We start from the raw sequence: 56,141 nt of genomic DNA on the forward strand, positions 1-56,141 counted from the left end.
TGGCATTCGGGCCCGACAGCTCGACCTGCGCCGAGGCGGACACCCAGGCGTTGCGGTGCACCGGGGTGGCGCCCATGGGCGGGCTGGGATTGGGCGGGGCGGACGGACCAGCGGCCCTCGTCGCGGAGTATGCGGACGGGGTGGTCGAAGCAGGTGCTGATGTGCTCCGTGGTGATGACCTCGTCGACGGGGCCCTGGGCGATGGCGCGGCCGTCGCGTAGGAGCATGGCGTGGGTGGTGCCGGGTGGGAGGTCCTCGAGGTGGTGGGTGACCAGGACCGAGGCGAGGTCGGGGTGGGTGCGCTGGAGTAGGTCGACGCGTTCCAGGAGTTGTTCGCGGCCCGCGAGATCCAGGCCGGTGGCGGGTTCGTCGAGGAGCAGCAGGCGCGGGTTCGGCATGAGGGCGCGGGCGATGAGGGTGCGGCCGCGCTGGCCCTGGGACAGGATCTCCCAGTCGGCGTCGCGGCGGTGACCCAGGCCGAGCAGGTCGATCAGGCGGTCGGCCTCGGTGAGCTCCTCGGCGGTGGGGCGGCGGCGGGGGATGAGGCCCGCGGTATTGGTCGCGCCGGTGAGGACGATCTGGCGCACGGTCATCGGGTCGCTCGGGCGGTGGCGCGGATCCACGTGGCCGATACCCGCGCGCAGGGCACGCATGTCGACGCGGCCCAGGCGGTGGCCGAGCACCTCGACGGTGCCCCGCGTCGGATGCTCGAAGGCGCCGAGCATCTTCAACAGCGTGGTCTTGCCCGCGCCGTTGGGGCCGAGCAGTGCCCAGTGCTCACCGGCGTGGACGGTGAGCGAAACCTCTTGCAGGATGGCGTTTCCGCTCCGCACCACCGTCACGTCGTCAACGTTCAGCACCTGGTCGCTCATGTGGCCACCGTAGCAAATTCCTCAGACAAGTTGAGGAGTGATCTCCGCGACCCCGGCACGCCCGCGAGGTGTCTGTGTAGGGTGGCGGCATGGCGATCGAGGCGGTCTTGTTCGACTTCTCCGGCACGGTTTTCCGATTCGAGGAGGCCGCCTTCCACGGCGCGCGGCTCACCGACGCCGAGGGGCGGCTGCTGGACAACGACGAGATCGCCGAGATCATGCGCAGACTCACCGCACCGGTCGGTCAAATCGTCCAGTTCGATGCCGACGGCCAATACGCTTGGGAGAACCGGGATCTCGATCCGGCCCTGCATCGGCGGGCCTACCTGGAGGTACTCGAGCAGACGGGTGTCCCCGAGGATCAGGCCGTTCAGGTCTACGAACTCCTGCTCGATCCGGACGGCTGGACGCCGTACCCGGACACGGGTGAGGTCCTGCGCGCCCTGCACGAGTCCGGCGTGCGCGTCGGCATCGTCAGCAATATCGCCTTCGACATCCGCCCGGCCTTCGCCGATCGCGGCTGGCGCCGATATATCGACGACTTCGCGCTGTCGTTCGAGGTCGGCGCGATCAAGCCCGATGCCCGCATCTTCAAATCGGCCCTCGACAACCTCGGCGTAGCCCCTGAAAACACCCTGATGGTCGGCGACAGCGATGAGGCCGACGGCGGTGCCCGGGCTCTGGGCTGCGCGTTCTCCCTGGTGGATCCGCTGCCGACGGTCGATCGCCCGTCCGGGCTGTGGGACGCCGTGCGCGCGCACGGCCTCCTGACCTCTTAAAAGTCCAAACCAGACGGTTTGTGTCCCGCTTCACCCTTGTCGTAAATGCATTGTCGATATATCGTCGATAGCAACAAGAACAACGACGAGCCTTGAAGGAGGCGCGACCATGGAACACATGGACAACACAGAGCGGGGCCGCGGCCCCTGGCGGCGACTGCGCGCGGAAGAGCAGCAGGGCCCCGAACATCCGCGGATGCGTCGAGGCGGACCGCGCGGTCCGCGTGGTGAATTCGGCGGGCGCGGCGACTTCGGTCCGCGCCGCCACGGTCACGGCCACGGCCGCGGCTTCGGCCCGGACTTCGGTCCCGGCTTCGGACCCGGCGGGGGCTTCGGTCCCGGTTTCGGTCGCGGTCGCGGCCGGGGCGGACGTGGCCGGCGCGGCGATGTCCGCGCCGCGATCCTCCTGCTGCTGCAGGAGCGGCCCATGCACGGCTACGAGCTGATCCAGCAGATCCGCGAGAAGAGCCAGGACGTCTGGCGGCCCAGCCCGGGCTCCATCTACCCCGCGCTCGCGCAGCTCGAGGATGAGGGCCTGGTCATCATCGAGAAGGTGTCGGGTCGAAAGACGGCCAAGCTCACCGAGTCCGGCGTCGAGTACGTCGAGGCCAACAAGGCCGAACTCGGCGATCCCTGGCAGGACGTCAAGGACGGCGTCGGCGATCAGGCGCTCGATCTGCGCGGGCTGATCGGTCAGCTGATGGGAGCGGCCGCCCAGGTCGCCGCCGTCGGCACGCCCGAACAGGCGGCCAAGGCGGCCGAGGTGCTCACCGAGGCGCGCCGCTCGCTGTACCGGATCCTCGCCGAGGACGACACACCCGAAAAGTGATGGGTCCGAATCACCGGCCCCCGCCGGGACTTTCGGCTCGAAACCAGTCAATATCGTGACATGGGACAACAGCGCCCCATGGCATCTTGTGACATGGGACAACAGAGGAGCCGAACCCGCGGATTCATGCGCCGCGTGGCACCGGCGGGGGTAATGGCGCTGGCGGCCGCCGTGATCGGCACGGCCGCCACACCGACGGGGACATACGCACAGGCCGAACCGGCACCGGATCCGGTCGCGTCGGTGACCTCGGTTCTGAAAGTGCCGATGCAACAGGGGCCGCCCCAGCCCGAACATCTGGCGGCGGCCCACTATCTCAAGGAGCATCCGGACGCGGCGCCCCAGGGCGCCAACGACTTCGGCTGCAAACCGACCGCTGAGCATCCACGCCCGGTGGTCCTGGCCCACGGCACCGATTCCTCGGCCTACTCCGACTGGTCGGGCATCGGCGCGCTGCTGTCGCAGGCCGGAATCTGTGTCTTCGCACCGAATTACGGTGGCAGGCCGGGTAAGGACACCTACGGCACCGAGGACGTGTGGGAGAGCTCGGCGCAGATCGGCGCCTTCGTCGATCAGGTGCTCGCCGCGACCGGCGCCACTCAGGTTGACCTGGTGGGCTTTTCGCAGGGCGCGAGCGTCACCCGCTACTGGATCAACAAGCTCGGCGGCGCGCCCAAGGTCGGCCAGTGGATCGGCCTGGCCTCACCCAGCTACGGCGGCGTCATGTACGGGCTGGTGCCGATCGCCGACGCGGTGCCCGGAATCTACAAACTCGTCGAGATGGGGTCCTCCCTCGCGGCGGTCCAGCAGGCCGCCGGAGCGCCCTTCATCCGCGACCTCAATGCCGGTGGCGACACGGTGCCCGGTGTGAAATACACGACGATCGGCAGCCGCGTCGATGAAATGATCCAGCCCAACACCAATATCGCCCTGCGCGGCGAGGGCGCGACCAACATCGTGCTGCAGGACCTCTGTTCCGAGGATCTGACCGGGCATTTCCATCTGGTCTACGACCCGTTCGTGCAGCGGCTGGTGGTCAATCTGCTCGATCCCGGGCACCCGGTGACAGCGGCCTGCGTGCCGGTCGCACTGGGCACCGGCATCAGCGATGTCGTGTTGGCGGCGCATTCCTGATCAGGGTGGTCACGGGCGTCCGTAAAATGAGACGACCGTATCTTCGTTATCCATCGGGAGCTGCCCGTGACCATCCAGCCTGTCCGCCTGTTCGGCGATCCGATCCTGCGCGCCCGCGCGGCGGAGGTCGAGACGTTCGATCGGGAGGTACGCCAGCTGGTGACCGACCTCATCGACACCATGTACGAGAGCGGGGGCGTCGGCATGGCCGCCCCGCAGATCGGGGTCGGGCTACGGGTGTTCGTGTACGACACCGGCGACGCGCAGGGGCATCTGATCAACCCCAGCTACGAGGTGCTCGACGAGCAGACCCAGACCGGGCCGGAGGGCTGCCTGTCGATTCCCGGCGTGCGCTTCGACGTGACACGCCCGCTGATCGTGCGGGCGCGCGGCGTCGATATGGACGGCAAGCCGGTGGAATTCCGGGCCGAGGGGCTGCTGGCGCGCTGCGTGCAGCACGAGACCGACCACCTCGATGGCGTACTGTTCCTGCAGCGGCTGGACTCGGCCTCGCGCAAGGAAGCCATGCGGACGATCCGCGAATCCGGCTGGTTCACACAGGGAATCACGATGCTCGCGGCGTCCGAGATCGGTGGCAGCCGCAGCCGGGAACGGAGCCGCTGATATGCGTCTGGTCTTCGCGGGAACCCCCGAACCGGCGGTGCCGTCGCTGCGGCGACTCATCGAATCGCAGCGGCACGAAGTGGTCGGGGTGGTGACCCGGCCGGACGCGGTGGCCGGACGCGGCCGCAAGATCACCCGCTCGCCCATCGGGCTGCTGGCCGACGAGCACGGGATTCCGGTGTTCACGCCGCGCAAGCCGTCCGAGCCCGAATTCATCGAGCAGCTCACGGCTTTGGCGCCGGACTGCTGCCCGGTGGTGGCCTACGGCGCGCTGCTGCCGGAGCCGGTGCTCGAGATTCCCCGGCACGGCTGGATCAATCTGCACTTCTCGCTGCTGCCCGCCTGGCGCGGCGCGGCGCCGGTGCAGGCGGCGCTGCTCGCCGGTGACGAGTACACCGGTGCGTCGACCTTCCGGATCGAGAAGGGGCTCGACACCGGGCCGGTGTTCGGGACCATGACCGAGAAGATCGCGGTCACCGACACCGCCGGCACGCTGCTCGCGCGGCTCGCCGAAGCCGGTGCGGTGCTGCTGGAGTCCACCCTCGACGGGGTGGAAGACGGCACGGTGCAAGCGGTTCCGCAGTCGCTGGACGGCGTCTCCTACGCCCCCAAGATCGAATCGGAGGCCGGGCACATCCGCTGGGATCAGCCTGCCCTCGCCATCGGCCGCCGCATCCGCGCGGTCACCCCCGCGCCCGGCGCATGGACCGAAATCGACGGCAAGCGCCTCAAACTCGGCCCCGTCGAAATGGTGGAGGAAACCCTCCCACCCCGCACCATCGACATCCGCAAGACCGGTGTCTACGTCGGCACCGCCACCACCGCGGTCCGCCTCACCCAGGTCCAGCCCCAGGGCAAGCGGATGATGCCCGCCCTGGACTGGGCCCGCGGCGCCCGCCTCGAGCCCGGCACGGTGATCGAGTGACCCGCCCCGAAGGCGAAAACCGCCCCGGCGACGACCGATCCGGCGACACTCCCCGCCGAGGCTTCCGCCGCTCGGCCTCGACCGACTCCGGCGCGTCGAACCCGCGCAACGGCGGTGGCGCCCAGCGTGGCGACGGCGACGACCGCCGCGGCTTCCGCCGCTCCGGCTCCGAAGGCGGCGGACGCCCTGCGGGAGACCGCAATTCGGGTTCGAACCGCTCGAACGGCGGCTCGCGCGGCCGTGATGGATACGGCCAGGCGGCAGGCGGTGGCCGCGACCGTTCGACCGGTGGCGACCGCAACGGTGGCTGGGACCAGCCGCGCGGCGGTCGGCCCTCCGATCGTCGGAACGACGACGAGCGTGGCGGATTCGAGGGGCGTGGCGGTCGCGGGGGCGAGCGCCGCAATGACGAAGGACGCGGCGGGCATTCCGGTCCCCGTCGGACCGGCGGAGGTAGCGCTGCCGGTAAGTCGGCGAGTGGTCGGGGCGGCGGGAAACCGCAAGGCCGCGGCGATGATTCGCGCAACACGCGGCGGGATGACCGGAACGGTCAGCGTTCCAACGGACACGATTCCGGTGGGGCGGCGGCTCGGCGGGCCGAGAAGGCCGGGGCCGATCCGGTGCGCGTGGTTGCCCGGGACGTTCTGCGGGCGGTGCGGGAGCGGGATGCTTACGCGAATCTGGTGTTGCCCGGGTTGCTTCGGGAGCGGCGGATCAGTGGGCGCGATGCCGCGCTCGCCACGGAATTGACCTATGGGACGGCGCGTTCGCTGGGGCTGCTCGATGCCGTGATCGCCGACGGCGCGGGGCGTGGCGTTGACGAGATCGACGGGCCGTTGCTGGATGCGTTGCGGCTGGGCACTTATCAGCTGTTGCGGACCAGGATCGGGGCGCACGCTGCCGTCGATACGTCGGTGGCGTTGGTGCGGGCCGAGTTCGGGCAGGGGCGGGCCGGGTTCGTGAATGCGGTGCTGCGGCGGGTGGCGGAGCGGACGCCTGAGGAGTGGGTGGAGCGGCTGGCGCCGCAGGATCCGCTGGGGCACTTGGCGTTCGAGTTCGCGCATCCGGTGTGGATCGCGCAGGCCTTCGCGGACGCGCTGGGCGCGAACGCGGGTGAGCTGCGGGATGTGCTCGAGGCCGATGACGCGCGGCCGTTGGTGCATCTGGTCGCGCGGCCCGGCGAGATCAGCGCCGAGGAACTGGCGTTGATCACCGGCGGCGAGGAGGGCCGCTGGTCGCCGTACGCGGTGTACCTCGACGGCGGTGATCCGGCGAAGCTGGAGCCGGTCCGCGAGGGGTTGGCCGCGGTGCAGGACGAGGGTAGTCAGCTGGTGGCCCTGGCCCTCACGCGCGCGCCGCTCGAGGGCCCGGACAACGGGCGCTGGCTGGACCTGTGCGCCGGACCGGGCGGAAAGACCGCGCTGCTGGCCGCGATCGCCGATATCGACGGCTTCCGCGTCGACGCCGTCGAACCCGCCGAGCACCGCGCCGAGCTGGTGCGCCAGACCACGCGCGGCATGCCGGTCGACGTCCACGTCGCCGACGGCCGCGACAGCGGACTCACCCCGGGCTTCGACCGCATCCTGGTCGACGCCCCCTGCACCGGCCTCGGCGCACTCCGCCGCCGCCCGGAGGCCCGCTGGCGCCGCCAGCCCTCCGACGTCCGCGAACTGGTCACCCTCCAGCGTGAACTGCTCACCGCCGCATGGGATCTCGTCCGCCCCGGCGGCGTGGTTGTCTACTCGACCTGCTCCCCGCACCTACCGGAAACCGTCTCGGTGGTAGCCGACGTGGCCCGCCGCGTAGGCGCGGAACAACTCGACACCCGCGAATTGCTCCCGGGCGTCACCGAACTCGGCGACGGCCCCGGCGCCCAGCTGTGGCCCCACCGCCACGGCACCGACGCCATGTTCCTCGCGGCGCTGCGCAAGCCCCTGGAGGCGTAGCAAAACGGCGACCCGGATCCCTTGCGGCGGCGAATTGATCACCGCCGCAAGGGATCCGGCCGAGCCCGGCCCGTTAGAGGTCGGGGACGTTGCGGGCTAGTTCGTCGAGCCAGGCGGTGGCGGAGGCGTCGCTGGGGGCGCGCCAGTCGCCGCGGGGGGAGAGGGAGCCGCCGGAGCCGACCTTGGGGGCGTTGGGGAGGGTGGAGCGTTTGAATTGGCTGGTTTGGATGAAGCGGCGGAGGAATTCGGCCAGCCAGCGTTTGATGGTGGGTAGGTCGTATTCGTGGCGTTGGTCGACGGGGATCAGGTCGGGCCATTGGCCGCGGGTGCGGTCGGACCAGACGTGGTGGGCCAGGTAGGCGATGCGGCTGGGGAGGTCGCCGAAGCGGAGCAGGTGGTAGAGGTGGAAGTCCTGGAGTTCGTAGGGGCCGACGGTGGCCTCGGAGCTCTGGGCGGGGACGTCACCGTCGCCGGGTACGAGTTCGGGGGAGATCTCGGTGGTCAGAATGGATTTCAGGACCTCGCTAGCTTCGTCGCCGAGGCCGTTGGTTTCGATGGTCCAGGCGACGAGGTACTTGATCAGCGTCTTGGGCACCGAGGCGTTCACGCTGTAGTGCGCCATATGGTCGCCGACGCCGAAAGTGCACCAGCCCAACGCCAATTCGCTCAGATCCCCGGTGCCGACGACCAGCGCGTTGTGCATATTGGCCAGCCGGAACAGATGTGAGGTGCGCTCGCCCGCCTGCACGTTCTCGTAGGTGATGTCGTACTGGGGAACCCCGTCGGCGGCCGGATGGCCGAGATCCCGCAGCATCTGGGTGGCCGAGGGCCGGATGTCGATCTCGTGCGCGGTGGCCCCGACCGCCCGCATCAGCCGCCGCGCGTCATCGAGGGTGCGGCTGCTGGTGGCGAAGCCGGGCATGGTGTAGGCCAGCACATTCGAGCGCGGCAAGCCCAGCCGATCCATGGTCTTGGCCGCCACGATCAGCGCCACCGTCGAGTCCAGCCCACCCGACACCCCGATCACCACACGCTGCGAACCGGTCGCCGCCAGCCGGGTGCGCAAACCCTCCACCTGGATGCGATGCACCTCCGCGCACCGCTCATTGCGCCGCGCCGGATCGGCGGGAACGTATGGGAAGCGCGGGATTTCGCGCCGCAACGGCACCGTCCCGCCCGGCACGGGCAGCTCGAGCTCGACGCGCCGGAAGCGCTCGAGCCGCTCCCGGTGATCATGCACGGTGTCGGCGAAGCTGGTGGTACGCAGCCGATCCGCGGCCAGCCGCCGCAGATCGATATCGGCCGTGACGAGCTGCGCGTGCTCCGCGAACCGCTCACCCTCGGCCAGCACATTGCCGTTCTCACACACCAGCGCCTGCCCGTCCCACGCCATATCCGTGGTCGACTCACCGTGCCCGGCAGCCGAATACAGATACGCCGCGATATACCGCGCCGAATGCGAGGTGCACAGGTCGCGCCGATAGTCGGCCTTGCCGATGACGATATTGCTGGCCGACAGGTTCACCAGCACGCTCGCCCCGGCCAAGGCGGCGAAACCGCTGGGCGGCAACGGAACCCAGCCGTCCTCGCAGATCTCGAGATGAAACACGAAGTCGGGCAGGTTGATCGCGGTGAACAGCAGATCCGAGCCGAACGGCACCCGCTGTCCCGCGATCACGATGTGGTCGTCGAGCGCCTCCCGCGCCGCCGCGAACTGCCGCTTCTCATAGAACTCGCGATAGTTCGGCAGGTAGCTCTTGGGCGCGGCCCCCAGCACCCGGCCGCCGTGGATGACGATGCCGCAGTTGAACAGCCGCCCCTGCGCCCGCACCGGCGCGCCCACCACCAGCACGGTGTCGATGCCCGCGCTCTCCTCGACGAGCCGCTCGAGCGCCTCGCTCACCGCCGCGTCCAGCGCGTCCTGGTGGAACAGATCGTCGGCGGTGTAGCTGGACAGCCCGAGTTCGGGAAAGACTGTCACGACCGCGTGCTCGGCGGCGGCCCGCCGCGCCAGCAACAGCGTCTGCTCGGCATTGAACCCCGGATCGGCGACCCGCACCGGCGGCACGGCCACCGCGACCCGCGCGAACCCGTGCCGATACAGCGAATCGAACGGCGGTTGCTCTGCCACTACCGACCCGTTTGCCACTACCGACCCCTTTGCGTCCGGCCGAGGTGATCATGGTTCCGCCCGCAATCTACCCATGTCGGACACCGATCGGGGATCGGACCACGCCGGATCACTCGCGGGCGGACTGCTCCCGCAGCCGGGCAAGGGTTTTCGACAGGATGCGCGAGACATGCATCTGCGAGATGCCCATCTGTTGCGCGATCTGCGTCTGCGTCATGGATTCGAAGAATCGCATGGTCAGAATCCGGCGCTCGCGTTCGGGCAGACCCTCCAGCAGTGGCCGAATCGCCACGTACTCCTCGACCCGGTCGAACTGCGATTCCTCCTCGCCGAGCGTATCGAGCAGTGAGGCCTCGGTATCGCGCCCCACCGACACGGCGTCGATGCTGCTGGGCTGGTAGGCGTTTCCGGCGATCACCGCCTGGGTGACCTCGTCCGGATCGATATCGAGCGCGGCCGCGATCTCCTTGGCGGTGGGGGAGCGCCCCAGCTGCTGCGACAGCGCGTCGATGGCCGACCCGATGCGCAGATGGGTTTCCTTGACGCGCCGCGGAACCCGCATGGCCCAGGTGTTGTCGCGGAAGTACCGGCGGACCTCACCCATGATGGTGGGCACCGCGAAGGACAGGAAGTTGGAGCCGCGCCCGATGTCGAACCGGTCCACCGCGTGCACCAGCCCGACCCGCGCGACCTGGGTGAGGTCGTCGAAAGGCTCACCGCGGCCGCTGAATTTGCGGGCGATGTGGTCGGCCAGCGGGATGCAGCGGTTGATCAGCTCGGTGCGCAGCGCGGCGCGCCGCCCCGATTCCGGTGCGGCGGCGGCCAGTTGCTCGAACAGCGCGGTGACGTCGTCATAACCGGAGACGCTGCGCGCGACCTCCTCGGCCTCTTCGGCGTCGACGGTCTCCTCGGCAGCGTCTTCGGTGGCGTCCTCGGCCTCGGTCTCCTCGAGGTCCGTGTCTGGTTTGTCGGGCTGCGCCGGGTCGGGGGTGGATGCGAACACGTCTTCTCCGTCGATCACTACGCCTTCCCCCGGACCCGCCGGAACTCCACTGCCGTCGGGTATCCGGAGAGCGCCTGATCGAAGGGTTCCTGGCTGGCGGTCACCTCGTCGGAGAGGGTGCGCAGCACATGCCAGCCGAAACTGCGCTGATCCGGTAGCCCCTCGGCAGCGGCGATGCCGCTGACCCGAACCAGCAAATCGGACTCGCCGACGGTGAAGCGGCACTGCAACGTGGTGCCCGGGACGGCCAGGGCGATCAGCGTGGAGGCGGCCTCGTCCACCGCGAGCCGGATATCGGCCACTTCATCGAGGGTGAAATCGCTGAGCAGCACCAGGGTTTCGGCGAGTCCACGCACGATGGGCAACTGGGAGACGGAGGCGGCGACGCCGATCTCGACCGGTGTTCCCCGCAGTCCTTGTTCCGCCGAAATGTTGATCACCCTGTAGAGGCTACCCATTCCGGGGCGCGGCAATCAGCCATTCGCCGCGACGGCGGCGTCATTAGGGGGTGCCGTTAGACTGCGCCGTGTGTGCACCTCTACCTCCCCTTTCCAGCGGCCCGCGCCGATGATCGCCCCGTCCATCCTGTCCGCCGACTTCGCGCGCCTGGCCGATGAGCTGAAGGCGATCGAGGGCAGCGACTGGGTGCACGTCGACGTCATGGACAACCACTTCGTGCCCAACCTGACGCTGGGTTTGCCGGTGGTGCAGAGCATTCTGAAGGCGACCGACATTCCGGTGGACTGCCACCTGATGATCGAGAATCCGGAGCGGTGGGCGCCGGGGTACGCGGAGGCGGGCGCCTACAACGTCACCTTCCACGCCGAGACCACCGACAATCCGATCGCGGTGGCGCGTGACATCCGCGCGGCGGGTGCGAAGGCGGGGCTGTCGGTGAAGCCGAACACCCCGATCGAGCCGTACCTCGAGATCCTCAAGGAATTCGACACGCTGCTGGTGATGAGCGTCGAACCCGGTTTCGGCGGACAGTCTTTCATCGCGCACGTGCTGGACAAGGCCAAGCAGGTGCGCCGCCTGGTCGACGCCGGGGAACTGCGCCTGGTGGTGGAGATCGACGGCGGCATCAATATGGACACCATCGAGCAGGCCGCCGAGGCGGGCGTGGACTGCTTCGTCGCGGGATCCGCGGTGTACGGGACTCCGGATCCGGCCGCGACCGTGGAAGCCTTGCGGCAGAAGGTGATCGCCGTGGAAGCGGCCTCCGCTTGACGGCTCTCTGCGTCGCCTAACGGCGGAGCAGCGCCTCGATGACAGATTCCAGCGGGGGAACGGTGTCGATGGCGTCGGGGGAGTTGATCCAGGTGCGGTATCCCGTCCGCTCGTCATCGGCGGACGGGAGCACGACCTGCGCGCCCGTGCACGCGACCGTGGCGTAGAGGCGGAACAGTGCCGCCGCCACCGATTTGCTGAGGGTTTCCGGGCGCGCCGGACCGGTGATGAAGGTCCAGCGCCGCGCGCGGGGATGATGCACGACCGGCCCGGCCAGATCGGCCTGCGTCAGCCGCTGCTGGACGCGTTCGCCGAGGTCGGCGGGCATGGTGATGGCTCCGTAACGATTGCCGATCTCCAGCAGGATGTGGCGTGACGTCGGATCGATCGATGCCGGCAGGTGAAATTCGCGCCGATACTGTACGCAGCGAAGTTCGAGTGTCGAATCGAGAAACGTTGTCACGCCGCACCCCCAACTGTGCCGATGATGTTGTCTGCCACCTGGATCCGACCCGCGCGGGGTCCATCCTTCCTTCGGTTCGTGTGCTTGCGATGAACGTCTCCGGCCTGGATCGGCCGACGGACGCGGGACCGTTCTCCATTGAACTGCTCGCCGAGAAGTTGAACTGTTGGAATCAGCGACATAACAATCTTGCGACCATTTTTGGTTCTGCGCAAGATTCTGGTGTAAGCGAGTCGTGGATTGGGTACCACCAGCGTTGGCCCAGGTCAGGCCATGCGACGAACCGGTAAATTCCGACTTTTCAATTGGGATTCCCTCCTAATTCGGACAATTTGCGGATCGCAAGTTGGCTTATGCCCGATTTCGTTCGTCCACCGGTCTCCAACTCTCCAGTGAACAAGGCCGCATGTCGCCTACGACCACGCGTCGTTAGGCTGAGGGGGTCGACCGTCCGCGCCGGGAATACCGCCCGTGGTGTGGGCTGTTGGCGCAAGCGGAGCACATACGCGGACGGAGAGGTCAGGCATGTTCACAGGCATCGTCGAGGAGCTGGGCGAGATCGTCGCCAGCGAATCGCTGGACGACTCGGCGCGACTCACCATTCGCGGCCCGCTGGTGACCTCCGATGCCGGACACGGTGATTCGATCGCCGTCAACGGTGTCTGCCTCACCGTCGTGGATCAGCAGGTCGAGGGCGACACCTTCACCGTGGACGTCATGGCCGAGACCCTGCACCGCTCCAGCATCGGCGGCCTGACCGTCGGCTCCCGGGTGAACCTCGAGCGCGCCGCGGCCGTGAACAGCCGTCTGGGCGGCCACATCGTGCAGGGCCACGTCGACGGCACCGGCACCATCGTCTCGCGCACCCCGTACGAGAACTGGGAGGTCGTGCGAATCTCGTTGCCCGACAGCCTCGCCCGCTACGTCGTCGAGAAGGGCTCGATCACCGTCGACGGCATCTCGCTGACCGTCTCCGGCATCGGCGTGGCGGCCGAGGCCTACGCCGACGGCGCGAAGGACTGGCTGGAGGTCTCGCTCATCCCCACCACCCGCGAGCTCACCACCCTGGGCACCGCCCCGGTCGGCACCGTCGTGAATCTCGAAGTCGACATCATCGCCAAGTACGTCGAGCGGCTCGTACAGCGCGGCTGATCTACCGCGAAGACCAGAGTCGGCGCAAAACGGGCACGACGGCTGGCCTACTGTAATGAGGCACCTAATTCGAGATGGAGCACAACAGACGTGACCAGGTTCGACACCATCGAGCGCGCAGTCGCCGACATCGCCGCCGGTAAGGCGGTCGTCGTCGTCGACGACGAGGGCCGGGAGAACGAGGGCGACCTCATCTTCGCGGCGGAGAAGGCAACCCCCGAGCTCGTGGCCTTCATGATCCGCTACACCTCCGGTTACATCTGTGTGCCGCTCACGGGGGCGGACTGCGATCGGCTGGGCCTGCCCCCGATGTACGCGGTCAATCAGGACAAGCACGGCACCGCCTACACCGTCGCCGTCGATGCCCGCGAGGGGATCACCACCGGCATCTCGGCCGCCGACCGCGCCACCACCATGCGCGTGCTCGCCGACCCGAACGCCAAGTCCGACGATCTGACCCGCCCGGGTCACGTGGTTCCCTTGCGCGCCAAGGACGGTGGCGTGCTGCGCCGCCCCGGCCACACCGAGGCCGCGGTCGATCTGGCCCGCATGGCCGGGCTCAGCCCCGCCGGCGTCATCTGCGAGATCGTGTCGCAGAAGAACGAGGGCGATATGGCGCGCACCGACGAGCTGCGCGTATTCGCCGACGAGCACGATCTGGCGCTGATCTCGATCGCCGACATGATCGCCTGGCGGCGTCGCAACGAGAAGCACGTCAAGCAGGTCGCCGAGGCCAAGCTACCCACCGAGTTCGGTGATTTCCGGGCCATCGGCTACGAGTCCGAGTACGACGACGCCGAGCACGTCGCCCTGGTCATGGGCGAGATCGGCGACGGCCGCGACGTTCTCGTGCGCGTGCACTCCGAATGCCTCACCGGTGACGCCTTCGGTTCGCTGCGCTGCGACTGCGGCCCGCAGCTGGACGCCGCGCTGGCGATGATCGCCGAACAGGGCCGCGGCGTGCTGCTCTACATGCGCGGGCACGAGGGCCGCGGCATCGGGCTGCTGCACAAGCTGCAGGCCTACCAGCTGCAGGACGGCGGCGCGGACACCGTGGACGCCAACCTGGAACTGGGCCTGCCCGCCGACGGCCGCGACTACGGCATCGGCGCGCAGATCCTGGTCGATCTGGGCATCACCTCGATGCGGCTGCTGACCAACAACCCGGACAAGCGCGCGGGCATCGAGGGCTACGGCCTGAGCATCAGCGAGCGCGTCGCCATGCCGGTGCGCGCCAACAAGCACAATCTGCGCTATCTGCGCACCAAGCGGGACCGGATGGGTCACGACCTGGTCGGCCTGGAAGACTTGGACCTGGGCGAAACCGCGCACTGAATACTGCTGACTACCGAGAGGGCACAACAACGATGAGCGGCACGGGCGTACCGACCTTCGAGCTCGCCGATGCCAAGGACCTCAAGCTGGCGATCGTGGCGTCGCGCTGGCACACCACCATCTGCGACGCGCTGGTCGCCAACGCGGAGCAGACCGCGCGCGAGGCCGGCGTCGCCGACATCACGGTGGTCCGGGTCGCCGGTGCCATGGAGCTGCCGGTGGTGGCGCAGGCGCTGGCCCGCAGCCATGACGCGGTGGTCGCGTTGGGTGTGGTGATCCGCGGTGGCACACCGCATTTCGAGTACGTGTGCGATTCGGTGACCGCAGGGCTGACCCGGGTGTCGCTGGACGAGAGCACCCCGGTCACCAACGGAGTGCTCACCGTGAACACCGAGGAGCAGGCCCTCGATCGCGCGGGCCTGCCGGGCTCGGCGGAGAACAAGGGTGAGCAAGCCGCCGCCGCGGCCCTCGACGCCGCCCTCACGCTGCGCGAACTCGCCCAGACCGTTTAGTCATGCCCGACAACGATTCCCCCGTGTCCGAGAAGGAATGGGACCTCGAGGTGCGGCCGCACCACGCGATCGTCACCGTGCGGATCGTGGCGGCCGTGCTCGCGGCCATCTTCATCTTCGGCGGGTTCGTGCTGCGGCACGGCTCCACCGGCGTGAACTTCCGGGTGTCCGATCAGATCGGCCTGATGCTGTTCGGCCTGCTGCTGGCCGGTGGGGTGCTGCTGCTGACCCGCCCGCGCGTGCGGGTCGGCAAGCGCGGCGTGGTGGTGCGGAACATCGTGGGCGACACCGAATTCGCGTGGAAGGACATCCGGGGCATCTCGTTCCCGGACAAGAAGTCCTGGGCCCGGCTGGAACTCGCGCACGATGAATATGTGCCCATGATGGCCATCCGGTCCAACGACAAGATGCGTGCCGCCGCGGCCATGGACAAGTTCCGGGAACTGGGCGCGAAATACAGCGCCCAGAACCAGGACTGACACGCTAGCGCGGACTGCCCAGCACCGCGCCCTCCCGGCGGGGATCCGCGCCGCCGATCCAGCCGTTGCCGTCGCGGACCAGGGCCGACAGGCCGCTCGACTGCGGATTGACCGAGACCGTGTCGCCGTACTGCCGTAGCTTCTGGACGATCGGGTCGTGGTCGCCCTTGTCGGCGGCATTGACCGCGGGATGCTCACCGCCGAGGTAGGTGGTGGGCGTGTTGGCCGCGCCGAAGTCGATCATCGAGACCGCCTGCTGCGGGTTCATGCCCCAATCCAGCACACCGACCAGCGTTTTGATGACGAACTGGATGATGACCGCCCCGCCGGGCGAGCCGGTGACCATGTGCAGCTGCCCGCGGGTGCCGTCGGGATTGCGGTCGAAGACCAGGGTCGGGGCCATGGAGCTGCGCGGCCGCTTACCCGCGGCGATGCGGTTGGCGATCGGGTTGCCCTCCTTGTCGAGAGGCTCGGCGGAGAAGTCGGTGAGCTGGTTGTTGAGAATGAAACCGTCGACGAAATGGAAAGAGCCGAAGGCGGATTCGACCGTGGTGGTCATGGACGCGGCATTGCCGTACTTGTCGACGATGGAGATGTGGCTGGTGCCGTGCTCGGGCTGCTGCGGGCCGTTGCCGACCGGCACCGGGCCGAAATCACCGGGCTTGGCGGTGCCCAGGCTCTTGCTCGGATCGATCAGCGCCGCCCGCTGCTTGAGATAGTTCGGATCCAGCAGCGTCTGGGGCGAATTGCCCGGCAGCGGAACGAAATCCGAGTCGGCGATGTACTTGTCGCGGTCGGCGTAGGCCAGCCGCTCGGCCTCGGCGATCAGGTGCACGGCCTCGGCGCTGGGCTTGCCGCCATTGCGCGCGGTCTCACCGTCGCCGGACAGGTCGCTCGGCTTCATCGACGCCAGATCGAAATTCGACAGGATGCCCAGCGCCGACTCGACCGTGATGCCGCCCGAGGACGGATTGGGCATGCCGCAGATCTCGTGGCCGCGGTAGGGCGAGCACACCGCGGTGCGCTTCTTCGTCTGATAGTTCTGCAGATCCGCGAGGGCGAGCAGGCCGGGTGTGCGCCCGCCGGAGGCCAGTGCGGTGGTGTCGACGATATCGGCGGCGATCGCGCCGGTGTAGAAGGCGTTCGCCCCGTCGGTCGCGATGGCCGAGAACGTCTTGGCCAGCGCCGGATTCGTGAGCGTGGTGCCCGACGGCTTCGCGCTGCCGTCGGGCTGCAGGAAGTACGCCTTGGCATTGTCGTCGCGGGCCAGATCGACCTTGGAGTCGAAGATCTGGCTGGCCATCCGCGGCGAGATCTTGAAGCCCTGATCGGCCAGGTTGATGGCCGGGGTGAACAGGTCCTTCCACGGCTGCTTGCCGTGCTCGTTGTGTGCCGACTCCAGCAGCCGCAGCACGCCCGGCACGCCGATGGAACGCCCGCTGGCCTGCGGACGGGGCTGGGGCTGGGTGTGGTCGTCCGGGCTGATGTAGCGCAGATAGTCCTCGGTGGCCGCGGCCGGGGCGGTCTCGCGGCCGTCGTAGGCGTCCACGGACTTGGTGGTGGCGTCGTAGTACATCAGGAACGCGCCGCCGCCGATGCCGGTGGCCTGCGGCTCCACCAGATTCAGCACGGTCTGCGCCACGATGAGCGCGTCCGCGGCGGTGCCGCCGTCGCGCAGCACCTTGCAGGCCGCCTCCGTCGCAACAGGATTGGCGGTGGCGACCGCGAAATCACCGGTCTTCACCGGGGTCATGCCGGTGCGATACCCGGTGGCCACTTCGGGATTGAGCGCCATATTGGTGCTGGTCGGCCCGGCCGGGACGCCGGAGGTGACCGGAGTTCCGTTGTGCGACACCGTGCATGACGCGGTCTTGTCCGTCGAGGACGAACAGGCGGTGATCAATCCGAGCAGCAAGAGCAGAGCGGCAGCGCCGCTCCCGGTTCGTCGCGAGCGCCTCATGAGCGGACTCTAGCGCCGCGCCGCCGCCGGGGCAGGGCTTTGACGGGCGGAATGGTCCGGATGTCGGGAAAGCGCCGTTCCCGCAGGTCGCCTATGAATTTCAAGCGCATTTATGGCAATCACCGATAGATCACACCAATTGGTCGCTTGACCGCTGATATTCGCGGAAAGTTCACCCCCACGGAGCGCCGATTCAACGCTCAGCAAACCGCAAGGTACCCTCAGGCTGCCTCAACTCACGATTGCGGAGGGTTAACCCGGCGAATGACCGAGATCCGGACAACTGCCACCAGCCTCAACGCCGAGGACAGCGGCTATCACAAAGCGCTCAAGCCTCGTCAGTTGCAGATGATTGCCATCGGTGGTGCCATCGGCACCGGCCTGTTCCTGGGAGCGGGTGGCCGCCTGCTCAGCGCCGGACCCTCGCTGTTCCTGGTGTACCTGGTCTGTGGCGTCTTCGTCTTCTTCATCCTGCGCGCGCTCGGCGAGCTGGTGCTGCACCGGCCGTCCTCGGGTTCGTTCGTCTCCTACGCGCGCGAATTCTTCGGCGAGAAGGCCGCATTCGTGGCCGGGTGGATGTACTTCCTGAACTGGTCCATGACCGGCATCGTCGACACCACCGCCGTCGCGACGTACCTGCACTACTGGGGCCCGTTCCAGCCGGTCGCGCAATGGATTCTGGCGCTGGGCGCGCTGATCATCGTGCTCGGCATCAACCTCGCCTCGGTGAAATGGTTCGGCGAGATGGAGTTCTGGGCCGCCATGATCAAGGTGCTGGCCCTGGTCACCTTCCTGATCGTCGGCACCATCTTCCTGGCCGGTCGCTTCGACGTCGACGGCGCGCGCACCGGCTTCGGGATGGTCTCGGACGCGGGCGGCTGGTTCCCGACCGGCGTGCTGCCGCTGGTGACGGTCACCTCGGGCGTCGTATTCGCCTATGCCGCCGTGGAAATGGTCGGCATCGCCGCGGGCGAGACCGAGAATCCGGCCAAGATCATGCCGCGCGCCATCAATTCGGTGATCATGCGAATCGCGCTGTTCTACTGCGGTTCGGTGATTCTGCTGGCGCTGCTGCTGCCCTACACCGAATACAAGTCGGGGGAGAGCCCGTTCGTCACCTTCTTCTCCAAACTCGGTGTGGCGCACATGGGCTCGATCATGAACTTCGTGGTGCTGACCGCCGCGCTGTCTAGTTTGAATGCCGGGCTGTATTCCACCGGGCGCATTCTGCGGTCGATGTCGATGAACGGTTCCGCGCCGAAATTCACCTCGCGGATGTCGAAGGCCGGTGTGCCCTACGGCGGCATTCTGCTCACCAGTGTGATCGCGCTGTTCGGTATCTGGCTGAACTACGTGGTGCCGTCCCAGGCGTTCGAAATCGTGCTGAACGTGGCCTCGCTGGGCATTCTGGCCTCCTGGGCGACCATTGTGGCGTGCCAGCTGCGGCTGTACTCCTGGTGGAAGAAGGGGCGGGCCGAGCGCCCGGCGTTCCGGATGATCGGCGCTCCCTACACCGGCTACGCGACGCTGGCGTTCCTGGGGCTGGTGCTGGTACTCATGGCATTCGACCGGCCGGTCGGTACGTGGACGGTGGCGAGCCTGGTGATCATCATTCCGGCCCTCGCGATCGGGTGGAAGGTCGCCAGCCCGCGGGTGCTGGCCATCGCCAAGATGCGGGAGGGCTACACCGGTGAGTTCCCGGTGATTCCGCCGATCCCGCTGGACGACAAGTAGTTTCCGGCTTCCGGGGGTACACTCGGAATTCGTCTCCGGACCTGCGCTTTTCAACGGCCGCACGCGAAAACGCGTGCGGCCGTTATGTGTTCGAGATCACTGTTTGTCGTGCTATCTATCGGCTGTGGCCATGGTCATAACTTGCGCAACCAGATTGTCCGGAATCCGAACGTTTGGTTAGCGTCGGGTTCAACGCGTTCGCAGGGGGCGCGTGGCCAGGGGTTACTCGATGAGGAGTGCTGTGAGTTCGCAATCGGCTGTCGCCGACGAGGTGGATATGACACCTGTAGTCGCGGAAAACGGTGTTCCGAGCACATTTTTCGAGCGGGTTCTGGAGGGGATTCGGACGCTGCGCCGTGATAGCGCCGAGATCGACGTCCCCGCCAAGGTCCGGGAAACGCAATTCGTCGCACTCGGTGCGATGGGATTAGCGGTGCTGCACAGCCTGCTGTCCATCACCGGCGGCGTGTCCTGCGTGGTCGGCAGCGTCGGCCACTTCTTCGCCGCCTGGGTAACCGGCGGTGTCGCACTGCTTTTCGGGCTGCGCTCGCGCTGGATCTGGATCACGGCGCTGGGATTGGCCAGCCTGCAGGTGTTTCTGGGGATCTTCACCCTGGTCTCGGCCGAAATGCCCACGGGCGTCGGGCCATACACCGTGCTGGTTGGCGTAATGGTATCCGGCGTCGTGCTGGCGTTGCTGCTGCGCCGCGACCTCTACCGCTGGTTCGCGGTCGTCTGAGACGACGGCCGCCCAGCGGAACTCCGCTGGGCGGCAATCGGTTTCATCGAATCACTTTAGGCTGCGGCCCAGGGCTCGTCCGGCATTGCGGCCGGAGAAGATGCAGCCGCCCAGAAACGTGCCTTCGAGGGCGTTGTAGCCGTGTACGCCACCGCCACCGAAACCGGCGACCTCACCCGCGGCGTAGAGGCCCGGGAACGGCGTGCCGTCGGGGCGGATGACCTGGGAGTCCAGGTTGGTCTGCAAGCCGCCCAACGTCTTCCGGGTCAGGATGTTGAGCCGCACGCCGATCAGCGGGCCGTGTGCGGGGTCGAGGATCTTGTGCGGGCTCGCCACCCGGACCTTGTCGCCGAGGAAGCGCCGCGCGTTGTTGACCGCCATGAGCTGGGCGTCCTTGCTGATCTTATTGGCGACATCGCGGTCGCGGGCCACGATCTGCCGCTCGATATCGGCCAGGTCCAGCTGCGGGCCGCGAGAGAGCTTGTTCATGCCCGCGATCAGCTCGGCCAGGGTATCGGCGACCACGAAATCCGAGCCGTGCTGCTTGAACGCTTCCACCGGGCCTGGCGCGCCCTTGGCCACGCGGCTCTTGAGCGCGAGTTTCAGGTCCTTGCCGGTGATATCGGGATTCTGCTCCGAACCCGAGAGCGCGAATTCCTTCTCGATGATCGACTGATTGAGGATGAACCACGAGTAGTCGTAGCCGGTCGCGAGAATCTGCTTCATCGTGGCATTGGTGTCGAAACCTGGGAAAGCCGGTGCGGCCATGCGCTTTCCATTGGCGTCGAACCACAGCGACGACGGCCCGGGAATGATGCGGATGGCGTGGTCGGGCCAGATCGGATCCCAGTTGTGGATGCCCTCGGTGTAGTTCCACATGCGGTCCCGGTTCACGATGCGCCCGCCCGCGGCCTCGGTGATGGCCAGCATGCGCCCGTCCACGTGCGCGGGGACTCCGGAGATCATGTGCTCGGGGCACGGGCCCAGCCGGTCGGTGGGCCAGTTGCGGCGGATGAGTTCGTGATTGTGGCCGATACCGCCGGAGGACACGATGACCGCCTGGGCGCGGAGTTCGAACTCGCCCACGATGTCTCGTGACGAGGCGACGCCGCGCTCCTCGTTCGAAGGTGCGAGCACGCTGCCGCGCGCGCCGGTCACGGCATCGCCCTCGACGATCAACTCGTCGACGCGATGGCGGAAGGCGAAGCCGACCTGCCCGCGCTGCTCGGCCTCGAGCACCGGTTCGAGGAACACGCGCACCACCTCGGGCCCGGTGCCCCAGGTCAGGTGGAAGCGCGGCACCGAATTGCCGTGCCCGTCGGCGGTCATCCCGCCGCGCTCGGCCCAGCCGACCACCGGGGTGACCCGCAGCCCGAGGTCGTAGAGGTACTGCCGCTTCTCGGTGGCCGCGAATTCCACGTAGGCGCGCGCCCACTGCCGCGCCCAGTGGTCCTCGTCCTCGCGGTCGAAGCCGGCCGAGCCGAACCAGTCCTGCAGGGCCAGGTCGAGACTGTCCTTGACGCCGAGCCGCCGCTGTTCCGGGCTGTCGACGAAGAACAGCCCGCCGAGGGACCAGAATGCCTGCCCGCCCAGGTTGGCGCGGTTCTCCTGATCCAGCACGAGCACGCGGCGGCCCGCCTTGACGAGCTCATGGGTGGCGACGAGACCGGCCAGACCGGCGCCGATGACGATGACATCCGGGTTCTCGATCATGCCTGATTCCTTGCGCTAGAAGTTCGATACACGAATGTATCGAACGAGGTCGCTGCTGTACAGGCGCTCGATACAGGGGTGTATCGGACGACGTTGTCGGTGGGTCGTGGCATGGTTCGAGTGTGCCGACTTCCATGCCCGGATCGATGACACTCGCGGCGGCGCGCCGCACCGCCCTCGCGGCCCAGGGGTTCGCGGCCGCCCGGCCCAGCGGGCCGCCCACCCGGCGCACCGTCATGAAGGTGCTCGACAGCACCCGGCTGCTGCAGCTGGATTCGGTGTCGGCGGTGGTGCGCGCGCACTATGCGCCGGTGTTCAGCCGGATCGGGGCCTATGACCGGACCTTCCTGGACGAGGCGGCCTGGGGGCACAGTGCCCGGCGGCCGCGGCAGCTCATCGAATACTGGGCACACGAGGCGGCGCTGATTCCGGTTCAGGACTGGTCGCTCATGCGGTGGCGCATGGTGCAGTACCGCAACGGCCGTTGGGGCGGGATGCGGCAGACCCTGGAACGCAATCCGTCGCTGGCCGATGACGTGCTCGGGGTGGTCAAGGAGTTCGGGGCCAGTACGGCGGGGGAGATCGAGAAGCATCTGGAGCTGGATCGGCCACGGTCCAAGGACAATTGGGGCTGGAACTACAGCGACACCAAGGTGGTGTGCGAGGCGCTGTTCGCGGCGGGGGAGCTGACGGTGCCCAAACGGGTGGGCTTCCAACGGCATTACGACCTGGCCGCGAATGTGATTCCGCCCGAGGTGCTCTCGGCGGAACTCGACGAGGCCGATGCGGTGCGGGAGCTGGTGCGGCGGGCGGCGCGGGCGCACGGGATCGGCGCCGAAACCGATCTGCGCGACTACTACCGGCTCAAACGCGTGCAGACCGAGCCCGCCATCGCGGAACTCGTCGACGCGGGGGAGCTGGAGCAGGTGCGGGTCGAGGGCTGGGACAAGCCCGCCTACCTGCATGTCGAGGCGCGGACCCCGCGCCGGGTGACGGGTGCGGCGCTGCTGTGCCCGTTCGATCCGCTGATCTTCTTCCGGGATCGCACCGAGCGGCTGTTCGACTTCCACTACCGCATCGAGATCTACACGCCGGAACACAAACGCGTGCACGGGTATTACGTCTTCCCGTTCCTGCTCGACGGCGAGATCGTGGCGCGGGTGGATCTGCGCGCGGAGCGGTCGACCGGTCGGCTGCTGGTGCCGGGCGCGTTCGCCGAACCCGGCCGCGATACCGCGCGGGTGGCGGGTGCACTCGCTGCAAGCCTGCGCGAGATGGCGGATTGGCTGGAGCTCGACACCGTCGAGGTCGGTGAAAAAGGCGATCTCGCACCGGAATTGCGGCGCGAGATCGCCTGAGTTCACAGCCGGGAACAGGATTGGCGGGTCAGAACGGCCCGTCGGTCCACGCGTTGAGCACGATGCCCTTCTTGCCCTCGCCACTGCATTCGATGGTCATGGGGATCAGCGGCCGCGGCGAATCGCCCACGATGTAGGTGGGGGACTGGAAGCCGCTGCCGACCTGGCGGGTGCCCAGGCACTGCACCACCGCGGCGTACCAGGCGTTCTCGGGGCAGGTGAAGGTGGCGGTGTCCAGGGTCTTGTCGATCCGGCAGACATTGTCGGCGTGGGCGGCCGGGGCCCCCGTCACCGCGATCAGGCCCGCCGCGCCGATGCTGAGCGCGGAGCCGATGGCGAGCGTGCGGCGGCGCGGGTGGAGATGGTGATGCTGGGTCATCGAACAAACTCCCTCGTATACGGACAGTTCAATCGAAACAGTTCGTCCCATACTGACCGCGAGACGCGCCGGACAGCCGAAACTCGCGGAGATCGGTTGTCCGGCGTGGCGCGTCGCCGGTGACTCGCGGAGGCCGATGGGAGCGACTCGCGGACGCCGATGAGCGCGCGGTGCGTATGTGCGGGCAACGCAAAGCTGCACGCCATGCAATTCCGGCGTGGCTTTCGGCCTTCGCGCCTAGGCGACCAGCAGCACCGGGGTCGAATCCTGAACTGCCCCACCGCAGACCAGCATCACGGTCGAATCGTGGCGCAGATAGTCGCCGTGCCCGGCGTCGAGCCCGCGCTCGGACTCGGCGGAGGCGGGCACGGAGACCGCCACCAGCGCGGCGGCGGCCAGGCACAGGGCCCCGGCGATGGCGAGCGAGCGGCGGCGCGAGCGCAGACCGGTCATGGCGTTCCCCTCTCTGAACTGATCTTGCCGATACTTCGTCGCCACGACCGCAGCGGATGGCAGGCCACCGGCGCGGCGGGAGTGTCGGAGGGCATGACTAACCTGGATGCGTGGCAGATCCCGCGACCTACCGGCCCGCCCCGGGCACCATCCCCGTCGAACCCGGCGTCTACAAGTTCCGGGACAAGTTCGGGCAGGTCATCTATGTCGGTAAGGCGAAAAGCCTGCGGAGCCGCCTGAACTCGTACTTCGCGGACGTGGCCGGGCTGCACCCGCGCACCCGGCAGATGGTGACCACGGCGGCCGGCGTCGAGTGGACCGTGGTGTCCACCGAGGTGGAAGCGCTGCAGCTGGAATACAACTGGATCAAGGAATTCGATCCGCGCTTCAATGTCCGCTACCGCGATGACAAGTCGTATCCGGTGCTGGCGGTCAGCCTCAACGAGGAATACCCGCGCGTGTTCGTCTACCGGGGCGCCCGCAAGAAGGGCGTGCGCTACTTCGGCCCCTACGCGCACGCCTGGGCCATTCGCGAGACCCTCGATCTGCTGCTGCGCGTGTTCCCCGTGCGCACCTGTTCGGCGGGAGTCTTCAAGCGGCACAGCCAGATCGGGCGCCCCTGCCTGCTCGGCTACATCGACAAGTGCTCCGCGCCCTGCATCGGCCGGGTGAGCGCGGCCGAGCACCGCCAGATCGTGGACGACTTCTGCGACTTCCTCGCGGGTAAGACCGATCGGCTGGTCAAGCAGCTCGAACGTCGCATGCACGACGCCGCCGACGAGCTGGACTTCGAACAGGCCGCCCGGCTGCGCGACGACGTGCAGGCGCTCAAGCGGGCGCTGGAGAAGCAGGCGGTGGTCCTGGGCACGGGTACCGACGCCGATGTCATCAACTTCGCTGTGGACGAACTCGAGGTCGCCGTGCAGGTCTTCCACGTGCGCGACGGGCGCGTGCGTGGTCAGCGCGGGTGGGTCGTCGACAAATCCGGCGACGCCCTGGACCTGGAACAGCCCGACGAGACGGTCGGGAATCCGGACGCGGAAGCCGACGCGGGCTCCGAGGGGCCGGTCGCGGCCGCGCGCGTCGAAGGCCCGGAGGAGACGGGAGCCTCCGCGGACGCCAAGCAGGAAGCGATTCGGGTCGGCGGCGAGTTGCCCGCGCTGGTCGAGCAGTTCCTCACCCAGTTCTACGGCGAGCAGACCGCGGTGGCCGCCCAGAGCGGCGACGAGCAGCCCGGAGCGGTGGTGCCGCGCGAGGTGCTGGTCCCCGCGCTGCCCAATGACCATGAGCAGGTACAGAACTGGCTCTCGGGCTTGCGAGGGTCCGCGGTGCAGCTGCGGGTGCCGCAGCGCGGGGACAAGAAGGCGCTCGCCGAGACCGTGCAGCGCAATGCCCAGGAGGCACTGGCCCAGCACAAGCTCAAGCGGGCCGGTGATCTGACCGCGCGCTCGGCCGCGCTGCAGGAGCTGCAGGACGCGCTGGATCTGGACTCCGCACCGCTGCGCATCGAATGCGTGGACATCTCGCACGTGCAGGGCACCGATGTGGTGGCCTCGCTGGTGGTCTTCGAGGACGGCCTGGCCCGCAAGTCCGAGTACCGGCACTACAGCATCAAGGAGGCCGCCGGTGACGGCCGCTCCGACGATGTCGGCTCCATCGCCGAGGTGACCCGGCGGCGCTTCGGCAAGCTGCGCCGCGATCTGGACGCCGCCGAGGCCGCCGAGCTCGAATCCGATTCGGACGCAGTCGATTCGGATCTGCCGCCCGGCATCGATCCGAAAACCGGGAAACCGCGCCGCTTCTCGTACCCGCCCAACCTGTACGTGGTGGATGGCGGTGCGCCGCAGGTGAATGCGGCCGCCGAGATCCTCGACGAACTCGGCATCACCGATGTCGCGGTCATCGGCCTGGCCAAGCGCCTGGAAGAGGTCTGGGTCCCCAACGAGCCGGATCCGGTGATCATGCCGCGCACCAGCGAGGCGCTATACCTGCTGCAACGCGTCCGCGACGAGGCGCACAGATTCGCCATCACCTTCCACCGCTCCAAGCGTTCGCGGCGGATGACCGAATCGGTGCTGGACTCGGTGCCCGGCCTCGGCGCGACCCGCAAGACCGCGCTGGTCCAGCACTTCGGATCCGTCGCCAAACTCAAGCAGGCTACGGTGGAGCAGATCATCGAGGTCCCCGGCATCGGCGTGGCGACCGCGAAGGCAGTGCTCGCGGCCCTGCAGACTCCATAGGCCAGTCGGTTTCAGCAGGTCTGCGCAGGGCATTGTGATGCCGAGGGCACAGTGTGACTCCGATAGCGCACCGGTGTGGCGCGTGATCCGCGCGCCATGGCGCGTCGAATCAGGACTCACCGGGTAGAGTGCGACACGCCGATCGGAAAAATTGCGACACGCCGTGTGTGCAGGTCGGGAGCAGAAATCACAGCTAGGTCTCGCTCCCCTCGTGCGCCTGCCGCGTTTCGGGGCATCGGTGCAGGATGATCGAGGGAACTCCAGACACGAACCGGTAGGACATGACGCGCGTCGAAGCCAGTACCGATACGGCCGAAAACAGCAAGACAACCGAGACATCTGATCCCCAGCCGACCGCCCGCCGCGGACGGTCCGCAGCCGACGCATCACCGGTCGAGGTCGTCATCGTGACGGGCCTGTCCGGCGCCGGGCGCGGCACCGCCGCCAAGGTGCTCGAGGACCTCGGCTACTACGTCGCCGACAACCTCCCGCCCGAATTGATCGGGCGCATGGTGGAACTCGGCGCCGAAGCCGAACCACCCATCCGCAAACTCGCGCTCGTCATGGACGTGCGCAACCGCTTCTTCACCGGAAACCTCGCGGCCGTGGGCGAACACCTACGTGCGGCGGGTGTGCGCACCCGGATCCTGTTCCTCGAGGCCTCCGACGATGTGCTCATCCGCCGCTTCGGTTTCGCGCGGCGGCGTCATCCGCTGCAGAGCGAGAGCGCCGACGGCACGCTGACCGCCGGCATCGCCGCCGAGCGCCGCCGCCTGGACCCGGTGAAGACGGCCGCCGACGTGGTCATCGACACCACCGCGCTGTCCATCCACCAGCTGCACCGCAAGCTCGAGGAGGTCTACGGCGGCGACGCCGCCACCGTGCTGCAGCTGACCGTGCAATCGTTCGGTTTCAAGTACGGAGTCCCGCTCGACGCCGATATGGTGTTCGATTTGCGATTCCTGCCGAATCCGCACTGGATTCCCGAACTCCGCGAAAAGACCGGACAGGATGCCCCGGTCAGTGAGTATGTTTTGTCGCGCCCGGGCGCCCAGGACTACCTGGACACCGCGCGGCATCTCGTCGACCTGACGACCGAGGGTTACCGCCAAGAGGGGAAGCGATACATGACCGTGGCAGTGGGCTGCACCGGCGGCAAACACCGCAGTGTGGCGATGGCGGAAGCCTTGTGCGATGCGTTGGGCGCGGACGATGAGTCGGGGGTTGTGGTCCGTGTGGTCCACCGGGATCTGGGGCGGGAATGACTGAGACGAACGGCCGTACCGCCAATCCCGCCATCGTGGCGCTCGGCGGTGGACACGGCCTGTACTCGACGCTGACCGCCATCCGGCGGCTCACGCGCAAGATCACCGCGGTGGTGACCGTGGCCGACGACGGCGGCTCCTCGGGTCGCCTGCGGTCCGAGCTCGGCATGCTGCCCCCGGGTGATCTTCGAATGGCGTTGGCGGCCTTGGCCGAAGAGGCCGACGGCATCTGGGCGCGAACCTTGCAACACCGCTTCGGCGGGACGGGCGCACTGGCCGGGCACTCGGTGGGCAACCTGATCCTGGCGGGCCTGACCGAGGAGCTCGGCGATCCGGTCGCCGCCCTCGACGAGGCCGGGAAGGTCCTGCGCATCACCGGGCGCGTGCTACCCATGTCGCCCATCGCCCTCACCATCGAGGCGGATGTCTCTGGGCTGGAAGGCGATCCGCGCGTGAGCCGCTGCATTCGCGGCCAGGTGGCGGTGGCGACCACGCCCGGCAAGGTGCGGCGGGTGCGGCTGATCCCCTCGGATCCGCCCGCCTGTCCGGAGGCGACCTCGGCCATCGAGCACGCCGATGTGGTGGTGCTGGGCCCCGGGAGCTGGTTCACCAGTGTCATCCCGCATGTGCTGGTGCCCGAATTGCACGAAGCGCTGCTGCATACCCGGGCGCGGAAAGTGCTGGTGCTCAACCTCGCTGCCGAACCGGGCGAAACGGCCGGATTCTCCGCTGAGCGGCACCTGCATGTATTGTCCCAGCACGCACCGGATTTCACAGTCGACCATGTTTTGGTCGACTCGGGTTCCGTACCCGAGGGTAGGGAACGCGAACATCTGGCAAGAGCTGCCGAACAGCTGCGTGCGCGAGTAACCTTCGCTGATGTCGCCGAGGCGGGGACGGACCGGCACCACCCCGGAAAGCTTGCCGCCGCATTGGATCAGGTGATCCGGCAACCTCGGCCGGAATCAGCAGGGCTTCGAGTCGAAGGACGGCATATGGGCCAACGTGTGCGGTCCGGGTTGGGTGGAAAGGAGCGCGTCTCGTGGCGATGACAGCGGAAGTGAAGGACGAGCTGAGCCGACTCTCTGTATCTCAGGTGAGTTCGCGCAAGGCCGAACTGTCCGCGCTACTGCGGTTCGCCGGTGGATTGCACATCGTCGGCGGTCGAGTGATCGTCGAAGCCGAGGTGGACATGGGTTCCATCGCGCGTCGGCTGCGTCGAGAGATCTTCGAGCTGTACGGCTACGGCTCGGACGTGCATGTGCTCGGCGCCGGCGGGCTCCGGAAGACTTCCCGGTATGTAGTGCGGGTTTCCAAGGAAGGCGAGGCGCTGGCGCGCCAGACCGGTTTGCTCGACGTGCGCGGCCGTCCGGTGCGCGGTCTACCGGCACAGGTGGTCGGCGGCAGCATCGGCGATGCCGAAGCCGCTTGGCGCGGGGCGTTTCTCGCGCACGGCTCGCTCACCGAGCCGGGCCGCTCCTCGGCGCTCGAGGTGAGCTGCCCGGGCCCCGAGGCCGCACTGGCCCTGGTGGGCGCGGCCCGGCGCATGGGCATCTCGGCCAAGGCGCGCGAGGTGCGCGGCACCGATCGCGTGGTGGTGCGCGACGGCGAGGCCATCGGCGCCCTGCTCACCCGCATGGGTGCGCAGGACACCCGGCTCACCTGGGAGGAGCGGCGCATGCGCCGCGAGGTCCGGGCGACGGCCAACCGGCTGGCGAATTTCGACGATGCCAACCTCCGGCGTTCGGCGCGGGCGGCCGTAGCGGCGGCGGCGCGGGTCGAGCGGGCACTGGAAATACTGGCCGACGATGTGCCGGACCATTTGGCCGCCGCGGGCAAGCTGCGCGTGCTGCACCGTCAGGCGTCGCTGGAGGAGCTGGGCCAGCTGGCCGAGCCGCCGATGACGAAAGACGCTGTGGCGGGCCGGATTCGGCGTTTGCTGTCGATGGCGGACCGGCGCGCCAAGGAACTCGGCGTGCCCGATACCGAAAGTGCCGTCACCGCAGAGCTGCTCGAAGAGGCCTGAATCACGCGGGCTACTCCGTGATTGCCGAAACGGAGCCGCCCCGGGGCCGGAAAACAACCATCCGGAAGCGTCGCAACCCGTTGGGTCGCGGCGCTTCCGGGCGTCTGTGGCGAAAGTGAACGTTTCGTAGTTCACCGTGGCGGGGGTGTGTCCGTGATGTTTCCGTTACCGGTCTAGTGTTAGAAGCGCAACGGAAACGATCCGCAAAGCTGAGGAGCGAAAACGTGACTGTCCGGGTAGGGATCAACGGCTTCGGCCGTATCGGGCGCAACTTCTTCCGCGCCGTCGAGGCACAGAAGGCCCTCGGCACCACCGATATCGAGATCGTGGCGGTCAATGACCTGACCGACAACAAGACCCTTGCCACCCTGCTGAAGTACGACTCCATCCTCGGCCGCCTGCCGCAGGACGTTTCCCTCGACGGCGACTACATCGTGGTCGGCGAGCAGCGGATCCGCGCCCTGGAGATCAAGGAGGGCCCGGCGGCCCTGCCGTGGGGCGACCTGGGCGTCGACGTCGTCGTCGAGTCCACCGGCATCTTCACCAACGCCGCCAAGGCCAAGGGCCACCTGGCCGCCGGCGCCAAGAAGGTCATCATCTCCGCGCCCGCCACCGATGAGGACATCACCATCGTGATGGGCGTGAACGACGACAAGTACGACGGCTCGCAGAACATCATCTCCAACGCCTCGTGCACCACCAACTGCCTGGGCCCGATCGCCAAGGTGCTCAACGACTCCTTCGGCATCGAGCGTGGCCTGATGACCACGGTTCACGCCTACACCCAGGACCAGAACCTGCAGGACGCCCCGCACAAGGATCTGCGTCGCGCCCGCGCCGCCGCGCTGAACATCGTGCCCACCGGCACCGGCGCCGCCAAGGCCATCGGCCTGGTGCTGCCCGAGCTGCTCGGCAAGCTGGACGGCTACGCGCTGCGCGTGCCGGTCCCGACCGGCTCGATCACCGACCTGACCGTGGACCTGGCCAAGGCCGCCTCGATCGACGAGATCAACGCCGCCATGAAGGCCGCCGCGGACGGCCCGATGAAGGGCATCCTGAAGTACAACGTGGACCCGATCGTCTCCTCCGACATCGTGACCGACCCGCACTCCTCGATCTACGACGCGCCGCTGACCAAGGTCATCGACAAGCAGGTCAAGGTCGCCTCCTGGTACGACAACGAGTGGGGCTACTCCAACCGCCTCGCCGATCTGGTCGGCCTCGTCGGCAAGTCCCTGTAAGCGCCGATGACGATCAAGACTCTCCAGGATCTGCTGAACGAGGGTGTCGAGGGCCGGGGCGTGCTGGTGCGCTCCGACCTCAATGTGCCCCTCGACAACGGCGTCATCACCGACCCGGGCCGCATCATCGCGTCCGCGCCGACCATCAAGGCGCTGGCCGAGGCCGGCGCCAAGGTCGTCGTGACCGCGCACCTGGGCCGCCCGAAGGGTGAGCCGGACCCGAAGTTCTCGCTCGCTCCCGTGGCGGCGCGGCTGGCCGAGGAGCTGGGCCGCAATGTCCAGCTCGCCGGTGACGTGGTGGGCTACGACGCCCTCTCGCGCTCGGAGGGCCTGACCGACGGCGACGTCATGCTGGTCGAGAACGTGCGTTTCGATCCGCGCGAGACCAGCAAGGACGACGCCGAGCGGACCAAGCTGGCCAAGGCCCTGGTCGAACTCGTCGGCGACGACGGCGCTTTCGTGTCCGACGGCTTCGGTGTCGTGCACCGCAAGCAGGCGTCGGTCTACGACGTGGCCAAGCTGCTGCCGCACTACGCGGGCAATCTGGTCGCGGCCGAGACCGAGGTGCTGCGCAAGCTCACCACCGACACCGAGCGGCCGTACGCGGTCGTGCTGGGCGGCTCGAAGGTCTCCGACAAGCTGGCGGTCATCGAGGCGCTCGCGCCGAAGGTCGACACCCTGGTCATCGGTGGCGGCATGTGCTTCACCTTCCTTGCGGCACAGGGCCTTTCGGTGGGCACCTCGCTGCTGCAGGAGGAGATGATCGAGACCTGCAAGGGGCTGCTGGACAAGTACGCCGACGTCATCCACCTGCCGGTGGACATCATCGTCGCGGACAAGTTCGCCGCCGACGCGGACTCGAAGGCCGTGGCGGCCAACGAGATTCCCGACGGCTGGATGGGCCTGGACATCGGTCCCGAGTCGACCAAGCGTTTCGCGGCGCTGCTGACCGAGGCCAAGACGGTGTTCTGGAACGGCCCGATGGGCGTGTTCGAGTTCGAGAAGTTCTCGGCCGGCACCCGCGGTGTCGCCGAGGCGATCGCGGTCGCCACGTCCAAGGGCGCGTTCACGGTGGTCGGCGGCGGCGACTCGGCCGCGGCCGTGCGCACCCTCGGCCTGCCCGATGACGGTTTCTCGCACATCTCCACCGGTGGCGGCGCGTCGCTGGAATACCTGGAGGGCAAGGAACTTCCCGGCCTCGCGGTTCTGGAGGACTGAACCATGGCACGTAAGCCTTTGATCGCCGGCAACTGGAAGATGAACCTCAATCACCTCGAGGCCATCGCTCTGATGCAGAAGATCGCGTTCGCGTTGCCGGAGAAGTACTTCGACAAGGTCGACGTCACGGTGATCCCGCCGTTCGTCGACATCCGCAGCGTGCAGACGCTGGTCGAGGGCGACCGCCTGCTGATCACCTACGGTGCCCAGGACGTGTCCACCCACGACGAGGGCGCCTACACCGGCGAGATCAGCGGTTCCATGCTCGCGAAGCTGGGCTGCTCGTTCGTCGTGGTCGGCCACTCCGAGCGGCGTCAGTACCACAACGAGGACGACGCCACGGTGCTGGCGAAGACCAAGCAGGCGCTCAAGTACGGCATCACCCCGATCGTCTGCATCGGTGAGGGCCTGGGCGTGCGCGAGACCAAGACCCACGTGGCCTACAACCTCGAGCAGTTGCGCGGTTCGCTCAAGGGCCTGACCGCCGAGGAGATCGCCAAGGTCGTCATCGCCTACGAGCCGGTCTGGGCCATCGGCACCGGCAAGGTCGCCACCCCGGCCGACGCCCAGGAGGTCTGCGGCGCCATCCGCAAGGAGCTCGCCGAACTGGCGAATCCCGAAGTGGCCGCGGGCGTCCGAGTGCTCTACGGCGGCTCGGTCAACGCCAAGAACGTCGGCGAGCTGGTCGGCCAGACCGATATCGACGGCGCGCTCGTGGGCGGTGCCTCGCTGAAGGGCGACGAATTCGCCACCCTCTCGGCGATCGCCGCCGGCGGTCCGCTGCCGTAACGACCGGTATCTTTCCGCTCTCGAAGGGCCGGGCATCCACTGGATGCCCGGCCCTTTTCGGCAGAATGACGATCATGAGCGATGACTGGAATACCCAAATCATCAATGAGTTCCGGGCCAATGAAGGTCGGGTGGGCGGGCCTTTCGAAGGCGCTCCCATGATCCTGGTGCACCACCGCGGGCGGAAGTCGGGCAAGGCGGGGGTGACGCCGCTGATGTATCAGGCCGATGAGCAGGATCCGAAGGTGATGTACATCTTCGCGTCGGCGGCGGGCGCGCCGAAGCATCCGGCCTGGTACTACAACCTCATCGATGCCGGGCAGGCCGAGGTCGAGGTCGGGACCGAGACGTTTCCGGTTCAGGTCTCCGAGGTGACCGGCGCCGATCGCGACCGCATCTACGACATTCAGGCCACCCGGTACCCGGGCTTCGCGGGGTATGCCGAGAAGACCGCGGGGATTCGCACCATTCCGGTGCTGGCGCTGCGCCGGGCCTAGGGCGAAGCCGCCGCACCGGTCGAAAGACTATGGGCCGGTGCGGCGTACCGAGCGCCGGGCGCCGGCGGCCTCGGCGCGGTCGGCGATGATGCGGCGGCGGCGTTCGGCCATGGCGGCGGCGGGGGAGGTGTTCGAGGTGAGGGCGCGGTAGACGGCGTGCGCGTCCTCCAATGCCTCGCGGGCGCCGACACCGGCCGCCGGGGTGATGGCGTGGTCGGCGTCGCCGATGAGCAGCAGCGAATCTCGCGGGGGCGCCGCGGCGTCGAGGGAGACGTTGCGGGCATTGCTGACGTGGACCGATTCGGTGGTGTCGAGGAAGGTTTCGACGATCGAGCGGGTGGTGGGGGTGGCGGCGCGGATCTTGTCGGCCCATGCGGCGATCGGCCGCAGGCCGAGTTCGTCGGTGCCGGGCAGCGGTGGCCGGGGGAGTCGCAGGAACCAGAGGGCGGTCGGGTCGCCGGGTCGCCAGATGTGGCCGAGGGTGCTGGAAACGTTTCCGGCAGGGGAGATTTCGGCGAATATGTGCAGGGTGGCGGGGGTGGTGGGTAGCGCGAGCGGTTCGGTGGTGGTGCCGTAGAGCACAACGTCGCCCGCGTAGAGCGGGGTGCGGTCGGGTTCGAGCCGGGCGCGCACGCGCGAGTCGATGCCGTCGGCGGCGATGATCAGCTCGTCGTCGATCTCGGTGAGGTCGGTGACCGGCGTGCCGAAATGGGTCTCGGCGTCGGAGGTGGTGACGTAGTCCATCAAGATCGCCATGAGGTTGCGGCGTAACCAGAATCGATGGCCCTGGCCCGGGATCTCGCCGTGGTGGCCGACGCTGTCGGTGTATTCGAGACCGCCGGTGAGAGCGCCGGAGGCGGCGTGCAGGACCGACTCGTCGATGCCCAGACCCGCGAGTGCCCGGTGGCCGCGCCCGTCGATACACAGGAATGGGCTGCCACCTGGGGTTTTCGGTTGCTGCTCGTAGAGGGTGACCGGGGTGCCGGCTCTGGCGAGCGCACCCGCCAACGCCGATCCGGCAATGCCGCCGCCGATGATCGTGACCAAGTCGAACCCTCCTAGCCGTGCCGACAATTCATAGCCGATTCCCATGATGGTGAGTGCTGGGACGTTGCGCGGCCGATCGACGCTAGGTGACAGCGGATTCCTTGTTGACAGTAACTCTCATATCGGCAGATACTCGCAATGGCGGAAGGAGGCCGAATGTCATTGCGGGAGCGGCAGCGCCGGCAGGTGCGCGACGAAATCCAGCGGGCGGCTTACGAACTGTTCGCGGCCAAGAGGTTCGCGGAGGTGACGACGGAGGAGATCGCCGCGGCGGCCGGGGTGTCGGCCAGCACCTACTTCCGGCACGTGCGGAGCAAGGACGATCTGCTGCTGGATCCGGTGCGCGAGGGCGGCGCCGGGATCGTGGCGCTGCTCGAGGAGCGCGCGGCCGACGAACCCGCCGATGTGGCTCTGGCACAGTCGATTCTGGCGCGGTCGACGGCGCTGGCGGCGGTGGAGCTCGAACACTGGCGCGCGGCGTTCCGGACGGCTCCGCATCTGCTGGAGCGGGTGGCGTTGATCACCGCGGAACACCGGGCTCGGCTCGTTGAGCTGGTCGGGGAGCGCATGGGGCGGGATCCCCGGGAGGACAGCACTCCGGGTTTGCTGGTACACCTCATGCTCGCGGCGGCGGAATTCGGTTACCTGCAATGGCTTCGGGCTTCCGGGCATCCGGAGATGTCGCTGGCGGTGTGCGTGGAGGGTGCCCTCGACGCCGTGGTCGGCGAACGCTGGCGCGTGGACGGCTGAGCCTTGTCCGGGTCGATACAGCCGTGCGCGGGCCGACACAACAGAACACGAAGATAGAGGAAACATGCAGGACGACAGGGAAACCGCCGGGACGTTCGATCTGATCGTCGTGGGCTCGGGTGCGGCGGGCATGGCCGCGGCGCTCACCGCGGCGAAGCACGGGCTGTCGGCGGTCATCGTCGAGAAGGCGCGGCACTGGGGCGGGTCCACGGCCAGATCCGGTGGCGGCGTATGGATTCCGGGAAACTCGGTGTTGCGCCGGGAAGCGCCCGCCGATGACCTCGAGGCCGCGCGCGTCTATCTGAAGGAGATCGTCGGGGCGGGGGTGGATCCGGTGCGGATCGACACCTATCTCGATCGCGGGCCGGAGGTGTTCGACTTCCTGGCCGCGCACTTACCGCTGCGGATGCGCTGGGTGCCAGGCTATTCCGACTACTACCCGGAAGCTCCCGGCGGGCGCTCGCACGGACGATCCGTGGAGCCGGTGCCCTACAACGCCAAGGGCCTGGGTGCCGAATTGGACACGCTGGAACCGGATTACGCCCGAGCACCCAAGAATGTCGTTGTGACGCAGACGGAATTCCGTCAGCTGCATCTGGGCCTGCGCAACCCCCGCAGCCCGCTGGCCGCCATGGGGATCGCCGGGCGCTGGCTGGCCGCGACGGTCCTGCGGCGGCGGATGCTCGCCCGCGGCCAGGCCTTCTCCGCCATGCTGCGGGCGGGCCTGATCCAGGCGAAGGTGCCGCTGTGGCTGGACACTCCGCTGCTCGAGCTGACCACCGAGGACGGCCGGGTGACCGGCGCGGTGGTGTTGCGCGACGGCTGCGAGCAAGTGCTCACCGCCAGGCGCGGCGTGGTCATCGCGGCGGGCGGCTTCGAGCACAACGAGGTGATGCGCAAGCAGTACCAGCGCGCCCCCATCGGCACCGACTGGACCGTCGGCGCGGCCGCCAATACCGGCGACGGCATCCGCGCGGGTCAATCCGTCGGCGGCGCGGTCGAATTCATGGACGACGCCTGGTGGGGCCCGTCCATCCCGCTGCCCCGCGAGGCCTGGTTCTGCCTGGCCGAACGCAACCTGCCGGGCAGCCTGGTCGTCAACGACCGCGCCGAGCGCTTCATGAACGAGTGCCTGCCCTACGTCGAGGCCACCCACCGCATGTACGGCGGCCGCAACGGACAGGGCGAGGGCCCGGCCGAAAACCTGCCCGCCTGGCTGATTTTCGACCAGCGCTACCGCAACCGCTACCAGTTCGCGGGCGTCCCGCCGCGACAGCCGCTGCCGGGCCGGTGGTTCAAGTCCGGCGCACTGACCCGAGCCGACTCGCTGCCGGAACTCGCGGAGAAGATCGGTCTCCCGGTCGAGAAACTCCAGGCGACCGTGACCCGGTTCAACGAATTCGCCACCGCGGGCAAGGATCCCGACTTCGGCCGCGGCGACAGCGCCTACGACAACTACTACGGCGATCCGCGCCAGCACCCGAACCCGAATCTCGGTGCGCTGGAGACCGGTCCGTTTTACGCGGCCAAGCTGGTCCCCGGCGACCTGGGCACCAAGGGCGGCCTGGTGACCGACGTCGACGGGCGAGTCCTCCGCGAGGATGGCTCACCCATCGACGGCCTGTACGCCGCGGGCAATGCCAGCGCCCCGGTCATGGGCCACACCTACGCAGGTCCCGGCGCGACCATCGGCCCCGCCCTGGTCTTCGGCTACCTGGCTGCCCGCCGCGCGGCCCGGTAATTCAGGCGAGGACCGCGCCGCCGTCCAGCGGAAGGACGGTGGCGGTGGCGTGGGGCTGGGTCAGGAAGAAGACGAATGCCTGTGCGATGTCGTCGACTTCGGCAATGCGCCGCAGGGGAGTATTGGCGGCGGTGTCGGCGTAGAACTGCTCGCGCAGGTCTTCGGGGAAGTTCCACAGCGGTGAGCGGACCACGCCGGGCATGACCGCGTTCACCCGGATCGGCGCGAGTTCGACCGCCAGCGCGCGGGTGAGGGCCTCGACCGCGCCGCAGACGCTGGAGGTGACCGACGATCCGGGTACCGGCCGCGGCCCGGCGGTGCCGGTGGTCAGGGTGATCGAACCGTCCGGCCGCAGGTGGGGTGCGGCCGCCTGCACGGCCGCCAGCACGCTGAAGTAGCGCAGCTCGAAGAACTTCCGGGCCGCGTCGATATCCAGATCGGCCACGGGGGAGAGCAGCAGCGGCTCACCGGCGGTGTAGACCAAATGGTCGAAGCTGCCCAGCTCGTCGAAGAGCGTGCGAATCCGGTTGGCGTCAGCGAGATCCGCGACCACGCCGGTGACGCCGGACGGGAGTTCGGCCACCGCGCGGTCGACGTTCTGCTGGCGGCTGGAGGCGACGGTGACCTTCGCGCCCCGTGCGGCGGTCGCGGCGGCGACGGCGTAGCCGATTCCGGAGGTGCCGCCCAGGATGACGACGTGCTGTCCGTCGAGTGACATCGGATTTCCTTTCGGGGAACTGCTGTTCGGGTTTGCCTCTCCACCTTCGGTTCCGGGGCCGCCGCTCGTCCAAGACCTATACCGCCGCCTGTAATACCCTGAAGGCATCATGAGCGATGTCGATCTGCGCAAGCTGCGCTACTTCGTGGCGGTGGCCGAACACCTGCACTTCGGCCGCGCCGCCGAGCAGCTGTTCATCGCGCAGCCGGTGCTGTCGCGGCAGATCCGCGCGCTCGAGGAGGAGCTGGGGGCGCGGCTGTTCGCGCGGGATCGGCGCGGGACGGCGTTGACGGCCGCGGGGGAGCAGCTGCTGGCCGATGCCAAACCGCTGCTGGCCTCGGCGGAAGCCCTGCGGCGCAGGGTGATTCGCGCGGACCGGGGCGCCGATACCTTCACCGTCGGTTTCATGCCCGGCCTCATCGTGACCACGGCCGTGCGCGCGCTCACCGACCGGCATCCCGGACTCGAGGTCGACCTGGTGCGCACCGACTGGTTCGACCAGGTCGCGGTGATTCATGACGGCCGCGTCGATGTCAGCATGGTGCGGCTGCCGGTCGATCCGCGCGGACTCACCATTCGGCCGCTCTACACCGAACCGCGCGTGGTCGTGCTGCCCGCCGATCATCGCCTGGCGAGCAAGGAGGTGCTGGCCGTCGCCGATCTCGCGGACGAGCACCTGCTCCAGGATCCCGATCTGGTCCCCGAATGGCGTGCGCTGGCAACCGAATTGCGCACCGATCGCCCCGGCGTCCCGGTCTTCCGCAGCGTCGAGGAGAAGCTCGAACATGTCGCCGCGGGCCACGGCATCATCTTCCTGCCGCTGTCGGTGATGACGTTCTATACCCGCCCGGACATCACCTACGTCCCGGTGCCCGATCTCGCGCCGAACGAGGTGAGCCTGGCGTGGTCGGCCGACCGTCCGGTCCCGCTCGCAGAAGAGTTCGCGGCGCTGGCCAGGCATTAGAGAGTCTTTGCCCGGCCTTGGTATTGCGGTGTCGCACAAGAGGATTCGATCTACGCCGTCCAAAATCCCTGATCACGATTCCGCGGGCCGAATCCCGAAAGAGGGGTTACCGTCGATAGGGTGTTCGGCATCATCCGGCCCTGCCGTCATCGGCTGGGCGAGGAACTCGGGCGGGCTTGGCTGGCGCAACTGTGCGGGCTGTGCCTCGCACTGCGTGACGATCACGGCCAGAGCGCCCGCCTGGCAACCAATTACGACGGGCTGATCATTTCGGCCCTGGTGGAGGCGCAGTCCACGGCGTCGCCCACCCGCCGCGTCGCCGGGCCCTGCCCGCTGCGCGGCATGAAGCGCGCGGATGTCGCCACCGGTGACTGCGTGCGGCTGGCCGCCACCGTCTCGCTGGTGCTGGCCGCCGCGAAGGTGCGCGATCATGTGGACGATCACGACGGTATGGCGGGCACGGCCGGATTCCGGCCCGCCGCCCGCGCGCTCGCCCGGCGCTGGGCCCGGCAGGGTGAATCCACCGGGGCCGAGCTCGGTTTCGACACCGCCGTGCTGGTGACGGCGGTGGATCGCCAAACGGAGATCGAGGCCGCGGCGGTGGTCGGCACCCCGTTGCTTGAGGTCACCGAGCCCACCGAGACCGCGACGGCGGCCGCCTTCGGCCACACCGCCATCCTCGCGGGCAAGCCGGGCAATCAGGCGGCGCTGATCGAGGTGGGCCGATTGTTCGGCCGCATAGCCCATCTCGTGGACGCGGTCGAAGATCTGGGCGAGGATCTCGCGCAAGGCAAGTGGAATCCGCTGGCCGCCACGGGAACCGACGTAGCCGAGGCGCACCGGCTGTGCACGGACGCGCTACTCGGCATCGAATTGGCCTTGGCCGAGGTGGAATTCGCCGACAAGCGGCTGATCCACAAACTTCTGAAGCATGAACTGGGCCGTTCGGTGGCCCGGACCTTCGGCGGTCACGGACCTGCCTGCGCCACCCACAGCACCGCCACCGCGCCGAATCCCGGCACCGTCGTAGCGCCCATGAGTCGCTGGCGTCGTCGCGGCCCCGACCCGTGGGGCCCGCCGCCCGGCTACGGCTACGGTCCGCCACCGGGGTATGGCCAGGGCTATTACGGCCCCGCGCGCCGCCGCAGCGGCTGCTGCATTCCGTGCTGCGAGGGCTGCGTCTGCTGCGGCGAAGGATGCTGCTGCTGCGAGGAATCCTGTTGCTGCTGTGAGGAATCCTGCTGCGAATGTTGATCTCTCACCGCGCGGCCGGGCACCGTGATGCCCGGCCCGCGGTGCGGGTCGGCCCGCCGACTCCGGGTGGGCGGGCCCCCGCATTCGAACCGGCCGTGCCTGGCTGAGGGGTGCGGCGGCAGCGGCCGGAAAGCGATGCGTCGCCTACTTGCTGGACAGCGTGCTGGATCCGCCCGAGAGCAGGCCGGCGAGGCCGCCGCTGCCGAGGCTGCCGCTGCTGGAGCCGCTACCCAGGCCCGAGGAGCCGGTGGTCGTGGTGGTGGTCAGGGACCAGGTGCCGCAACCGCTGGTGTAGAACGCGACGTCGGTGGACTTGATCTCGACGGTCGCGGTGCCGCCGACCGCGCCGCCCGCCTCGATGGTGACGCTCGGGGTGATCGAGGACAGCCGCGCCCAGGCGCACACGGTGCCCGCGGTCGTGGTCTTATAGACGCCCGGCTGGATGTCGACGCCGACCTTGAAGGTGGAGTCGCTGCCCATGCTGGTCGGCACGGCGGCGTCCGCGGCGCCGGCGCTCGCCAGCAGGGCGGCGGCGGTGAGGGCGAGACCGTTGGCCCAGAGTGTCTTTCTCATATGACTTCCTCAGGTATGTGAAACGAGAGTGTTTCGCAGGTTAATGGGAGTGGCAACCGCCGGGGAGCGTTTTCGATAACCTGGCGTAATCGGCGATATGGCGTGATCGGGCACCCGTCATCAGGACTATCCGGACATTGGATGCCGTATCCGGCGCGGACGATCATGATGGGTTGTGTGGCAGGACAATTCGTTCCGATCCCGGATTGGTTCGCGCAGGACAACGAGGACTGCGGCATCGCCGTCGCCGACCTGACGGGCGACGGGACGCTCGACGTCGTGGTCCTGAAAGTCGACAATCCCGCGGGTCAGAACACCGGCAACTATCGGATCGGGCACGGCCTGGCCGCCGACGGCACGGTGGGGGAGTGGGGGCCGTGGCTCGAGGTGCCCGATTGGTGGGGTTGGGAGAACCAAGGCGCGGGCATCGCCCTCGGGGATCTGAACGGCAATGGCCGCCCGGATCTGGTGGTCTTCCTCGTCGACAATCCGGCGGGTCAGAACCAGGGCTACTACCGCATCGGCCGCGACCTCGCCCCGGATGGCACGGTTACCGGCGGATGGACTGCGTGGCAACAGGTTCCGGACTGGTTCGGCTGGGAGAACCAGGGCGCGGACATCTGCATGACCAGGCTCGACGGGCAACCCGTGCTGGTGGTCATGACCGTCGACAATCCGGATGCCCAGAACAGCGGGCAGTTCCGGCTCGCCAAGGGGCTCGCCGCGGACTGCTCGGTGGCCGAATGGACGCCGTGGGTGGCGATTCCGGACTGGTGGGGGTGGGAGAACCAGGGTGCGGGCCTGACCGTCGCCGACCTGGACGGGGACGGGCGACCGGAGTTGATCGTGTTCGCGATCGACAATCCGCAGGGCGAGAACGGTGGGGTGTACACCGTCGGCTGGGGGCTGGACGGTAGCGGGCACTGCGTGGACGGGTGGAGCCGTTGGTCGCGGGTGCCCGACTGGGGATTCTGGGAGAACCAGGGCGCGGCCGTCGCCGTGCTGCCGCACGCTGACGGTGCGCCCCGAATGGTGTTGTGCGCCATCGACAATCCGGAGGGCGTCAATGCCGGATATCTGCGGGTGCTCGACGTCGAGACCGACCTGACAAACGCCGCGACCGAAGGCACCTGGCGCATATTGGATTTCGGCACCGAGATCAATCCGGTGCACGCCGCCCTGCTGTACACCGGTGATGTGCTGTTCTTCGCCGGATCGGGCAACGACCCGGATCGCTTGAACGCCCACGACTTCCGCACGCGGGTCTGGCATTACCCGAATCCGGGACTCGACGCGCCCGCGACGCCGATCGACCTGTTCTGCACGGGCCAGGCGTTCCTGCCCGACGGGCGGCTGCTGGCCGTCGGCGGCACCAAGCAGTACGACCCGTTCTACGGCCTGCGCGACGCCCTGCTGTTCGACCCGCGGACCCTGACGTGGAACGCGCAGCCCGACATGTCCTACGGCCGTTGGTATCCGACCCTCGCCGCGCTGAAAACCGGTGAGGTAGTGGCAGTCTCGGGTCTCGGCGACGAGGGCTTCCTGTCGGAGACGCCGGAACTCTTCGATCCCGAGACCCTGACCTGGTCGACGCTGCCGGTGCCCGGGCCGATTCCGATGTACGCCCACCTGGTGTTGCTCGCCGACGGCCGGGTGTTCTACACCGGCGGCCAGTACGGCACCGACAACGGGATGCGCCCGTCGATCTGGGACACCGCGACCGGCGCGGTCACCGAGGTCCCGGGGCTGTTCGATCCGGAATCGCGCAATCAGTCCACGAGTGTGCTGCTGCCGCCCGCGCAGTCACAGCAGGTCATGCTGCTCGGCGGCGGCTTCGTCGACCCGCACGGTCCCGGCCGCGCGACCGCCGACACCCGCATCGCGGATCTGGCCGCCGCCGCGCCCGCCTACCGTGCCGGTCCGCCGATGATGCACGCCCGCATGCACGTGTGCGCGGTCATCCTGCCGGACCGGACGGTGCTGGCGGCCGGCGGATCGGCCATGGAGGAGATGGCGGACATGGTGCCGCCGCACGCCGAGATCTACGATCCGGTCGCCGGAACCTGGTCCGCGACAGCGCCGCAACGGGTGGCGCGGCTGTACCACTCCGTGGCGCTGGTGACGCCGGACGGCAAGGTGGTGACGGCCGGGTCGAATCCGATGCGCAAGACCGAGGAGCTGCGCATCGAAGTCTTCTGGCCGCCATACCTTTTCAAGGGTTCGCGGCCGGAGTTCGAGATGTCCACGGTCGCACTCGAATACGGGGCCGAACTGACCCTGACCACCACGGCCGCCGTGCGGGAGGTGAGTCTGATGCACCCGACCTCCTGCACCCACTCCTGCGACAACAATCAACGCCTGATCGACCTGCCGATCACCCCGGCCGCGCCCGGCACGCTCACCGTCGCCATGCCCTCGAATCCGGCCCTCGCGCCGCCCGGCTGGTATCTCCTGGTCGTGGTGGACGCCAACGGGATTCCGTCGACGGGCCGCTGGCTGCGCCTGAATCCTGCGACGCCGTCACCGGTGTGAGGATTACCGTGGACCCATGACGGAGTACCGGCACCTGCTCGTGAAGCGCGACGGCGACACCCTCACCGTCACCATGAACCGGCCCGACCGCCGCAACGCGCTGTCCGCCGACCACCTCACCGAACTGCTGGCCGCCTTCCGCGCCGCCGGCGACACCGATGCGACCGGGCTCGTATTGGCCGCCGCCGGACCGGTGTTCAGCGCGGGCCACGATTTCGCCGATGTGGCGAGCCGCGACCTGCTCGGCGTGCGCGACCTGCTCACCCTGTGCCAGCAGGTGATGACCACCCTCGAAGAACTGCCGCAGGTGGTGATCGCCCGCGTCCACGGCCTGGCCACCGCCGCGGGCTGCCAACTGGTCGCCTCCTGCGACCTGGCCGTGGCCGCCGAATCCGCGGGCTTCGCCCTCCCCGGCGGCAAGGGCGGCTGGTTCTGCCACACCCCGGCCGTCCCCGTCGCCCGCTCCATCGGTCGCAAACGCCTCATGGAACTCGCCCTCACCGGCGACGTCATCGACGCGAAGACGGCAGTCGACTGGGGCCTGATCAACTACGCCGTCCCCGACGCCGACCTCGACACCGCCGTCACCGACCTCCTCACCCGCGCCACCCGCGGCAGCCGCGCCTCCAAGGCCCTCGGTAAACGCACCCTCTACGCCCAACTCGACCGCCCCGAAGCCGACGCCTACACCCTCGCCCGCGAAGTCATGGCCGCCGCCTCCCAATTACCCGGCGCCCGCGAGGGAATGGCCGCCTTCCTGGAGAAGCGCCACCCCGTCTGGCCGGATTAGTTTCGCCCTGTGATACCCGCCGAGGTGCCGCGCCACTGATTCGCGCCGGGAAACGCTGATCGGCGCAATACCGTCGAGACGAGGTGGCGGCGCTCAATGCCCGCCCTCGCGCAGGCTGGATCGGTGGCGCTCTCGCGTCGTCGTGGCGACATGTTGCCGGTCGGCGGCGTCCGGACGGACGGCCGCACGGACGGGTTTTCCACCCCGTCTCCACCCGCGGGTGGTGGGTCGTAGCGGCCTGGGGCGCGACCGTAGAGGCATGAATTTGCAGAACGCGGTGGTCTCGGGTCTGGTCGCGGTGATCGTGGTCGGTTGGATCATGCATCGGCAGACGCGGTGGCAGTCGCTGGATCAGAGTCGGTTGTGGCGGGGGCCGATCATTCTCGGGCTGGTCGGATTCCTGCAGATGAAGTCGGTGGTGAGCGGTGGGCTCGGCGTGACCGCGGTGGCGCTGCTGACGGTGTCGGCGCTGCTGGCGGGCGGGATCGGACTGGTGATGGGCCTGCTGTCGCAGGTCCGCTCGGGTGCACAGGGATTGGAGGCGCGGACCGGCATGGCCGGGACGCTGCTATGGCTGGTGCTTATGGCGATGCGGATCGGTGTGGATGTGGTCGCGCACCTCGCCGGGGCGGCGGCGGTCACCTCGGTCGGGGCCATTCTGCTCACGGTGGCGCTGAATCGGGCCGGACGCGCAGTGGTACTGGCCCGGCGTGCCGAGCAGGTCCATGCGGTTGCGGCACACTGAGAGCGATGTCGATCTTCGACCCCTCCTCGACCCTGTCCAGGCTGCTTCGCCTGGTGGGGCTCGTCGCCGTGGTGTCGTCGTCGGTGAACGCGGAGCTGTTGCACCGGCCCTGGGCGTTGGCGCTGGCGGTGTTGTCGTGGCTGGGCTGGGCCGGTTGGGTGGCCGCGCCGCTGGGGTCGCGGCTGGAGCGAATCTGCGTGAGCGCCATGGCGGTCGGCGGCGGATTGACCGTCGGCCAGGCGGCCGGATCGGCCATCACGGCGTTCGCGACGATCTTCGTGGCGGTGAGCCTGCTGGGCGAGCCCCGCTGGTTCGGCTGGCTGATCGCGGTGGAGACCGCCGTGCTGATGTGCGTCTCGGTGCTGATCGATGGCCAGCCGGGCAGAATGCTCGGGCTGCTGGTCGGCGCGGTCGTGATCGCCCTGGGTGGCTGGAGTCGCCGCCAGGCCCGCACGGTCGCCGAGCGCAATCGGCTGCTGGTGGAACAGAATCGGATTATCCGCGTCGAACGTGACCGGGCGGCCGCGCTCGCCGAACGCGGCCGGATCGCCCGTGATATCCACGATGTCCTCGCGCACACTCTCGGCGGACTGGTGCTGCAGTTGGACGCGGCGGACGCGTTGCTGGAGGCCGGGAACGTGGAGCGGGCCGCGGAGCGGGTGAAGGCGTCGCATGCGCTGGCGGTGTCCGGGTTGGCGGATGCTCGCCAAGTGGTGGGGGCACTGCGATCGGATCGGCTCGACGCCGCCGCGGAACTGCGCCGGGTGATCGACGAACACCGCAGCACCGGAGGGGAATTGGCCGAACGCGTGGATACCGCGGTCGAGCTCGCCGACGAGCAGGCCGCCGTGGCGCTCACCCGCGCCGTTCAGGAAGCACTCACCAATGCGCGCAAACATGCTCCAGGGCAACAGGTTACGCTCGCCATCCGGGACAGCGGCGATGCCATCGAGGTGGTGATCTCGAATCCCGTCGGCGCACCTCGAACACTCCTGGGCGGCTCCGGCTCCGGCGCGGGTCTACTGGGTATGCGCGAACGCATCGAGGCGGCAGGCGGCACCCTGGCCGCCGGGAAGGAGGATGGTCGATGGACGGTGCGAATCCTGCTGCCGCGGAGGTGATCACGGTCGTCGTCGCCGACGACCAAACCACGGTCCGCGATGGACTCACGACGGTGTTGTCGCTGCTACCAGACATGCGGGTGGTGGGGGAGGCCCGCGATGGTGCGGAGGCTGTCGAGTTGGTGCGTCGCGTGAAACCCCGTGTGGTGCTGATGGATCTGCGTATGCCCGGTATCGACGGCGTGGCCGCCACCGCCGCCATCACCGCCGGGCACCCCGAGACCGCCGTGCTGGTGCTCACCACCTACGCCGATGACGCGTCCATCGCGGGGGCGTTGCGCGCCGGCGCGCGCGGCTATCTCACCAAGGACGCGGGTCGAGCCGAGATCGCCGCGGCCATTCGATCGGTCGCCAGCGGACACACCACTCTGGCGGCCGAGGTGGGCCGACGTGTGCTCTCCGCCCTCGACACCCCGCCCGAACCGCCGGTCGACCTCACCGATCGCGAGCGCGACGTGCTGCGGTTGATGGCGCAGGGACACAACAACTCCGAGATCGCGAAGGAGTTGTTCGTGGGGGTGAGCACCGTGAAGACGCATATCAATTCCCTGTTCGCCAAGCTCGGCGTGCGCGACCGCGGCCAGGCCATCGCCTACGCGCATCGCACCGGGCTGGCCCGCTGAGCGGCCAGAGTGGGCGAGTGAGATGCCTGATTGGCTATCTGAGTCTGTAGATATTGCAATCTGAACATGGATTGCAGTTCCGGCCCGCTGCCGCGAAACCCAGCGCAGGGTTCCGTCTGCAACAGACGCTAGGAGAACGAGGGCTGGCCGAAGCGGGCTTCGAAGGCGGCGCGATTGGCGGAGATGGGGGAGCGATCCCAGATTGCGAAGACCACTTTGTCGAAGGCCACGCCGTGGTTGTGCAGCGCGAGTTCGAAGGCCTCGGCGACTTCGGCCGGATCATTGCGGAACACACCGCACCCCATAGTAATCGGGGGCTTCGAGCAGGCAGCGGTAGAGCGGGGCGCTGCGGCACAGGTCTTCCTCCTGGGCGCGGGCGCCGCCGAGGTAGCTGCCGCCGGGATTGCGGGCGGAGGCGAAATTCAGCACGGCGATGGCCTTTCCGCCCTCCTCGTGCAGTCGCCGGGCGGCCTGCATGCTGCCTTCGGCGGTGATCTCGAGGGTGCCGGTGAAGGGTCCGCGCGGTCCGGCGGTCACGTCGTCCTCGGGTGTGTAGGAGCGGGTTCCGGCGCGCGCGGCGGCGAGGGCGGCGCTGATGTCGACGGTGGCGCCGTCGTCGGTGCGGTAGTGGCCGAGGTCGGCGATCTGCTCGTTCTCGACGGCGATTCCCTTGGGGCTGGTACTCATTGGGCCGACCCTACGGATCCGACGGCGGCTCGGCATCCCATTTTTAGTGAGAGCGACTAATTCAAGTTCGGGGTTGTGTGATCTCGTGCGCGATGGCCTCGCCGCCTACGATGTCGCCATGACCGGCTCCCAGCGTTTGCGGATTGTCCCCTCGCAGTTCGCGGTTGACCATTTGCCGAATTCGACCTTCCCGGAGGACGACGAGTGGATCGCCCTGGTGCGCGCGCCGGAGGGTTTGACCGTGATTCGCGAGGCACCGGCCTGGGCCGAGGGTGAGATCTGGAAGGGCTTCTACGGCGAGGCGGGCGGGCTGGATACGCCGGGCACGCTGGCGGCATTGGTCGGTCCGCTGGCGGAGTCGTCGGTGCCGGTCTTCGTCGCGTCGACCTTTCACGCCGACCTGGTGCTGGTGCCCGCGCACCGGCTGGAGGAGGCGGTTTCGGCATTACGGGACGCGGGTCACCGCGTCGCGGAGTAGGGTAATACTGTCTACGTACGTAGAGCGTATGTGCGTGAGGAGGCGGCGGACGTGAGTGTTCGAGGCTTCGGAGATCTGGAAGCGGTTGTCATCGAACGCGTCTGGGACCGCTCCGAGAAGACGACGGTCCGGGAGTTGTACGACGAGCTGGCCGCCGAGCGCGACATCGCGTACACCACGGTGATGTCGACCATGGACAACCTGCACCGCAAGGGCTGGCTGGAACGCGAACGGGTGGGCAAGGCGTATCGCTATTGGCCCACGCTCTCGCGGGAGGAGTACAGCGCCCGGCTCATGCGCGAGGCGCTGGGCAGCGGCGGCCGCTCCGATCTGGTGCTGGCCCATTTCGTGGAGCAGATGAGCGCCGAGGAGTCCGAGGGCCTGCGCGCGGCCCTGCGCAAGATCGCGCGTTCCAAGCTGCGTTAGCCGGTCGTACAGACCTCGATGCCGATGACCGCCACGACGACGGCGGCCAGCGGGATTGCGACGGCGGTGAGGGCCGCGGCGGTCGCGGCCACCTTGGTGGGCAGGCGTGGCGGATTCGCGGGGGCGGACAGTCGGCGAATGCGCGGCAGCAGCGCGGCCTCGGCGGTGGCGGGCGGGGTGGGCAGTGTCGCCAGGGTCAGCAGTGCTTGGAGAACTGTGGCGCGGCCGTGGATCGCGGCGGCGGCATCGTCGGCGAGCATCTCGAGCAGGCGCGCGACCTCGCGGGCGCCGACGGTGAACAGGTCGATGCGCGGCAGCACGGTCGCCAGGCCCCGGGTGAGGGTGAGCAGTAGATGGTGGCGACCGTCGAGGTGGGCGCGCTCGTGGGAGAGCACCGCGTCGAGGTGATGGTCTTCCAGGGCGGTGAGCACGCCGCGGCTGACCACGACCGTATGTGGTTTGCCCGCAACGGCGTAGGCGGCCGGATGGTCGACCTCGAGCACGACGGCGTCGAGATCGGGGCGGTGGCGGCCGGCCAGACGGGCCAGGCGCGCGTGTTCGAGGGTGCGGCGGCGCGAGCGCAGCAGGGTGGTGCCGAGGCGGACGGTCACGAGAACGGCCGCGAGCGTGGCGAGTCCGGACAGTGCGAGCAGGGCGGCCTGCAGCGGGCTGCCGTAGTCGCCGACGGCGGCGTCGTGCAGGTGCAGCAGGCAGGTGTCCATGAAGCGCACCGGGAACAGTGAAATGCGGTGCGTGGCAAGGTCGACGAGGATGATCGCCAGGGTGGTGGTCCAGGCCAGCACGGTGGTGGCCATGGCGGCGAGCCAGGCGGCGATGGCCAGGCGCGGGGTGGTTGCTTCGCCGCTGAATCCGGTCAGCAGTCGCGGTGCCAGGACGGTGACCGCGAAACCGTAGAGCATCAGGCAGACGGCGACGCTCATGGCCGCACCCGCGCTGCTCGCATTCGAGTTCCTCCCGTGAAGTGGGCTCGAGTGTAGAGGGCAAAACTGAGGGCAGGCTTACCGTCGTGGACGTGGCGGTGTGGTGGTCGCCACCCGGTCGCGGGGTGGGGCTGTGAATTCGGGGGTGAAGGCTGTGAATTCGTCGAGCGCGCTTGCGCTCCTGGGCGGAACTCGGGTATTACGTATCTACGTAGTTGATACGTAGATAAGCCGGGTGCCGTCCCCTCAACGGCACCGGGGCGCCGACCGGACCGGCGTCGAGGGCGGGTGGGGGCCGGGTGTCTGCCGCGAGCTGCGCCCGGCCCCGCCCGCCGTCACCGGGGCGCGGGGGCGGCCAGCAGGGCCCGGGCCGCGGATTCGATCGCCGCCTCGTCCAGTAGGACCGTCGAGGCGGCCGGGCCGAGCGGCACGAAGCTGTCGGCGCTGGTGACCCGCGCCAGGCGGCCGTCGAATCCGGCGTCGAGCAGTGCGGTGCAGACCGCCTCGGAAACGCCTCCGCTGCGGCGGGTTTCGTCGGCGATGAGGACCCGGCCGGTGGCGCGGGCATTGTCGAGGAGATCCTCCACCGGCAGCGGGGACAGCCAGCGCAGATCCAGCACGCGGGCGTGGATGCCGTCGGCGGCCAGCCGCCGGGCCACCCGCAGGCTCATGGGGACGCCGTTGGCGAAGCTGACGATGGTCAGATGCGCGCCGGATCCGTGCACGCGGGCGCTGCCGATATCGGCGTGGCGCACACCGGAAATCGGGGCCAGCCACGCGCCGTCACCGGCCCGGTACAGGTCGCGGGTGTGATAGAGCGCGATCGGTTCGAGGAACACGCACACCCGCCCGTCCACCCGGGCGGCGGAGACGCAGGTGCGCAGCATGGCCGCCGCGTCGTCGGCGCGGGAGGGCGTGGCGATCACGACGCCGGGGATATCGCGCAGCGCCGCAATCGAATTGTCGTTGTGGAAGTGTCCGCCGAAGCCCTTCTGATAGGCCAGCCCCGCGATGCGCACCACCACCGGATTGCGGTAGCGGCCGCCGGAGAAGAACGACAGCGTCGCCGCCTCCCCGCGCAACTGATCCTCGGCATTGTGCACGTAGGCCAGGTACTGGATCTCCGGAATCGGCACGAATCCGGCCAGTGCCGCCCCGAGCGCGGTGCCCAGCACGCTCTGCTCGTCGAGCAGGGTGTCGAAAACCCGCCGCACCCCGAAGCTCTGCTGCAACCCCTTGGTGACGCCGTACACCCCGCCCTTGCGGCCGACGTCCTCGCCGAAGACCAGCACGTCCGGATCTCGGGTGAGCAATTGCGCCAGCGTCTGATTGACCGCCTGCGCCAGGGTCAGGGGCTCGCCTGTCGATGCGGGCGGCTCGGCGGATTCCGAAGACGGCGGCCCGGCAACGGAAGTCGCGGAGCCGTTCGTTCTGCCGTTCCCGTTCCGGTCGCCGTCGGGTACCGAGCGCAGCGCGTCGGTGCGCACCACGGTGGGGCGGGCAGGCGCCAGGGGCGCGATGACCGCGGCGGCGGAGGTCAGTTTCGGTTCGTTCCAGGCGCTTTCGGCGGCCTTGGCGACCTGTTCGGCGATGTCCTCATAGCGTTGGACGATCTCGGCGGCGGTGACCACGCCCGCGGCGACGAGCAGGCGGGCGGTGGCGGTGACCGGGTCGCGGCGCAGGTCGGCGGCGATCTCGGCGGGGCGGCGGTAGGCCGATTCGACATCGGAGCCCGCGTGGCCGAGCAACCGCACGGTGCGCAGGCGCAGGAACGCCGGTTTGCGGTGCGCGCGCACGTATTCGGCCGCGGCGGTGGCCTGGGCGAGGGCGGCGGGCAGGTCGCTGCCGTCGGCATCGAAGTAGGCCAGTCCCGGCCGGTGCCCGTAGGCCTGTTCGATCCAGGTGCGCGGGGTGGGGACGCTGATGCCGATGCCGTTGTCCTCGCAGACGAACAGGATCGGCACCGGCACGTTCTGGTGCGCGGTGTGGATGGCGGTATTGATCGCCCCGGCGGCGGTCGAATGATTGGCCGAGGCGTCGCCGAAGCTGCACACCACCACCGAATCCCCGGGCCATTCGCAGCGCAGCTTCAGGTGCGCGGCGCGTTCGAGGGCGAAGGCCAGCCCGACCGCGCGCGGCAGATGCGAGGCGATGGTGGAGGTCTGCGGGATCACGTGGGCGGGTTTGGAGCCGAAAACCTTGTGCCGCCCACCGGAAATCGGGTCGGCGGCCGCCGCGGCGACGCCGAGCATCACATCGTGGATGGGGTCCAGTCCCGGCACCTGGCGGGCCCGGTGCACGAAGAACGCCCCGGATCGATAGTGCAGCAGCGCGGGATCGGTGACCCGCAGCGCCGCCGCCACCGCGACATTGCCCTCGTGTCCCGACGACCCGATGCTGTAGAACCCGTGCCCTTCCCGGGTCAGTCGGCGCGCCGCCAGGTCCAGGTGCCGCGAGGCGGCCTGGGCGTCGAACAATTCCAGGCATCGGGCCCCGGTGAGGCCGGTGGCGTCCATCGGTTCCTGCTGTGCGCGAGCCGGACCCGGCGTCGTCGCGGCCACCTCCGCGCGAAACCACTGATCCAGGTCAGCTTCCCGGTCGTTGATGACGCCTCCCATATGTCGCATATGTCGCGTACGTCGGGCTCAGCGTAAAGGTCGATCCACACTTCCCGCGGCAACATCCGATCCCTCGGCCAGTCCACCCAGCCTGACCCGAAACCATCCGACACGGCAACGTTTTCGATCAAGTCCGGATGCGTCGCGGCGGCGACCGGGACCTGGACGGCCCCGGCACCAGCGCGGTGGCCGGGACCGGCGCGGCGGTCGAACCCGCTGTGACTCTTCGACTCCGGAGACGGGGGGACGGCAAGGCTTACGCCCGTCGTGGTGGTCAGCCGGTCCAGGCGTCCTTGGCGAGCATGTCGGCGATGAGCGCGGCGATATTCCAGGCGTCGTCGCCGCCGCGGTGGTGGGTGCCTTCCAGGGGGAGTCCGGCCAGGCGCAGGGCGCCGGCCATGCCGTAGCGGCGCTTGGTGTCGCGGGCGGTGGAGAAGGGGAGTTTGGCGTTGGTGTGGCGGGAGCCGAAGGGGTAGCGCACGCCGGTGCCCTCGCATTGGGCGAGGAACTGTTTGCGGTCGTAATCGCCCCAGCTGGCCCAGGGGCGGGAATCGGCGTGGAATTCGGTGCGCAGCATCGCGCACGCCTCGGCGAAGGTGAGGCCGGTGGCGACCTGCTCGGGGGTCAAAGTCGTCAGCCGGGTGCAGAACTCGCTGACCGTCGAATGCTCCGGGCGCACCAGGATGCTGTGCTTGCTCACCCGCTCGCGGGTGTGGGTATCGAGCACGCACAGCCCGATCTCGATGATCTCGTTGGGCTGGCCGGGCGGATTCGGGCCCTCCCAGCAGGTGGCCTCCACATCCACCACGTTGAGGTATCTGGTGTTCATGCGCTGCGACGCTAGCGCCCGGACCCGCCCGCGCGACAACGATTTTCGGGCGCGCGACGGGTGGGTCGGCGCGCGGGGGTTCACTCGGCGCGCAGCTTCAATCCGGTGTTGTTGGCGGTGTTGCGCAGGGTCAGCTCGTCGGAATCGATGGTGGCCTCGGTCTTTCCGTCCAGGGCCTGCAGCACCTGCTGTTCGACCTCCATGACCTGCGGGTCGCACATCATGCGGGTGGTGGCGACCTGGAAGGTGACCTCGTCGCCGTCGACCTGCGCGGTGCCGGTCATAGTGTTGCAGCCCGCGCTGCCGGAGAGCTTGCCGTCGGGGGAGATGGTCAGGGCGGGTCGGACCTCGTCGAGGGTGGCGGAGTGCACGACCGCGTCTGTGCGCAGCAGCGCGGTGACGATCCACGTGGTGCCGGTGAGCGGTTTGTCCGGGTGCAGGGCCTTGCGGTCGCGCAGGGTGACGGTGGAACCGTTGCCCTTGAGCGTGAGGGTGTCACCCACGAGGGTCCAGGTCGGCTGGGAGCGCAGCAGCCCGTCCTGCCAGCCGTCGGCACCGGCCACCTCGCCCGGGCAGGCCATCAGCGTGGTGGCCATCTCACCGACCTGGAGCGTATTGCCTTGCAGGTCAACCGGTCCGGAGGCGGTATTGCAGCCCGCCGTGGCGGTGACCCGGCCCTCGGCGAAGGTCAGCGTCAGCGGGCCGCCGCCCGGGATCGGCGTGCCCGAGACCTCCGTGGACACATACGCGTGCCCCATCAACGAGGTCGGCGGAGTCTCCGAGCCGCCGCTGTTGGACGAGCATCCGGCGGCGGCCACGGAGAGCGCGAGCAGAACCCACACACGAGTTGCTGGCATGGTGCCGATCGTACGGCGACTACACCGGCATCCCCAGCGCCGACGCGAGGGTCTGGCCGATCGCGTTGACGAAGGTGCCGATCGCACCGGGATCGAGAATGCCCGAATACACGTCGCGGTTGTGGCAGCCCGCCGGGGCGGGGACACCGTTGAGGCGGTCGTTGAGCCACATCACCGCGCTCGCGGTGTTGGAGACCGCGGCGATGCCGTGCTCGCTGAACAGGTCCCGCGTGTACTGCACGCGCGCACCGGGATCCTGGCAGTAGATGTCGTAGGTGTTGTTGACCGCGTTGAGCGGCATCACCTCGTCGAAGGTGCCCTCGTAGATGTAGAGCGGTGCGGTCGGGGTGCCGCGGTGGCCGAGGCTGAGCTCGTCGAGCACCGGCTGCACCTCCGGGGCGCGCATGGGATCGCCCGGGTAGTCGAACAGGCCCTTGATGTTCACGAACGGGAACGCCGCGAACTGCAATGCCACGCACTGGTTTTCGTGCACCAGCCGCGCCGCCTTGCCCAGCGGGTTCATGTGCTCGTCGATGAACCGGTTCACCTGCGGGTATTCCCGGGCCACCCCGAACAGCCCGCCCAGCACCGCGCCGCCGAAGCCGGAGGTGCCGTTGTTGTAGTCGATGGCGGTGCGGATATCGGCCATCAGACCGCCGGCGGCCGACCCGACCAGATTCAGTTCCGGGGCATAGGTGGGCTGGAGTTCGGCGGCGTGCGCGGTCGGGATCGCACCGCCGGAATAGCCCCACATGGTGACGCGGGTGTCGGCGCCGGGCAGCCCGGCCGGATCGAAGGCCTCCGCGGCACGGATCCCGTCGAGAGTGATGCGCCCGCCCAGCGGTCCGACCGCATAGGCGGCATTGGGGCCCTCGTGATCGGGGATCACCACCGCGTGCCCGAGCTGCAACATGGCCTGGACCTCGACGAATTCGGCTTCCATCACCGGGTTGAGCGGATTGGGCAGCGATCCCATCTGCAATGCGTAGGAGGGCGCGCAGTTGACCGAGAGGGAATCCTCGGCCATCTGGAACGACACCAGCCCGCGCTGCCCGGTGGGCGCGGCGCGATGCGGTACCACCAGCGTCGCCACCGCCGCGATCGGTTCGCCGCGGGTATTGGTGCTGCGGTAGGACAGTTGCCAGGCGTTCGCGTTGAGGGGCAGCAGCCACAGGTTTGCCAGATTCACCTGCCGGGCCGCGAGGATCTCGCCGGGCCGGGCCGCGGCGACCCGCGCCGGATCCGGTTGATAGAAGCCGGGATCCAGATACGGCGGGGCGGGCGGGGTGGGGAACGGCAGTGCGGGCGCTACCGGGACCGGGTCGGCCGCGGCGGTTACCGCCGGGCACACCGCGACCGTCAAGCCCGCCGCCACGGCCACACACGCCTGGGCGATCGCTCTGGTTCCCGCTGTCATATCGAACTCCTCCGTGCCGCTGCGGCGGCCGAACCCCCACCCTCAAAGTTAGAGAGCGTATGTTTTCTAAGTTGCGTCTCAGACAATAGGGTGCGGTCATGGAATGTGTCAACGGTCACGTTGGGCCGGATGTTTGCTGTGGGCCCGGTAGCGGGCAGGATGGTCGCTCGTGAGCGAAGTTTCCCGCCCGCGGCGCACGCAACAGGAGCGCCGGGCTGCCACCGTGGCCAAGCTGGTCGATGCCACCATCGCCGCCATCGGGGAGGTCGGCTATCAGCGCACCACGGTGCAGGAGATCTGCGGGCGGGCCGGATTGTCGGCCGGGGCCATGTTCCGCCAGTTCGACACCCGGCTGGATCTGATCGTGCGCACCGCCGAGGAGGTGTTCGCCCGCCAGCTCATCGGCTACGCGGTCACCATGGAACACCTTGGGGCGAAGGACAATCCGCTCGACGTCGCGCTGCGTTACCTGCGTCAGGCCCAGCAGTCCAATCTCACCCACGCGCTGCGCGAGATCTTCCTGGCCGCGCGCAGCGACACCGAGCTACGCGAGCGCATCGCGCCCATCGCCGAGAACTACTACCGCGAGATCGTGGCAACCCTCGAGCGCACCGGGCTGCTCTCGGACTTCCCGGCCGAGGTGCGCGAACCGCTGTTCTTCATGCTGCTGCACGTGTTCTCCGGTGAGGCCGTGGTGCGCGGGGTGTTCCAGCGCCCCGATCTGGACGTGTCGGTGCTGCGGCTGGTGGAGGACATGCTGGCGGTTTACTCCGCCCGCGCCGCGACCCCCGGCCCGCAGGGTTGACCTTGCCGCTACGTCAACCCATAGCGTCGCGGCCATGAGCGAGAACACCGCACCGGCCATCGACCGCACCATCTACCCCATGCCCATGTTCGCCAACTTCGCGGTGGCCGACATCGCGGCCGCGACCGCCTTCTACGAGAGCGTCGGATTCATCGCCCTGGCCACGATTCCCGGCCCCGACGGCACCCCGGCGCTGGTGCACCTGCGCCGGATGAAGTACCAGGACCTGCTGCTGGTCCCCGGCGTCGCGCGCCCGGGCAGCACCACCGTCAGCTTCTCCGCCGGCGGCGCCGACCTGATCACCCTCGCGGAAACCCTGCGCGCCAACGCTTTCCCGGGCGCCCGGGTCGAAGGCCCCGCCGACACCGCCTGGTACACCACCGATCTCACCATCGACGACGCCGACGGCAACCGCATCATCCTCACCGCTCCCCGCATGGCCGAGATCGACCAGGCCAAGGAATGGGCCAAGACCTTCGAGGGCGATTGGGTCGGCAAGAACTGACAACACCCCGGGAGGGCTTCGTGGAGTGGACGATTCAACAGTTGGCCGACAGGGCCGGTGTCACCAGCCGCACATTGCGCCACTACGACGAGATCGGTCTACTCCCACCCTCCCGGGTAGGCCACAACGGCTACCGCTACTACGACACCGACTCCGTAGCCCGCCTCCAACGCATCCTGCTCCTGCGCGACCTGGGCCTGTCCCTGCCCGTCATCGCCGAAGTCCTCGACCGAGAACGCGACCAGGACAAGGCCCTCGGCGCGCATCTCGCATTGCTGGAGGCCGAACGAGCCCGCCTGGACGAACGCATCGCCGCCCTACGCCAAACCCTCGACGCCCCCGCCGCCGCCGAAGGCTCATTGCAAATGATGCTCGAGGGCTTCAACGACCCCTACCGCGAAGAGGTGATCGCCCGCTGGGGCGAACGCGCCTACACCGCCGCGAACGACTGGTGGCACTCCAAATCCCTTGCGGAGCAACGCGACTGGAAACGCGACCTCGACACCCTCATCGCCACCTGGATCACCACCTGGAAATCCGGCCACACCCCCGACTCGCCTCCCGCCCAATCCCAAGCCGCCCGCCACATAGCCTGGCTGACCGCCATCCCCGGCACCCCGCTAGCCGACGGCGACCGCGAAAACTCCATCGCCATGGTCCTCGCCCTGGCCCGCCAGTACGCCGAAGACCCCGC

The 56,141-nt window shown here is 68.6% G+C and carries 54 protein-coding genes and 1 pseudogene (1 of these 55 running past the window's edge); 36 read left to right on the top strand and 19 right to left on the bottom strand.

Annotation, left to right across the window (positions count from 1 at the left end; genetic code table 11):
- Positions 1 to 107 precede the first annotated feature (107 nt).
- A pseudogene (locus ACAM49_RS10600) lies at positions 108 to 872 on the bottom strand (ABC transporter ATP-binding protein); the annotation flags it as partial.
- 89 nt (positions 873 to 961) lie between these two features.
- On the opposite strand from ACAM49_RS10600, the gene ACAM49_RS10605 reads away from it, so the two are divergent.
- The 6 genes from ACAM49_RS10605 (at position 962) to ACAM49_RS10630 (ending at position 7,109) form a co-directional block, all read left to right on the top strand.
- Positions 962 to 1,651, top strand: a complete 690-nt coding sequence (locus ACAM49_RS10605) for an HAD family hydrolase (RefSeq protein ID WP_369635292.1) — start codon at positions 962 to 964, stop codon at positions 1,649 to 1,651.
- A 196-nt stretch (positions 1,652 to 1,847) separates the two neighbouring features.
- Entirely contained in the window at positions 1,848 to 2,480 is a 633-nt protein-coding gene (locus tag ACAM49_RS10610; RefSeq protein WP_369635336.1) for a PadR family transcriptional regulator, read from the top strand.
- A 267-nt stretch (positions 2,481 to 2,747) separates the two neighbouring features.
- Positions 2,748 to 3,614: an esterase/lipase family protein gene (locus ACAM49_RS10615; protein WP_369635337.1), complete on the top strand. Its 867-nt coding sequence runs from the start codon at positions 2,748 to 2,750 to the stop codon at positions 3,612 to 3,614.
- A 66-nt stretch (positions 3,615 to 3,680) separates the two neighbouring features.
- Positions 3,681 to 4,238, top strand: coding sequence for a peptide deformylase (def, locus tag ACAM49_RS10620; RefSeq protein ID WP_369635293.1), 558 nt, complete (start codon positions 3,681 to 3,683; stop codon positions 4,236 to 4,238).
- Between the two features lies 1 nt (position 4,239).
- A complete protein-coding gene (fmt, locus tag ACAM49_RS10625) occupies positions 4,240 to 5,163 on the top strand; it encodes a methionyl-tRNA formyltransferase (RefSeq protein WP_369635294.1) in 924 nt (307 codons plus the stop codon).
- A 620-nt stretch (positions 5,164 to 5,783) separates the two neighbouring features.
- On the top strand, positions 5,784 to 7,109 hold the full coding sequence (locus ACAM49_RS10630) for an RsmB/NOP family class I SAM-dependent RNA methyltransferase (RefSeq protein WP_369635338.1): 1,326 nt from the start codon (positions 5,784 to 5,786) through the stop codon (positions 7,107 to 7,109).
- 73 nt (positions 7,110 to 7,182) lie between these two features.
- Here the strand turns inward: ACAM49_RS10630 and ACAM49_RS10635 are convergent, their stop codons facing one another.
- The 3 genes from ACAM49_RS10635 to ACAM49_RS10645 all read right to left on the bottom strand — a co-directional run bounded on the left by ACAM49_RS10635 (position 7,183) and on the right by ACAM49_RS10645 (position 10,683).
- On the bottom strand, positions 7,183 to 9,240 hold the full coding sequence (locus ACAM49_RS10635; RefSeq protein ID WP_369635295.1) for an NAD(+) synthase: 2,058 nt from the start codon (positions 9,238 to 9,240) through the stop codon (positions 7,183 to 7,185).
- A 109-nt stretch (positions 9,241 to 9,349) separates the two neighbouring features.
- A complete protein-coding gene (locus ACAM49_RS10640; RefSeq protein WP_369635296.1) occupies positions 9,350 to 10,243 on the bottom strand; it encodes an RNA polymerase sigma factor SigF in 894 nt (297 codons plus the stop codon).
- Between the two features lie 17 nt (positions 10,244 to 10,260).
- On the bottom strand, positions 10,261 to 10,683 hold the full coding sequence (locus ACAM49_RS10645) for an ATP-binding protein (RefSeq protein ID WP_369635297.1): 423 nt from the start codon (positions 10,681 to 10,683) through the stop codon (positions 10,261 to 10,263).
- A 127-nt stretch (positions 10,684 to 10,810) separates the two neighbouring features.
- Here ACAM49_RS10645 and rpe point away from each other — a divergent pair, with 127 nt between their 5' ends.
- A complete protein-coding gene (gene rpe, locus ACAM49_RS10650) occupies positions 10,811 to 11,473 on the top strand; it encodes a ribulose-phosphate 3-epimerase (protein WP_040809481.1) in 663 nt (220 codons plus the stop codon).
- Between the two features lie 16 nt (positions 11,474 to 11,489).
- Here the strand turns inward: rpe and ACAM49_RS10655 are convergent, their stop codons facing one another.
- Positions 11,490 to 11,801: a hypothetical protein gene (locus tag ACAM49_RS10655; RefSeq protein WP_369635298.1), complete on the bottom strand. Its 312-nt coding sequence runs from the start codon at positions 11,799 to 11,801 to the stop codon at positions 11,490 to 11,492.
- Between the two features lie 660 nt (positions 11,802 to 12,461).
- On the opposite strand from ACAM49_RS10655, the gene ACAM49_RS10660 reads away from it, so the two are divergent.
- The 4 genes from ACAM49_RS10660 (at position 12,462) to ACAM49_RS10675 (ending at position 15,414) form a co-directional block, all read left to right on the top strand.
- Positions 12,462 to 13,088, top strand: coding sequence for a riboflavin synthase (locus ACAM49_RS10660; RefSeq protein WP_369635299.1), 627 nt, complete (start codon positions 12,462 to 12,464; stop codon positions 13,086 to 13,088).
- A gap of 90 nt (positions 13,089 to 13,178) precedes the next feature.
- Complete coding sequence (locus tag ACAM49_RS10665; protein ID WP_369635300.1) at positions 13,179 to 14,423, top strand: bifunctional 3,4-dihydroxy-2-butanone-4-phosphate synthase/GTP cyclohydrolase II; 1,245 nt, start codon at positions 13,179 to 13,181, stop codon at positions 14,421 to 14,423.
- A 32-nt stretch (positions 14,424 to 14,455) separates the two neighbouring features.
- Positions 14,456 to 14,935, top strand: coding sequence for a 6,7-dimethyl-8-ribityllumazine synthase (gene ribH, locus ACAM49_RS10670; RefSeq protein WP_040809475.1), 480 nt, complete (start codon positions 14,456 to 14,458; stop codon positions 14,933 to 14,935).
- A 2-nt stretch (positions 14,936 to 14,937) separates the two neighbouring features.
- A complete protein-coding gene (locus ACAM49_RS10675; RefSeq protein ID WP_369635301.1) occupies positions 14,938 to 15,414 on the top strand; it encodes a PH domain-containing protein in 477 nt (158 codons plus the stop codon).
- Positions 15,415 to 15,418: 4 nt separating this feature from the next.
- Here ACAM49_RS10675 and ACAM49_RS10680 read toward each other — a convergent pair whose 3' ends face one another.
- The gene (locus tag ACAM49_RS10680; RefSeq protein ID WP_369635302.1) at positions 15,419 to 17,374 is read right to left on the bottom strand and encodes a gamma-glutamyltransferase family protein; all 1,956 of its coding nucleotides are present in this window, start codon (positions 17,372 to 17,374) and stop codon (positions 15,419 to 15,421) included.
- A gap of 264 nt (positions 17,375 to 17,638) precedes the next feature.
- On the opposite strand from ACAM49_RS10680, the gene ACAM49_RS10685 reads away from it, so the two are divergent.
- Positions 17,639 to 19,108: an amino acid permease gene (locus ACAM49_RS10685; protein WP_369635303.1), complete on the top strand. Its 1,470-nt coding sequence runs from the start codon at positions 17,639 to 17,641 to the stop codon at positions 19,106 to 19,108.
- A gap of 241 nt (positions 19,109 to 19,349) precedes the next feature.
- The gene (locus ACAM49_RS10690) at positions 19,350 to 19,847 is read left to right on the top strand and encodes a hypothetical protein (protein ID WP_369635304.1); all 498 of its coding nucleotides are present in this window, start codon (positions 19,350 to 19,352) and stop codon (positions 19,845 to 19,847) included.
- Between the two features lie 51 nt (positions 19,848 to 19,898).
- Here the strand turns inward: ACAM49_RS10690 and ACAM49_RS10695 are convergent, their stop codons facing one another.
- The gene (locus ACAM49_RS10695; protein ID WP_369635305.1) at positions 19,899 to 21,560 is read right to left on the bottom strand and encodes an FAD-binding dehydrogenase; all 1,662 of its coding nucleotides are present in this window, start codon (positions 21,558 to 21,560) and stop codon (positions 19,899 to 19,901) included.
- A gap of 146 nt (positions 21,561 to 21,706) precedes the next feature.
- On the opposite strand from ACAM49_RS10695, the gene ACAM49_RS10700 reads away from it, so the two are divergent.
- Positions 21,707 to 22,918 (top strand): winged helix-turn-helix domain-containing protein, encoded by a 1,212-nt coding sequence (locus ACAM49_RS10700; RefSeq protein ID WP_369635339.1) that lies wholly within the window; start codon positions 21,707 to 21,709, stop codon positions 22,916 to 22,918.
- A 28-nt stretch (positions 22,919 to 22,946) separates the two neighbouring features.
- On the opposite strand, the gene ACAM49_RS10705 is transcribed toward ACAM49_RS10700, so the two are convergent.
- A complete protein-coding gene (locus ACAM49_RS10705) occupies positions 22,947 to 23,297 on the bottom strand; it encodes a hypothetical protein (RefSeq protein ID WP_369635306.1) in 351 nt (116 codons plus the stop codon).
- 237 nt (positions 23,298 to 23,534) lie between these two features.
- Positions 23,535 to 23,750: a hypothetical protein gene (locus ACAM49_RS10710; protein ID WP_369635307.1), complete on the bottom strand. Its 216-nt coding sequence runs from the start codon at positions 23,748 to 23,750 to the stop codon at positions 23,535 to 23,537.
- Between the two features lie 110 nt (positions 23,751 to 23,860).
- Here ACAM49_RS10710 and uvrC point away from each other — a divergent pair, with 110 nt between their 5' ends.
- From uvrC to ACAM49_RS10750, 8 genes are all read left to right on the top strand, one after another.
- Positions 23,861 to 25,990, top strand: coding sequence for an excinuclease ABC subunit UvrC (uvrC, locus tag ACAM49_RS10715; RefSeq protein WP_369635308.1), 2,130 nt, complete (start codon positions 23,861 to 23,863; stop codon positions 25,988 to 25,990).
- 281 nt (positions 25,991 to 26,271) lie between these two features.
- Positions 26,272 to 27,255, top strand: a complete 984-nt coding sequence (rapZ, locus tag ACAM49_RS10720; RefSeq protein ID WP_369635309.1) for an RNase adapter RapZ — start codon at positions 26,272 to 26,274, stop codon at positions 27,253 to 27,255.
- Positions 27,252 to 28,307, top strand: a complete 1,056-nt coding sequence (yvcK, locus tag ACAM49_RS10725; protein ID WP_040809459.1) for a uridine diphosphate-N-acetylglucosamine-binding protein YvcK — start codon at positions 27,252 to 27,254, stop codon at positions 28,305 to 28,307. The genes rapZ and yvcK overlap by 4 nt, the downstream gene beginning before the upstream one ends.
- Entirely contained in the window at positions 28,298 to 29,281 is a 984-nt protein-coding gene (gene whiA / locus ACAM49_RS10730) for a DNA-binding protein WhiA (protein WP_040809457.1), read from the top strand. The genes yvcK and whiA overlap by 10 nt, the downstream gene beginning before the upstream one ends.
- Before the next feature lie 224 nt (positions 29,282 to 29,505).
- Complete coding sequence (gene gap, locus ACAM49_RS10735) at positions 29,506 to 30,522, top strand: type I glyceraldehyde-3-phosphate dehydrogenase (RefSeq protein WP_040809455.1); 1,017 nt, start codon at positions 29,506 to 29,508, stop codon at positions 30,520 to 30,522.
- 6 nt (positions 30,523 to 30,528) lie between these two features.
- Positions 30,529 to 31,740, top strand: coding sequence for a phosphoglycerate kinase (gene pgk, locus ACAM49_RS10740; protein WP_369635310.1), 1,212 nt, complete (start codon positions 30,529 to 30,531; stop codon positions 31,738 to 31,740).
- A 3-nt stretch (positions 31,741 to 31,743) separates the two neighbouring features.
- Positions 31,744 to 32,529, top strand: coding sequence for a triose-phosphate isomerase (gene tpiA, locus ACAM49_RS10745; RefSeq protein ID WP_369635311.1), 786 nt, complete (start codon positions 31,744 to 31,746; stop codon positions 32,527 to 32,529).
- A 74-nt stretch (positions 32,530 to 32,603) separates the two neighbouring features.
- Complete coding sequence (locus ACAM49_RS10750; RefSeq protein WP_369635312.1) at positions 32,604 to 33,026, top strand: nitroreductase/quinone reductase family protein; 423 nt, start codon at positions 32,604 to 32,606, stop codon at positions 33,024 to 33,026.
- A gap of 27 nt (positions 33,027 to 33,053) precedes the next feature.
- Here ACAM49_RS10750 and ACAM49_RS10755 read toward each other — a convergent pair whose 3' ends face one another.
- Complete coding sequence (locus ACAM49_RS10755; RefSeq protein ID WP_369635313.1) at positions 33,054 to 34,073, bottom strand: FAD-dependent monooxygenase; 1,020 nt, start codon at positions 34,071 to 34,073, stop codon at positions 33,054 to 33,056.
- A gap of 156 nt (positions 34,074 to 34,229) precedes the next feature.
- Here ACAM49_RS10755 and ACAM49_RS10760 point away from each other — a divergent pair, with 156 nt between their 5' ends.
- Together ACAM49_RS10760 and kstD are read left to right on the top strand one after the other, a co-directional pair.
- A complete protein-coding gene (locus ACAM49_RS10760) occupies positions 34,230 to 34,823 on the top strand; it encodes a TetR/AcrR family transcriptional regulator (RefSeq protein ID WP_369635314.1) in 594 nt (197 codons plus the stop codon).
- 64 nt (positions 34,824 to 34,887) lie between these two features.
- Positions 34,888 to 36,564 (top strand): 3-oxosteroid 1-dehydrogenase, encoded by a 1,677-nt coding sequence (gene kstD / locus ACAM49_RS10765; protein ID WP_369635315.1) that lies wholly within the window; start codon positions 34,888 to 34,890, stop codon positions 36,562 to 36,564.
- 1 nt (position 36,565) lies between these two features.
- Here the strand turns inward: kstD and ACAM49_RS10770 are convergent, their stop codons facing one another.
- Complete coding sequence (locus ACAM49_RS10770) at positions 36,566 to 37,282, bottom strand: SDR family oxidoreductase (RefSeq protein WP_369635316.1); 717 nt, start codon at positions 37,280 to 37,282, stop codon at positions 36,566 to 36,568.
- A gap of 109 nt (positions 37,283 to 37,391) precedes the next feature.
- Here ACAM49_RS10770 and ACAM49_RS10775 point away from each other — a divergent pair, with 109 nt between their 5' ends.
- A complete protein-coding gene (locus tag ACAM49_RS10775) occupies positions 37,392 to 38,246 on the top strand; it encodes a LysR family transcriptional regulator (RefSeq protein ID WP_369635317.1) in 855 nt (284 codons plus the stop codon).
- A gap of 120 nt (positions 38,247 to 38,366) precedes the next feature.
- A complete protein-coding gene (locus tag ACAM49_RS10780) occupies positions 38,367 to 39,500 on the top strand; it encodes a DUF5685 family protein (protein WP_369635318.1) in 1,134 nt (377 codons plus the stop codon).
- 144 nt (positions 39,501 to 39,644) lie between these two features.
- Here the strand turns inward: ACAM49_RS10780 and ACAM49_RS10785 are convergent, their stop codons facing one another.
- Entirely contained in the window at positions 39,645 to 40,073 is a 429-nt protein-coding gene (locus ACAM49_RS10785; RefSeq protein WP_369635319.1) for a hypothetical protein, read from the bottom strand.
- A 177-nt stretch (positions 40,074 to 40,250) separates the two neighbouring features.
- On the opposite strand from ACAM49_RS10785, the gene ACAM49_RS10790 reads away from it, so the two are divergent.
- The 5 genes from ACAM49_RS10790 (at position 40,251) to ACAM49_RS10810 (ending at position 45,884) form a co-directional block, all read left to right on the top strand.
- On the top strand, positions 40,251 to 42,605 hold the full coding sequence (locus ACAM49_RS10790; RefSeq protein WP_369635320.1) for a galactose oxidase-like domain-containing protein: 2,355 nt from the start codon (positions 40,251 to 40,253) through the stop codon (positions 42,603 to 42,605).
- A gap of 16 nt (positions 42,606 to 42,621) precedes the next feature.
- Positions 42,622 to 43,395 (top strand): enoyl-CoA hydratase-related protein, encoded by a 774-nt coding sequence (locus ACAM49_RS10795; protein WP_369635321.1) that lies wholly within the window; start codon positions 42,622 to 42,624, stop codon positions 43,393 to 43,395.
- 259 nt (positions 43,396 to 43,654) lie between these two features.
- Positions 43,655 to 44,140, top strand: a complete 486-nt coding sequence (locus ACAM49_RS10800; protein ID WP_369635322.1) for a hypothetical protein — start codon at positions 43,655 to 43,657, stop codon at positions 44,138 to 44,140.
- A 5-nt stretch (positions 44,141 to 44,145) separates the two neighbouring features.
- Positions 44,146 to 45,261, top strand: a complete 1,116-nt coding sequence (locus tag ACAM49_RS10805; protein ID WP_369635323.1) for a sensor histidine kinase — start codon at positions 44,146 to 44,148, stop codon at positions 45,259 to 45,261.
- Positions 45,228 to 45,884, top strand: a complete 657-nt coding sequence (locus tag ACAM49_RS10810; RefSeq protein WP_040809430.1) for a response regulator transcription factor — start codon at positions 45,228 to 45,230, stop codon at positions 45,882 to 45,884. The genes ACAM49_RS10805 and ACAM49_RS10810 overlap by 34 nt, the downstream gene beginning before the upstream one ends.
- 128 nt (positions 45,885 to 46,012) lie before the next feature.
- Here the strand turns inward: ACAM49_RS10810 and ACAM49_RS10815 are convergent, their stop codons facing one another.
- Complete coding sequence (locus ACAM49_RS10815) at positions 46,013 to 46,177, bottom strand: hypothetical protein (RefSeq protein ID WP_369635324.1); 165 nt, start codon at positions 46,175 to 46,177, stop codon at positions 46,013 to 46,015.
- Entirely contained in the window at positions 46,164 to 46,571 is a 408-nt protein-coding gene (locus tag ACAM49_RS10820; protein ID WP_369635325.1) for a TIGR02452 family protein, read from the bottom strand. The genes ACAM49_RS10815 and ACAM49_RS10820 overlap by 14 nt, the downstream gene beginning before the upstream one ends.
- A gap of 85 nt (positions 46,572 to 46,656) precedes the next feature.
- Between ACAM49_RS10820 and ACAM49_RS10825 the strand changes: the two genes are divergently transcribed.
- Together ACAM49_RS10825 and ACAM49_RS10830 are read left to right on the top strand one after the other, a co-directional pair.
- Complete coding sequence (locus tag ACAM49_RS10825; RefSeq protein WP_369635326.1) at positions 46,657 to 47,049, top strand: ACT domain-containing protein; 393 nt, start codon at positions 46,657 to 46,659, stop codon at positions 47,047 to 47,049.
- Positions 47,050 to 47,100: 51 nt separating this feature from the next.
- Complete coding sequence (locus ACAM49_RS10830; RefSeq protein WP_040809529.1) at positions 47,101 to 47,475, top strand: BlaI/MecI/CopY family transcriptional regulator; 375 nt, start codon at positions 47,101 to 47,103, stop codon at positions 47,473 to 47,475.
- Here the strand turns inward: ACAM49_RS10830 and ACAM49_RS10835 are convergent.
- The 5 genes from ACAM49_RS10835 to ACAM49_RS10855 form a co-directional block, all read right to left on the bottom strand.
- Entirely contained in the window at positions 47,472 to 48,416 is a 945-nt protein-coding gene (locus ACAM49_RS10835) for a M56 family metallopeptidase (protein WP_369635327.1), read from the bottom strand. The genes ACAM49_RS10830 and ACAM49_RS10835 overlap by 4 nt on opposite strands.
- Before the next feature lie 335 nt (positions 48,417 to 48,751).
- Entirely contained in the window at positions 48,752 to 51,043 is a 2,292-nt protein-coding gene (locus ACAM49_RS10840; RefSeq protein WP_369635328.1) for a thiamine pyrophosphate-dependent enzyme, read from the bottom strand.
- A gap of 265 nt (positions 51,044 to 51,308) precedes the next feature.
- Positions 51,309 to 51,863: an exonuclease domain-containing protein gene (locus ACAM49_RS10845; RefSeq protein ID WP_369635329.1), complete on the bottom strand. Its 555-nt coding sequence runs from the start codon at positions 51,861 to 51,863 to the stop codon at positions 51,309 to 51,311.
- A gap of 80 nt (positions 51,864 to 51,943) precedes the next feature.
- The gene (locus ACAM49_RS10850) at positions 51,944 to 52,720 is read right to left on the bottom strand and encodes an META domain-containing protein (protein WP_369635330.1); all 777 of its coding nucleotides are present in this window, start codon (positions 52,718 to 52,720) and stop codon (positions 51,944 to 51,946) included.
- A 19-nt stretch (positions 52,721 to 52,739) separates the two neighbouring features.
- Entirely contained in the window at positions 52,740 to 54,137 is a 1,398-nt protein-coding gene (locus ACAM49_RS10855; RefSeq protein WP_369635331.1) for a lipase family protein, read from the bottom strand.
- A gap of 169 nt (positions 54,138 to 54,306) precedes the next feature.
- Here ACAM49_RS10855 and ACAM49_RS10860 point away from each other — a divergent pair, with 169 nt between their 5' ends.
- The 3 genes in view from ACAM49_RS10860 to ACAM49_RS10870 are tightly spaced (at most 41 nt apart) and all read left to right on the top strand, a layout consistent with a single transcriptional unit that may run on beyond the window.
- Positions 54,307 to 54,942: a TetR/AcrR family transcriptional regulator gene (locus ACAM49_RS10860; protein ID WP_369635332.1), complete on the top strand. Its 636-nt coding sequence runs from the start codon at positions 54,307 to 54,309 to the stop codon at positions 54,940 to 54,942.
- Positions 54,943 to 54,976: 34 nt separating this feature from the next.
- Positions 54,977 to 55,447: a VOC family protein gene (locus ACAM49_RS10865; RefSeq protein ID WP_369635333.1), complete on the top strand. Its 471-nt coding sequence runs from the start codon at positions 54,977 to 54,979 to the stop codon at positions 55,445 to 55,447.
- Positions 55,448 to 55,488: 41 nt separating this feature from the next.
- Positions 55,489 to 56,141 carry the 5' portion of a MerR family transcriptional regulator gene (locus ACAM49_RS10870; protein WP_369635334.1) on the top strand. The gene runs 82 nt beyond the window's last position, so the window shows 653 of its 735 coding nt (coding positions 1-653); the start codon lies at positions 55,489 to 55,491; its stop codon lies off the right edge, out of view.

This window comes from Nocardia sp. JMUB6875 (genome assembly GCF_041154655.1).
GTDB lineage: Bacteria > Actinomycetota > Actinomycetes > Mycobacteriales > Mycobacteriaceae > Nocardia.

Coding starts and splice junctions, on each gene's coding strand:
- ACAM49_RS10695 (WP_369635305.1), bottom strand. CDS start 21,560: ATGATCGAGAACCCGGATGTCATCGTCATCGGCGCCGGTCTGGCCGGT.
- ACAM49_RS10605 (WP_369635292.1), top strand. CDS start 962: ATGGCGATCGAGGCGGTCTTGTTCGACTTCTCCGGCACGGTTTTCCGA.
- ACAM49_RS10810 (WP_040809430.1), top strand. CDS start 45,228: ATGGACGGTGCGAATCCTGCTGCCGCGGAGGTGATCACGGTCGTCGTC.
- ACAM49_RS10795 (WP_369635321.1), top strand. CDS start 42,622: ATGACGGAGTACCGGCACCTGCTCGTGAAGCGCGACGGCGACACCCTC.
- ACAM49_RS10615 (WP_369635337.1), top strand. CDS start 2,748: ATGCAACAGGGGCCGCCCCAGCCCGAACATCTGGCGGCGGCCCACTAT.
- ACAM49_RS10675 (WP_369635301.1), top strand. CDS start 14,938: ATGCCCGACAACGATTCCCCCGTGTCCGAGAAGGAATGGGACCTCGAG.
- ribH (WP_040809475.1), top strand. CDS start 14,456: ATGAGCGGCACGGGCGTACCGACCTTCGAGCTCGCCGATGCCAAGGAC.
- ACAM49_RS10800 (WP_369635322.1), top strand. CDS start 43,655: ATGAATTTGCAGAACGCGGTGGTCTCGGGTCTGGTCGCGGTGATCGTG.
- ACAM49_RS10835 (WP_369635327.1), bottom strand. CDS start 48,416: ATGAGCGTCGCCGTCTGCCTGATGCTCTACGGTTTCGCGGTCACCGTC.
- rapZ (WP_369635309.1), top strand. CDS start 26,272: ATGACGCGCGTCGAAGCCAGTACCGATACGGCCGAAAACAGCAAGACA.
- ACAM49_RS10610 (WP_369635336.1), top strand. CDS start 1,848: ATGCGTCGAGGCGGACCGCGCGGTCCGCGTGGTGAATTCGGCGGGCGC.
- ACAM49_RS10770 (WP_369635316.1), bottom strand. CDS start 37,282: ATGTCACTCGACGGACAGCACGTCGTCATCCTGGGCGGCACCTCCGGA.
- ACAM49_RS10680 (WP_369635302.1), bottom strand. CDS start 17,374: ATGAGGCGCTCGCGACGAACCGGGAGCGGCGCTGCCGCTCTGCTCTTG.
- ACAM49_RS10685 (WP_369635303.1), top strand. CDS start 17,639: ATGACCGAGATCCGGACAACTGCCACCAGCCTCAACGCCGAGGACAGC.
- ACAM49_RS10855 (WP_369635331.1), bottom strand. CDS start 54,137: ATGACAGCGGGAACCAGAGCGATCGCCCAGGCGTGTGTGGCCGTGGCG.
- rpe (WP_040809481.1), top strand. CDS start 10,811: ATGATCGCCCCGTCCATCCTGTCCGCCGACTTCGCGCGCCTGGCCGAT.
- ACAM49_RS10865 (WP_369635333.1), top strand. CDS start 54,977: ATGAGCGAGAACACCGCACCGGCCATCGACCGCACCATCTACCCCATG.
- pgk (WP_369635310.1), top strand. CDS start 30,529: ATGACGATCAAGACTCTCCAGGATCTGCTGAACGAGGGTGTCGAGGGC.
- ACAM49_RS10760 (WP_369635314.1), top strand. CDS start 34,230: ATGTCATTGCGGGAGCGGCAGCGCCGGCAGGTGCGCGACGAAATCCAG.
- ACAM49_RS10775 (WP_369635317.1), top strand. CDS start 37,392: ATGAGCGATGTCGATCTGCGCAAGCTGCGCTACTTCGTGGCGGTGGCC.
- ACAM49_RS10705 (WP_369635306.1), bottom strand. CDS start 23,297: ATGACCCAGCATCACCATCTCCACCCGCGCCGCCGCACGCTCGCCATC.
- ACAM49_RS10840 (WP_369635328.1), bottom strand. CDS start 51,043: ATGCGACATATGGGAGGCGTCATCAACGACCGGGAAGCTGACCTGGAT.
- ACAM49_RS10700 (WP_369635339.1), top strand. CDS start 21,707: ATGACACTCGCGGCGGCGCGCCGCACCGCCCTCGCGGCCCAGGGGTTC.
- ACAM49_RS10785 (WP_369635319.1), bottom strand. CDS start 40,073: ATGAGAAAGACACTCTGGGCCAACGGTCTCGCCCTCACCGCCGCCGCC.
- yvcK (WP_040809459.1), top strand. CDS start 27,252: ATGACTGAGACGAACGGCCGTACCGCCAATCCCGCCATCGTGGCGCTC.
- ACAM49_RS10850 (WP_369635330.1), bottom strand. CDS start 52,720: ATGCCAGCAACTCGTGTGTGGGTTCTGCTCGCGCTCTCCGTGGCCGCC.
- tpiA (WP_369635311.1), top strand. CDS start 31,744: ATGGCACGTAAGCCTTTGATCGCCGGCAACTGGAAGATGAACCTCAAT.
- ACAM49_RS10750 (WP_369635312.1), top strand. CDS start 32,604: ATGAGCGATGACTGGAATACCCAAATCATCAATGAGTTCCGGGCCAAT.
- ACAM49_RS10845 (WP_369635329.1), bottom strand. CDS start 51,863: ATGAACACCAGATACCTCAACGTGGTGGATGTGGAGGCCACCTGCTGG.
- ACAM49_RS10660 (WP_369635299.1), top strand. CDS start 12,462: ATGTTCACAGGCATCGTCGAGGAGCTGGGCGAGATCGTCGCCAGCGAA.
- fmt (WP_369635294.1), top strand. CDS start 4,240: ATGCGTCTGGTCTTCGCGGGAACCCCCGAACCGGCGGTGCCGTCGCTG.
- kstD (WP_369635315.1), top strand. CDS start 34,888: ATGCAGGACGACAGGGAAACCGCCGGGACGTTCGATCTGATCGTCGTG.
- ACAM49_RS10805 (WP_369635323.1), top strand. CDS start 44,146: ATGTCGATCTTCGACCCCTCCTCGACCCTGTCCAGGCTGCTTCGCCTG.
- ACAM49_RS10710 (WP_369635307.1), bottom strand. CDS start 23,750: ATGACCGGTCTGCGCTCGCGCCGCCGCTCGCTCGCCATCGCCGGGGCC.
- ACAM49_RS10655 (WP_369635298.1), bottom strand. CDS start 11,801: ATGCCCGCCGACCTCGGCGAACGCGTCCAGCAGCGGCTGACGCAGGCC.
- ACAM49_RS10820 (WP_369635325.1), bottom strand. CDS start 46,571: ATGAGTACCAGCCCCAAGGGAATCGCCGTCGAGAACGAGCAGATCGCC.